The organism is Providencia sp. M-27, assembly GCF_011077905.1.
GTDB classification, from domain to species: Bacteria; Pseudomonadota; Gammaproteobacteria; order Enterobacterales; family Enterobacteriaceae; genus Providencia; species Providencia huaxiensis.
The window spans coordinates 115,343-173,013 of the sequence record NZ_JAALBT010000004.1 but is presented as its reverse complement, the minus strand read 5'-3'; the positions used below and the strand labels follow the sequence as shown (position 1 = coordinate 173,013).

The window sequence follows — 57,671 nt, the reverse complement described above, 5'->3', positions numbered from 1 at the left end:
AAAGTCAGTTCAGGTCATTTGCCCAGGGTTTTCAGTTGATTGCTTAGAAACATTAGAAGAAATTAGCGAGCAAAATAAAGAGTTTTTTATGAGTAGTGGCGGTAATAAATATAATTACATACCGGCGTTAAATGATAATCCAAATAGTATTCATATGATTAATTCAATAATTCAAGATGTACTGAAATAAGTAATTCAGTAAATTAATGCAGAAAAGTTTGCTTATCGATATATCAATAAGCTGATTATAGACTATAATCACTTATCTGAAATTATAAATGATTGAATGAATGTTATGTCTTTTGGAATTAATATGAGCAATAAGCAGCAGCCACCACAAGGTAATATAGAGTAGAAGTCGTCTTCTGCTCATCAATTTCATATACAGCAAAACGATGAAATTGATTTGATGGCCTTGTTTTCCATTTTGTTAAAACATAAATTTTTGATTCTTATATTTACGATTGTTTGTATTGGGGTAAGTGTTGGTGTTGTTAAGTTATTACCTCAAAAATGGAGCAGTACTGCTATTGTTATTCCTCCTGCATCTGAAGAGCTTAAAGAAGTCAATGCATTTAAAGCGCAATTGGATGTCTTAGATATTCCTATTGATCTCAGTGCTCAACGTGTTTTTACTGCATTTATTGACCAATATCGTTCGAAAGTTAATCAAGAGAGTTATATAAGAAGTACTGAGTATTATCATAATCTTGCAGAGAAAATTGACCCAAAAGATGATGTTATCGCTCAGCAAAGGTTAGTAAACTCAATCATTTCTAATGATATTAAAATTCAAGATCTCTCAAAAGAGAAAAACAGTACTTCAAGTGATATTGTTTTGAGCTTTACTGCCCCTTTGCCAACGGAAGCCCAGGACTTACTTGAAGGTTATATTCGCTATAGTGCATCGAAAGTGAGGCAACAGTTAAAAGTTGAAATCGACAATATGATTTCAGAGAAACTTATTTATGCCAGTGAGTCACTAAAACGCGAAGTCAGCAAAATTCAAACGGAATACGATGTTAAGGTTGAAAGGCTTAAACGAGCTGTTGATATTGCAAAAGCGGCTGGAATTGAAAAGCCGATAGCCAGCGATTCTGTTGCTATCAATGATGACCCTGATTACCCTATTGCGTTAGGAACTGAAGCTTTAGAGAAAAAATTACTGATCGAAACCCAAAATCGTGATTTGGCATTGATGAGCGAAAACCTACAAAACCGTAAAATTTATATTGATGATTTACAAGAGTTAACCAGTAAAGAATTAAATTTTACGCCAGTTAAATTTATTTTAACGCCAGACTTACCGTTGTATAAAGATTCACCAAAATCATCGTTAATTGTTGCATTAAGCGCAATACTTGGTTTAATTTTGAGTTGTGCATTTGTGTTAAGTCGGGAACTTTACCGCGATTATAAATATCAAAATCAGTAAAATAACTTCCAAATGACAAACAATGGAGCCAGTGCCTTCTTTGCAGGTGCTGGCTTTACTTTATCGTGCTAGAATAGGGCGATGTTCCATTGTTAATCTTCTAATTATGAAATTCCCCGGTCAACGCAAGTCAAAACACTATTTTCCTGTTAGCCTCAGAGATCCTTTATTACAGCCTTTAAAAGAAACATTGGCGGATGATGAGAATTGTAAGTCCTATATCGTTGGTATCGATCAAACACTAGTCGATATTGAAGCGAAAGTGGATGACGATTTCATTCAGCGCTACCAGTTGAGTAAGGGACATTCATTGGTTATTGAAGATGATGCCGCTGAAGCTTTATATAAAGAACTTACAGATAATGCATTGATTACTCATGAGTTTGCGGGTGGGACAATTGGCAATACACTGCACAATTATTCAGTATTAGCCGATGACAGATCTGTGTTATTGGGCACAATGTGTAATAACATCCAAATTGGTAGCTATGCCTATCGCTATTTATGCCACACCTCAAGCCGTATGGATTTAAATTTTCTACAAGGTGTGGATGGCCCTATTGGGCGTTGTTTTACCTTAGTTACTGAAAATGGCGAGCGAACTTTTGCTATCAGTCCAGGCCATATGAACCGCTTGCACCCAAATAGCATTCCCGAAGATATCATTGCGGGGGCTTCCGCGCTGGTTTTAACGGCTTATTTAGTCCGCTGCAAACCCGGAGAAACTATGCCGGATGCGACTATGCAGGCTATTGCGTATGCGAAAAAGCATAATGTTCCCGTTGTGTTGACGCTTGGAACTAAATTTGTCATCGCTCAAGACCCTCAGTTCTGGCGTGATTTCTTAGCGGAACATATTTCAGTAGTTGCAATGAATGAAGATGAAGCACAGGAGCTGACAGGGCTGAGTGACCCATTACTTGCCTCTAATATGGCATTAGACTGGGTCGATTTAGTTTTATGCACAGCGGGCCCGTCAGGCTTGTATATGGCTGGCTATACGGAAGACGCTTATAAACGTACGACGCAGCACCCACTATTGCCGGGGGCGATTGCAGAATTTAACTTATACGAGTTTAGCCGAGCAATGCGTCAGCAAGATTGCCAAGTTCCATTACGAATTTTCTCGCATATTGAGCCTTACATGGGCGGGCCTGAGAAAATCATGAACACGAATGGGGCGGGAGACGGGGCTTTATCTGCATTACTTCACGATATTACTGCCAATTCTTACCATCGCTCTAATGTGCCTAATTCCAGTAAACATGAGCGCCAATACTTAACTTATTCATCTTTAGCCCAAGTGTGTAAATATGCTAATCGTGTAAGTTATCAAGTATTAACTCAGCATTCGCCTCGCTTGACTCGTGGCTTACCTGAAAAAGAAGATAGCTTAGAAGAATCTTATTGGGAACGTTAAAGCGAAATAATTCTCATTTTAATTAATGATATCGATTTTAAGGCACTTCAATATAATTGTTATTGAGGTGCCTTTATTTTTGAACAATTATTTTGATGAATTGTTGTCACTAAATTTTATTAATTGAAGTAATTATTTACATTCAAATTATACATCTATAAATAATGTAATGGTTAATGATGACTAATATAAATAACCATATAGTGAGTGCAATGTTAATAATTGATGAGAGTTTGAATTAATTTCAGGCAAATAAATAAAAGCTGCATACTACTTTATGAGTATTTATATTTAGTATGCAGCGAGTTGTATATTTAAATATATAAATATGATTAATGTTGCTTCGCAACAGCGAGTTCACTTTCTTCTTTGGCTATTTCAGCCGATTTTATATCTTCAGCTTCATAGCGCATTGCTTGTGGCACTGATATTTTAATCGCAATAAATACCGCTAAGAAGCCACCAACCAACTTACCAAGCAGAATAGGTAAAACAAGCGTGGGTTGGAAATTGGCCGTGAACGCAAGGTGGTCACCGATGGTGGCTTGCGCACAAACACCAAATGCAACGCAGAGTACTTTGTCTCTAGCTCGCATTTCTTTGAATAAATGATAAGTTGCAATAATGTTTGCCATAACCATAATAAAACCCAAAGACCCGGTATCACTCAGTTTTAAACGGTTACTTAATGCACGCACTAAAGGTTTACAGTAGCGTTGGAACAAATAACAAATTGGGAATGTACCCGCTAACATAATACCGATATAGCCCGCAATTTCGATAGCGCGGAATAACTCATTTTGGTCCGCAAACAGTGGGTCGAAGCCCCATGCCCCGAAAACTTTAGTGAATACCCCGGTAAAGTGTTCAACGATTGAAAATGCTAAGACTAATTTGACGAATGCATCCATGATTTTACCGAAAATCAGGAAACCCGTTACCATTAACATTGGGCGATATTTTAGCCCAGCAGCTAATAAAAAACAGAATACAAACAGCGGCATCAAGTATTGCAACATGGTAAAGAAATCTAAGGTTAATTGATGTGCTGCCGGTGAGTTTGTAGAGATAATATCCCTGACAGGAATATTATTGAACGTAATTAATAGCAGTGAAGCGAGTACGCCAAATGGTATTGAGATCAACCCAGCCATTGCACCAAGCGCAAGGTATTTATGATCTTTGCAATTTAGCATTGTTAACCCTACTGGGATCAGGTAAACAATAGTGGCCCCAGAGGTATAACCGATCAACATTGCGGTGATCCACATGTCTCGATTCGTCGTCAGTGCATCGGCTAGTTGGTAACCGCCCATGTCAACTGCAATAATCGATAAGGCCGCAATGGAAACGTCTGATCCAACAGAGGAAAAGACAGGCCCAAGAATGTAAGAGATTAACTGTGAGAGTAGTGGAACTGCAGCCATGATCCCCGCTTGAGCAAGAAACACGGGACCAATAGAAAAGATCCCGTTAACAAACTCTTTTCCAAGATCGCTGGTGGGTCTGACAATGGATGCGACTGCGCCAATGATGGCTCCGCACATGATCAAGTAAATAATGTAATTTCCGAATTCAGCCATGGTAGGGTTTCCTTTTATTATTTTAGTGTCTTAATTGGCGAGAACGGGCAATGATGTCGCGATATTGTTCCATCACACCTTGCATGTTCGTTCCATCAGGATGTGTCACAGTAGCGTTGCGTCTTACCGCCATTTCGTGAGTGATACCGATGCCTTTGCGAGCCAGCAAGGCTGCGCCTAGTGCGGTGACTTCACGATTTGCTGGTGCTTCAATGTCTTTCTGTAATAAATTCGCTAAAAATTGTTTAAAATATTGATTTGAAGAAAGCCCTCCATCGACTGAGATTGATTGGCCTAACGGTGAAATTTTTTCCATTGCAAAAATAACTTCAGCGGAGCGCGCTGCGATGCCTTCCAAAACAGACTGCATCATATCTTTTTTGTCAGTATCTAATGAAAGCCCCGCCCAGAGACCCGCAGCACTGCGATCCCAGTATGGGCAGCCTAAACCAGATAACGCTGGGACAAAGGCGAGACCACGTTTAATCGCAGATTCAGCCCTGAAATCACCAAGCTCATCGAATGAGTCAAATAAACCGATTTTGCGAGCCCAATTGATGGCAGACGCTGCGTTGTACACGCCACCATCTAAGCCAAATACAGGGGGTTGATTGGGGAACTTCCAGCAGAGTGTGGGTAGTAAACCGCTGTCATGAGTTTGTGGTATATCTGTACCAGTCAATGCTTGCAAAAAAGCGCCTGTACCGAAGGTAATTTTTGCATCACCTTTTTCACGACAGCCATGGCCAAATGTGCCAGCAAATTGGTCAACAATAATGGCTGTGACTGGTGTGAGATGCCCATCGAGATTTACTGCACCAAAATCACCGATGTTATCTTTAATTGGTGGTAAGCAGTGGATGGGAACACCAAAAATGTCACACAGTTCTTGGTCCCATTCTAATGTATGAATGTTGAGTAATGACGTTCGAGATGCTGAGTTATAGTCGGTGACGAATACGCCACATAAACGGTCGAGAAAAAAAGCATCCATCGTACCGATACGTAGTTTATTTTTATCCGCTAATGTTTTTGCTCCGACGACATTTTCAATTATCCACCCCATTTTGCTGGCGGAAAAATACGGGTCGAGAGGTAATCCCGACTTAGATTGCACCAGTGGCTCTAACCCTGCCTCTTTGAGCATTGAGATGGTTTTCTCTGTCCGCAAGTCTTGCCAGACAATGGCATTGTATAAAGGACGCTTGCTGTCCGCATCCCATGCCACAATACTTTCACCTTGGTGACAAAGCCCAATAGCATCAACAACTTCACAGCTGTGTAAGCACTTAATGATGTTTGCCAGTATTTCCTCTGGGTCGTGTTCAACCCAACCACTATTCAATGTGATTTGCTTATGAGGAATGCTCATAGGGGAGTGGTAATGGCCGCCTTCTTCAAAGACAACGACCCGGGTTCCCGTTGTTCCCTGATCGATAGCCGCATAACGTTGATTGAGCATCACAGTATTCCCAGTGTTATAAATGTTGTAAATAGGTCTGTTTTTTTGCTTACTATCGTTTAATCGGAAATAAAATCCACAAAAAACTCACAGCAAGTTTCACTAATGTGACAAAACTCACAATAAAGTAACAATGTGAGTAAGTTTTTGGTTGTTGTTGTGCTTTGTGTTGTTTTAATTATTGTGATTGTGGGAATTATGTGGTTTTATGTGTGCAAGTTTTAAGTTAAGGATCTCAGCCATGGAAATTAATAATAAAAAGATTTGGGATGTCATTGTCATCGGCGGTGGTGTCATTGGCTGTGCAGTGACACGCAAATTCACACTGATGGGTGCCAACACGTTGTTACTCGAACGTGGAGGTGACATTCTTTCGGGAGCAAGTAAGGCAAATAGTGCGCTATTACATACAGGTTTTGACGCCACACCAGGGAGTCTAGAACTTGAGTGCATGCAAGAAGGGTATCGTGAATTCATTGAAATCAGAGAAAAAATGAATTTACCTCTTCTTGAAACAGGAGCATTAGTGGTTGCATGGAATGATGAGCAACTCAGTAAATTACCTGCGATAGTTGAGCAAGCGCACACTAATAATGTATTAGATGTGACAATTATTGATAAAGAAGAACTCTATCGTAGAGAACCACATTTAGCACAAGGCGCACTTGCGGCCGTTTCTGTGCCAGGTGAGGCGGTTATCGACCCATGGAGTACACCACTTTCGTATTTAACACAAGCTGTGAAACATGGGGCTGAATACCGTTTTCATTGTGAGGTAAGCGGTGGAGCACTCAATGATGGAATATGGCGTTTAACCACATCAAAAGGTGAGTTTTCTGCCCGTTTAGTCATTAACTGCGCAGGGATCAACGGGGACATTGTTGAATCAATTTGCCACCCATCACCGTTCCAAATAAAACCACGTAAAGGACAGTTCCTCGTTTATGATAAAGCCGCAGCAGCAGATATCAATGCGATTATCTTGCCAGTGCCAACGGCTATCACAAAAGGTGTTTTGCTATCAAAAACCATCTTTGGCAACCTCTTACTTGGCCCAACAGCGGAGGAACAAGATGACCGTTGGAAGGCAGAAGTAAAACAAGAAGTCCTTGAGGACTTAATTGCCCAAGGTTCACGTATGTTACCTTCATTGCACAATTACAGTGTGACCGCAACCTATGCGGGGTTACGTCCTGCCACAGAAGAAAAGTATTACCGTATTAATGATTATCCTGAAAAACAGTGGATATGTGCGGGGGGAATTCGTTCAACAGGCTTAACTTCGGCTTTAGGGGTGGCAAGCTATCTTGGTAAATTGTATCAAGAAAACTTCACACCACTTTTTGAATTATCACCGCCAGAAGCACTAATTTGGCCAACCATGCCAATGATTTCTGAATATCATCAGCGGGATTACCAATGCAAAAGCAATGGCGGTATTGTTTGCCATTGTGAATTAGTGACTCAGCGGGAGATTGAGGCCGCATTTGATTCGGATATTCCTCCCGAATGTTTGGGCGCTTTACGCCGCAGAACGCGAGTGATGATGGGGCGCTGTAATGGGTTTTATTGTAGTAGCCAGGTGGCTGAAATCATTAATGGTCGTTTCGACCACACACTGGCAGTGGAGGCCGTAAAATGAGTTTAAATTATGATGTGATTATCATTGGCTCGGGCCCTACTGGTGTTGCTGCTGCACAGGCTTTGCGTCGTCGCGGTATTCAAAATATCGCCATTATTGAACGTGAAGCGCAGGCAGGAGGCGTTCCGCGTCATTGCCAACACCCAACTTTTGGCATACTCGCATTCAAGCGCCCGATGAAAGGCAATCAATTTGCAGAAAAAATTGTTAATCAACTGGGAAATACACCAATTTTCACCCGTAGTACGGTAACGGCACTGCAGCCTAATGGAAAATTAACAGTTTCAACACCAGAAGGCCTTGTTGAAATGCAAGCTAAGCGGGTTCTGATAGCGACTGGGGTCAGAGAAACACCTAGACACCCGCGCTTAGTTTCAGGCTTGCGCCCTCAAGGGGTATTAACAGCCGGGGCATTACAGCAATTTGTTTATCTAAATGGTAAGAAGCCTTGCCGCAATCCAGTGATAGTAGGCAGTGAATTAGTGAGTTTTTCTGCATTATGGACACTAAAAAATGCAGGTGTTAAAGCCCAAGCGATGATTGAAAGTGGCGAACGGATTTTAGCGTTTAAACCCGCGACTTTATTTGCCAAAGCGATGGGAACCCCCGTTTATTTGAATAGTAAAATTACTGAAATTGGTGGATTAGATCGCGTGGAATATGTGGTTATTGAAACCAAAGGTAAAAGCCACAAAATTATGTGTGATTCGGTCATTTTTACGGGACAATTTGTTGGTGAAAACACCTTAATCCGTAAAAGCCATTTGGGGTTTGATGCGGCGACAGGAAAACCGGTAACAGACCAATATGGGCGTTGCTCAGATGCTAGTTATTATGCTGCGGGCAATATGTTGCATCCGGCCGATATGGGTGACCAATGCTATCAAGAAGGTTTAGTGACAGGAGGGCGGATAGCAGACGATTTATTAGCGAATCATCATCAACAACAATTGAAAGAAACCCAACATATTCCTGTGCAGTTTGACTCGAAAATTTGTTTTAGTGTTCCTGCATGTATTGATATTGATAATTTATCAGTGCGACAAATTGATTTTAATATCAAAGTTGAACAACCTGTGAGCGGAACTATTCGAGTTATGGCAGGAAATACCCTGTTATATGAAAAACGCCATCGCTGTTTACCAACACGACGTATTTTACTGAAAAATATTGATTTAACAAAAATACAACGGGACGCTACTGAAATTAGTATCACTGTTGTATAGTGCTGGAAAGTTAAATGGTTAAGAAGGATTAAACTATGTGTGAGGGACGTTCCTCAAAAGTACGTCATCAAACCATCATTGAGCTGCTTTCTACTCAAGGGCAGGTTTACGTACAGGAGCTTGCAAAACATTTTAATGTCGCGCAAGAAACTATCCGTCGTGACCTTAGTAAACTTGAAACTCAAAAGTTACTGAAAAAAGTCCATGGTGGAGCCGTTAATATCCAGTCAAAATTTGAGCGTAATTTTACGGAAAGAGCACAAGCCGCGGTTGATGAGAAAAAAGCGATTGCAGCAAAAGCGGCTGAGCTGATAAAACCCGGAGACACATTGTTTATTGATTTTGGCACAACCACCTTTGAATTTAGCCAAAGAATTAAGTTGATTGATAATTTAACCGTCATTACGAATTCGCCTTTATTGGCAAATACGTTACAAGAAAACTCAACCATCGAAACAATTTTGATTGGTGGGCAATTTAATGCAGCGCAAAATGCATGCTTAGGTGCGATTGCACTAAAAAATATTGCTGAATTTTTTGCTGATTACGCAGTGATTGGCGCAGGGGCGATACACGCGCTGCATGGTGTGATGGACCAGCACGTCGATGAAGCTGCGATCGCGCAAAAGATGATGGAAAATAGCGATAAATTAATGGTATTAGCGGATGGCACAAAGGCCAATAAGCATGCGATTAATTTTGTGACAAGTTGGGAAAACATTGACTATTTGGTGACAACCAGCAAAGAGTTTAAATTACCTGAAAATAAAAAACACCCTAAAACGAAGATTATTGTTGCGGATGTTGAATAAGCTTTAATTTTTATCATTCAATTATAAACACTCCCTATGAAATATATTTAATTATTTTTCATAGGGTTACTTTACCTAAAATTTGATTAACGCCAATACTAGGAATTATTATGAGCCTCTATTTTATTGCTTGCCCTTATTCAGACCCCGATAGCAATGTTGTGGAAATGCGCTTCCAAGAGTGCACTAAATTCGCGGCAGAGCTTGCGCTTAAAGGTATAGCAACTTATAGCCAAATCACGATGACCCATCCTATTAACCAATACCTTGCCTCACAAGGACAAAAAGTCGCTTGGTCTTCTATTGATATGGAGTTTCTAAAGCGTTGTGATGGGTTAATTGTGCTGACATTACCGGGGTGGGAGAAGAGCGGCGGTGTTGCAGCGGAAATTCAGTTTTTTAAAGATCAAGGGTTGCCGGTTTGGACAGGGGATGAGTTCAAAGAACAAATGGCAGAATAACGTTTATTTATCGCTATCTTGATGATCCATGACGTTTTATCGTCATGGATTTTTTTGTGCACAAAAAAGCCGTAACCCAAAGGCTACGGCTTTAAAGATAGGGCGGCGTTTAGTGGCTAGGTTTTAGATATTCATCTAAGTTTTTGCCTTCGACTTTTCTATTGTCGTTATCAATAAAATCATCAATAGAACAACCGAACTCTTCCACATCATTGCACATGAGTGTCGCCATAGATTTAGCAATTTCATGTTCACCAATAATAATATGCTCAGCCCCTCGTTCTTTGATAAAGCTGACTTCATCATCATAATGGGCACGAACAATCACAGTGATATCTGGGTTCATTTCTTTTGCTGTTGCGACAATCTCCCCTGCTTCATAACCATTCGGAATGGTTAAAAGCAATGTTTTGGCGCATTCAATACGTGCAAGACTAATGATATCTTTATTTGCGCCATTGCCTAAAATTGCGCTAAAGCCATTTTCAGCAAGTTCTTCAAACCGAGCGCGGGTATCTTCAACAACAACAACCGGAATCTCCCTTCTACGCAGTTTGTCTGCAAGCATGCCACCGACTCGGCCGTAACCGACGATGATTGCGTGGCCGCAGATATCGACAGGAACTTGAGTTTCTTCTTCCAGAGTCTCTTCCAGCAGTTGCTCTTCGATAGTCTCGGTTTTCTCAAGGTACTTATCTAATAAGCTAAATAACACAGGATTCAGCATAATAGAGACAATTGCGCCTGCTAATACCAAGTTTTGTGCGTCTTTATCCATCACGCCAAGGGTCAAGCCCATGCCTGCTAAGATAAAGGCAAACTCACCGATTTGCGCCAAACTGACGGAAATGGTTAGCGCTGTTCGCCGTGAGTGCCCAAACATCCTGACAAGAACCAAGGCCGCTGCAGATTTACCAATAATGATAATGGCCAGAACCCCTAGAATCCCTAAAGGTTGTTCAATTAACACGACTGGGTCGAATAGCATCCCAACCGAGACAAAGAACAGAACAGCAAAGGCGTCACGTAATGGCAGAGTGTCTTGTGCAGCGCGATGGCTGAGCTCAGACTCATTTAATACCATCCCTGCGAAGAACGCACCGAGGGCAAATGAAGCATCGAAAATCGCCACAGCGGCATAGGCAATACCTAATGCAAGTGCGAGAACAGCAAGGGTAAATAGTTCACGAGAACCTGTTGATGCGGTACGTGATAAAATCCATGGGATCACTTTACGACCCACGACAATCATAATGAATATGAATAGAACTACTTTACCAATTGTCCATGCAAGGCCTAATGCAAGCTCACTGAAACTTGCGTCATCCGTGTTCATAATAGCGGCTGCGGCAGGCAGTAGAACAAGTGTTAAGACCATGGCTAAGTCTTCAACGATCAGCCAGCCTATAGCAATTTGCCCACGCTGGCTTTCAATCAATTGACGTTCTTCTAAGGCCCGTAGTAATACGACGGTACTGGCAGTGGATAAACACAGGCCAAATACAACGCCTGTAAATATTCCCCAACCAAATAGCATAGAGAGGCCAAGACCCAATAAGGTGGCTACTGCGATTTGTGCAATGGCTCCGGGAATGGCGATAGCTTTAACAGCAAGTAAATCTTTTAATGAAAAATGTAGGCCTACCCCAAACATCAGTAAGATAACACCGATTTCAGCAAGTTCAGGTGCCAGTGCTGCATCAGCAACAAAACCGGGGGTAAATGGGCCTGCAAGAACACCGGCCGCAAGATAGCCAACTAAAGGGGAAATTTTTAATCGCTGCGCGATCATACCTAACAAATATGCAAGGGCGAGACCACCAACAATGGTTGTGATTAAGGGCGTTGAATGCTCCATTTAGTCTCCTCTGGTGAATATAAAAATAGAAAGGTGGGTACATGCCGTTGACTTTTAAAATGAGGCCTTCATTTTAAAATGCAATTTGCATGTTTTTATATTCTAACTTTTTTTGAGATAAATTTCCTTAAAAAAATGAAATGTTTTTAAAAAAAAGACAGCTTAAAGGTGCTAAATCGTTACAAGCGCTATGTTTGTGAGATTTTTATCTGGAATTTGTTTGGATTGAGGAAGGAAAGACCCATACTTATTTTTAGGTAAGTATGGGTAAAATAAGAAAATAAAACTATTTGTTACCAATATTTGGCAGTAATACTGTAAAAATCCCAAGTAATGGTAAGAAAGCGCAATAATGATAAACTTGTTCAATACTGGTTTGGTCTGCGATATGACCTAAAACTGCTGCACCAACGCCCCCCATACCGAAGGCCAGCCCAAAGAACAACCCTGATACCATGCCGGTTTTACCGGGGATCAGCTCTTGTGCGTAGACTAAAATAGCTGAAAATGCGGAGGCTAAAATCAAACCAATAATGACGGTAAGTACCCCAGTCCAATAGAGGGATGCGTAGGGTAAAATTAAAGTAAATGGCGCAACACCAAGGATTGAGAACCAAATAACGTATTTACGCCCTATTTTGTCACCTATTGGCCCGCCAATCATTGTGCCAGCGGCAACGGCAAATAAGAAAACAAACAAATGAATTTGCGCATTTTGCACTGAAACACCGAATTTATCGATCAGATAAAAGGTGTAATAGCTGCTGATACTGGCCAAATAGAAGTATTTGGAGAAAATCAGGACTAATAGTACAGCTAAAGAGCCAACAATGACTTTACGTGGTAAAACTTTTACATTTCCCGCGCCGATCGGTTTTTTACTTGCGGCACGATGTTGGTGTTTATACCAACTGCTGACTTGCAGCAAAATAACAATTGCAAGTAGGGCAGCCAGTGAGAACCAGCCAATATTGCCTTTGCCATAAGGTTCAATAATCAGCGCTGCAAGTAATGGCCCAAGGGAGGCCCCTAAGTTGCCACCCACTTGGAAAAAGGATTGTGCGAGGCCATGACGCCCCCCTGATGCCATACGTGCAACACGTGAGGACTCAGGGTGGAATACGGAAGAGCCGGTTCCAACGAGTGCCGCGGCCAGTAATATAGTCGGGAAGGTTTCAGCCATTGCTAGCAATATTAATCCCGTTAACGTGAAGCTCATACCTATTGGCAGAGAATATGGCTGCGGGTGTTTATCGGTATAATAGCCGATAATAGGTTGCAGTAATGATGCAGTAATCTGATAAGTGAGGGTGATCATCCCAATTTGGGCAAAACTTAATGAAAAATCAGATTGTAATAAAGGATAAATGGCTAAGATCAGTGACTGGATCATGTCATTAAGTAAATGAGAGACACTGATGGCAGTTAGGATACTAAAGACCGTTTTCCCCGTTTTGTTTATTGGCTTTGACGGGCTTGGGTTGTTAGGGTTTGTGGTTTGCTCACTCATATTATTATCAACTTTCTGTGTTACATAATTGTTATCAATATAACTGAAATACAATTTATTTAAATGGATAAATAAATCACGTGAATAATTAGTGTCGGTTAATTATTTGATGATGATCTCATTTTTATGAAACGAATTTCTTATTCTGCAATAGGTATCAAATCCTGATCATATTTTTATGCTATAAGACAGCAGGTAGTGACAAACTATAATCTAATATGACTGAATAAAAATTCCTATATCAGCAGGGAGAAATGTATGAAGTTTGCATTTAAGGCATCCGCATGCGCATTAACGGTATCGTTAGCGTTAATACCCGCAACTATGGCAAATGCGTGGGAAAAAGACAAAACATACAATATTACCATTCTACATACCAATGACCATCACGGCCATTTCTGGCACAACGACCATGGCGAATATGGTTTAGCCGCGCAAAAAACGGTGGTTGATGAAATTCGTGACGAAGTCGCTAAGCAAGGTGGTAGTGTTTTACTGCTCTCTGGTGGTGATATTAATACCGGTGTACCAGAGTCTGATTTACAAGATGCAGAACCCGATTTTAAAGGAATGAACTTAGTGGGTTACGATGCGATGGCATTAGGGAACCATGAGTTTGATAACCCGCTTGAAACGCTGCGTCAGCAAGAAAAGTGGGCAACCTTTCCGTTTTTATCCGCCAATATTTATCAAAGCAGCACAGGCAAACGTCTTTTCAAGCCTTATCAAGTTTTTGATAAACAAGGTGTAAAAATTGCAGTGATGGGGCTGACAACTGACGATACCGTACGTATCGGTAACCCTGCTAACTTCCCTGATGTTGAATTCCGTGTGCCTGCGGATGAAGCTAAAAAAGTGGTTGAAGAGCTCCGCGCAACAGAAAAACCAGACATTATCATCGCAGCAACGCATATGGGCCACTATGACGATGGCAATCATGGCTCCAATGCCCCAGGCGATGTCGAAATGGCGCGCAGCTTACCGGCTGGCTATTTAGATATGATAGTGGGTGGTCACTCACAAGACCCTGTTTGTATGTCTCAAGAAAAGAAAAACTACAAGCAAGAAGACTATGTACCAGGTACACCGTGTGCGCCAGATAACCAAAATGGGACTTGGATTGTTCAAGCTCATGAATGGGGTAAATATGTTGGCCGTGCGGATTTTGAGTTTAAAAACGGCAAGTTTACGCTCAAGCACTACCAGTTAATTCCTATTAACTTGAAGAAAAAAGTGACAAAAGAAGATGGAACGAGCGAGCGAGTTTACTATACGCAAGAAATTGCTCACAACCCTGACATGATGAAATTATTGACACCTTATCAAGAAAAAGGTGACAAGCAACTGAGTGTTAAAGTGGGATCTGTTGAAGGCAAACTCGAAGGCGATCGCAGCAAAGTGCGTTTTGTACAAACCAATATGGGGCACCTTCTGTTAGCTGCACAGAAAGAACGTGCAGGAGCTGACTTCGCGATCATGAGTGGTGGCGGTGTTCGTGACTCTATCGAAAGTGGCGATATCACTTATAAAGATGTTCTTAAAGTTCAGCCATTTGCCAATGAGTTAGTTTATGTGGATTTCAAAGGTGATGAAGTTATCCCATACCTGACCGCAGTTGCGAATATGAAACCGGATGCAGGTGCATATGGCCAGTTCTACAATGTGAACTTAACGCTGAATAAAGATGGCACGATCAGTGATGTCAAAATTGATGGTAAGCCTGTTGACCCAGCGAAAACCTATCGTATGGCCACGTTGAATTTTAATGCGATTGGTGGTGACGGTTACCCGAAAATTGACAACCATCCTAACTACGTTAATACCGGCTTTGTCGATGCGGAAGTGCTCAAGGGGTATATTGAAAAACATTCCCCTCTGAAAGCGGCAGACTATGAACCCAAAGGTGAAATTATTTATAATAATAAATAATTAAATCATTATTACCTTGAAAGCCTCACTGCTCGCGGTGGGGCTTTTTTAGCTAAAGGTGATTTAACAGCCACCAGAACCATTATGGCTTAGTGCTATTTACGTATTTCAGCGAAGGTTGCATTCAGTACTTTTGCGAGATCGTTAGGAGCAAGTTCAATATCTAATCCACGCTTTCCACCTGAAATAAACAGTGTGGCATATTGCTGAGCTTGGTCGTCAATTACCGTTGGCAGGCGCTTTTTTTGGCCTAATGGACTAATGCCACCAAGTAAATACCCAGTAGTCTTTTGGGCTATTTGTGGATCTGCCATTTCAACTTTTTTGACTTTAAACACTTTGGCGACCTGTTTTAAATCTAATTGCCCTGAAACAGGTGTAACAGCGACGGCTAACGTTTTTTGATCACCATTGAGCGCAACCAATAAGGTTTTAAACACCTGTTTGGCATCTAACCCAAGTTTTCGTACCGCTTCATCACCAAAGTTATTTTCATTTGGGTCGTGGTCATAAGGATGTAAAGTGAAGGAAATTTTTTGTTTTTCGAGTAATTTCACGGCTGGGGTCATTTTGAGCCTTCTATTTATAACTTATAGCTTAATTTCGCAAATATTCTACCAGACTATTTTCACCAAACAGATGTAATGCACCAACAGCGACAACATAGTTACCATCAGGAAGTGACTTAAGCTGCTCACTCCAATTCGCATTTCGTTGCTTCATCAATACTTGGTAAATGTCTTCGCTAAACGTATTGGGTAAAGCCGTGCGGTTATTGGGTTGGTAATCTAGCCACCAGCTTATCATTGTCTGTAGCGAGCGCGCATTTTCACGCCAGTGGTTCAATGAGTCTTGTAACAACGCTAACCCATTATTAGGCAAAGAAAGCAGCAATTCAACTTGAGAGGCGGTTCCTTCTAACTCAATAACTGGTTTGAGTTGTGATTGCGCATTACGGATAAGTTGGTAGTCAATACCATAATGGCCTCTGAGCCCTAGCTCTTGAGCTTGGGTCGCTTGCAAGATCAGGGCGATTTGCCATGAGGGTAAGGTATCAAAGCGTTCGGGGGATTGGCGGAGCTCTAAACAATATTGTTGAAAAAGATGATATTCACCATCGGTTAACCGCTGTTCTACAGGAAGATGCTCTGCTACATCATTAGGAAATGGGGAGTGAGTTTCAGTGATATCTGCCTCAACAATTAAGGCATCTGCGAAATTAAGTTTATCTAATAATGTGGCAGACAAAGGAAACATATTCTCTGTTCCCATATGGATACTCCCCACAACGTGCAATTTAAGGTTTTTTGATAGCCGAATATCAACCGCAGGGTAAGGGTAAACTGGAGCAGTTTCCGTATGAAGCCAGTTTTTTAAATTTTCAATCAGTTTGCCCACGATTTCGTCCCTGCGCTATTTCTCATTTTACTAGGTTAAACAATCTTGCCGTAATTTGCGAATGCTCATCACCGATTACGCATTTTTTAGCTGACTGATTTTTCGTGGAGGCGAGACAAAGTAAAAAAATGCCCCTAATAAAGGGGCATCATAGGGTTAGTTATTCTTACTAATGCCTTTAAATACACTGAGTAAAGCGAATAAGCTAAAGGAACTAAACACCATTTCGATCCCAATTAGGGTTGTCAGTAAGGTAATTGATGTAATTGGACCATTACCGATGAGTAAATAGGCAATAAAGAAATCTAACAGCCCAATGATGATTTGTAACCAGCCACCCGCTGAGCTAATTTGTTGGAAGCCGACATAGAGCCGGATCACCCCACCAACAATAAATAACGCGGCCACCAAAATAGCCAACGCCACTAAACTTTGTAACGGATCTTTAATAAACGAGTAGCCGACAATAATATAAATAAGACCAATAACAAAACCAAATAACCGTGACCAACCAGTATAAATCACCGTACTCAAGATGCTGACTATCGCACCAACACCGCCAATAATCAGCAGTACACCCAGTACTGTACTGACGGCAATACCGGAGATCATCGGGTTGATAATACAAAAAAGCCCACCAGCTAACAGTAAAATGGATAAGATCACCAGAAAGGTGCGTTGTTTTTTAAACTCTTCTCCCGCAAGTTTGGCGAGTTTCTCACGATCAATATTAAGCATTTTGTACTCCAAATATTAAATAACTAACTATTTATAAGTATAGGCTTAGCTTTCACATAATAACATCTTAGTTAGTATAAATTTAATCAGCTTTAGTTGTCTTCGTGTAGATTTGCATCATTTTTTATACTTTAAATAACACAGAGAGTCATGTGTAGCGTAAATAGAATCTGCTAACTACCAATATTATGGTTAATTTAGTTAACGATCTAAAATATCTAAATATTTTTCTTGATCTAAATTTGGGAAATGGCGAGTCGCAGCAGTTAAAATAATTTCTTTCATCAGTTTTTTTGCATTATGGCTGTCTTTTAAGCGGATCGCATCAAACAATAATTTATGCATTTTAACTGACTCGGTTGTTTCCCTCGCACTTTTTTCTTGCGTATGTTTGAACGACAAAATGAGTGCTTCTTGGATGGCATTCCCGATTGAAAATAAAAAAGGATTATGACAGGCTTTGAGTAATGCGTAATGGAAGTCAATATCACCTTGTTCGAATAAAGCCAAAGAATCTTGCTCATGGCCTTTTTGCATTAAAAACCAGGCTTTCTCTAGGTCTGCTAAATCTGCTCCTGTAGCAAAGCTGGCAGCTAGTGCGGAAGCATTAGGTTCAAACATGAGCCTTAATACAACGAGTTGTTTGAATAGTTCAGGAGAAACTCCTGCTTTGCCAACCCATTTAAGTAGGTCGTAATCAAGAAAATTCCATTCATCCCTTGGATTAATAACACTTCTTTTCTTTGGCTGAATAGAGATAAGCCCTTTACTGGAAAGTTGCTGTAGTGCATTGCGAATTGATGTTCTTGATGCGGAAAATTGTTGTGCGAGCTCATTTTCACCAGGTAGCATATTATCTTTATAATACCCAAGAATAATTTGCATCCCGATTTGTTGCATAATCGATTGAGCTAATGTTTGCTGAGGCTCGGCCATTAAATTAAAACCTTATTTTGATGTAATATTGATGACTGTAACAATCTATCATGATTGGCGTTCAACTGCCTGCTGATCTTTGTTCGTGTGACTAAAATAACGTAACTGATATAGATTCTACCGCCAGTTATACGGTTTATTTTTTACTGTAAGGTGAGGTTGATACTTACAAAAAAGTAGACGTAGATAACAAATAACAAAAACTAATCCCTCCGTAAATACCAATAAATTCAACATTATCAAATGATTATCATTTTTTTCTTATTTTCACCTAGTTGACACAATAAAATCATGTGATACAAATTACATTAACTTGTATTACAAGGTTGAGGTGGACAAAGTGTATTGGATTGCGGTGGATTGGGGTACTACAAATTTTCGTGCTTTTTTAATGAAAAAAGATGAAATCATTGATGAGGTTATTGGAACTGAAGGAATTTTATCCGTTACTGAAAACCAATTTGATGTTGTTTTATACCGTAATATTGAGCATTGGCTAACATCGAAAGGGAAACTTCCTATTTTATTAGCAGGAATGGTTGGCTCCCAAAAAGGTTGGTATGAAGTTCCATATCAAGAAGTACCAATAACCGCAAAGGGGTTAGCCGAGTCACTGAAAGAATTAACCACATACTGGGGTAGTAAAGCGTGGATTGTTCCAGGTATTCAAAATTTAAGCCAGTATGCATTACCAGATGTTATGCGTGGAGAAGAAACCCAATTACTTGGATTAGCAGACAGTGCAGATACTTATGCAATTCTGCCAGGAACACATAGTAAACACAGCGTTATTTCCCATGGTGAAATAAAAACGTTTACTAGCTTTATGACAGGGGAGCTCTATTCCTTATTAATAAACTCATCAATGATTGGTAAAGGATTGCCAAAACAGATTGATAATGAAAAGTATTTCTTAACAGGAATCGAAAAATCTAAGGAAAATATTCCATTTAAACATTTAATTTTCTCTGCCAGAACTAAACAATTAAATAAAGAAATACCTGCTGAATTTGTTGGCAGTTATTTGTCAGGTATTTTAATTGGAATTGAATTAAAAAATGTAGAGTATGAAAATAAAATATGGGTAATTACAAATGAGTCATTAGGTGAAAAATATATCGTTGCAGGTAAATACTTTGGCCTAAATATGGAATATGTATCTAGTAATGGGTGTTTTCTAAAAGGTACATTTAAATTAATTAATCAATTAGGTAATTAAAATGAAAAATGGAACAGAGTTCGAAGTACATTGGAGTAATAATAAGTACCCATTCATTGCTATATTGAGAGGGTTAACGGTAGAACATGCAATTCCAGTTTGTAGTGGTTTGATTGATAAGGGGATAAAATATATAGAAGTGCCCTTGAATACTGATTATGCATATGAAGTTATTGAGTTATTAATTAAAGAATTTGGTAATCAAGCAACTATAGGTGCAGGAACTGTTCTCAAAATAGAACAGGTTCAAAAAATCAAAGATATTGGTGGGGAAATTATTATCTCGCCTAATTTGAATGAAGATGTTGTTCGAAAAACTAAAGATCTACAAATGATTAGTTGCCCGGGCGTTTACACAGTGACTGAAGCTTTTAATGCAATAGAATATGGTGCAGATATTTTAAAATTTTATCCCGCAGATATGATAACACCAAAAGTACTTAGTGCAATGTTAACTGTTCTGCCTAAAAAAGGCTTATATTTTCCAGTTGGAGGGATCTCTGCGGACTCTAATCAATTAAATGCTTATATAGAATCAGGGGCTAATGGATTCGGTATTGGCGGAAGCCTATATAAGCCAACAATGAGCGTTGAGGAAGTCTTGAAAAATGCAGATAAATTAATAGATGCATGGAATAATCGATAATGCCAAAAAGTATTTTTGCATTTGATACTAAAGTTATAAGAAGCCCTCAAGCTGAATTGGGTGAGTCACCAATTTGGTGTCATCACACTAATTCGCTACTTTGGGTTGATATTAAAAAAGGGAAATTATTTCGGTTTTATCCTGATTTAAGTGATGTTATAGAAATACAGGATATTCCAATATTAACGAGTGCCGTTTTACCAACGAACATAAAAAATTTTTTTATTTTGATTAATATCAATGGAGTTTATGTTTTAAATTATAAGACTAAAGAGTTGAGTATTTACTTTGAATTTGAGTTTAACAATGAAGGAATAAGAACTAATGAATGCCAAATTTCACCTGATGGAAATATTTTTATCAGTGTGATGGATAAAAATGCCAATAATCCTATAGGTAGGATTTATGAGTTCAATGTTAAAAGAAAGGAATTGAACTGTATTCATTCTAATTTACTTATCCCTAATACTATGCAGTGGTTTGGCGGTGGATTTTGGTTTGCAGACTCAGGGCGTAAAGTTTTTTATCGAAAAGATTTAAACACAAATGAGATTAAAGAGTATCCAGTTAATTATATTGCAGATGGTTCGGCTCTAACCAAAGAAGGTATTTTAATTAATGCTTGCTGGGGAGATAAATGTCTTGCTTTATACGATTTGAATAATTCAATGCAATTAATAGGAAAAATAATAGTTGGTTCCTCTCAACCAACGAGTTGTATATTTTCAGGAATTGACCAATCAACCCTTTATGTAACTTCTGCTTATGACGGGTTAAAAAAAGTAACTACAAATGATGGAAGGGTAACTTCCATTAAAACAAGTTTTATTGGTCAACCTAGTAACACATTTGTACTGTAAAAATTGATGGAGAAAAAAATGAGTAATTGTGGAGGGTGTTCTTCTTGTAATACACACTTTAATCCTAGTTTACAAGGAGACAGTGGGGCCTTAAAACGAGCTTTATATAAAGCGAGTGGCCATACAACAGAACAATTAAAACGCCCAGTTATTGCGGTCGTTAATAGCTACACCAATGCAACGGCGGGCCACGTTAATCTTAATGAACTTACCGAAAATGTATTAAAAGGGATCGATGAAGGAGGCGGTGTTGGTATGGTTTTCGGTACTATCGCGCCTTGTGATGGTATTGCTGAAGGGCATTTTGGTATGCGTTATGTCTTAGCATCCCGTGAAGTTATCACAGCTTCTATTGAATGCATGATGAGGGCGCATCGATTTGATGGAATGGTGCTACTCGGTTCTTGTGACAAGATAGTTCCAGCCATGCTAATGGCCGCAGCGCGTTTAGATGTTCCTGCGATCCTTGTTAATGGTGGACCAATGTATCCAGCTGAATATAAAGGAAAACATTGGGACGGAAACATTATAACGGAAGCTATTGGGTGGAAAAAACAAGGGTTAATCGATGAAGCAGAATTTGAACATATAGAAAATATCGCAGAGCCTGGGCCTGGTTCATGCACAATGTATGGTACAGCGAATACGATGTGCTGCATTGCAGAAGCGATGGGGATGTCTTTATCTGGTGGTAGCACGTTGCCTGCGGTGTCGAAGGAGCGTAGGTTGATTGCTATTGAGTCAGGAAAAAAGATAGTTTCTTTAGTACTGAAAGATATCACCGCACGTCAAATTATTAATAAGAAATCCATACATAATGCAATGGCTTACCTATTGGCAACAGGCGGGTCAACGAATGCCATTCTTCACTTACAAGCGATTCATTATGAAGCAGGGCTAGGGCACTTGCCTTTAAAATCATTTGATGAATTGAGTTATAAAGTTCCTCTAGTATCTGCTTTATATCCCGCATCAGAGCACGACATGATTGATTATTGGGAAGCTGGTGGCGTTCCTGCAGTCGAGCATGAAATTTCATCTATTTTATTTTCAGACACAATGACTGTTGATGGTGAAGAAAAAGGTGCTTTGTTAGCCAGAAATATGAAGACAACACGCCCAGAAGTCATAAAAACATTGAGTGATCCTGTGCGCAAAGAGTCAGGAATTGCAGTTTTGACGGGTAATTTGTCGCCTCTAGGTTGTGTGGTTAAACCTGCCGCGGTTCCTGAAAACTTGATGTTTTTCGAAGGTAAAGCAATCACTTTTAATAGTGAACAAGAATCTGTTGATGCAATTATGAATGGTCAAGTAAAACCAGGTAGCGTTCTTGTCCTACGTTATGAGGGGCCAAAAGGTGGTCCAGGCATGCCTGAAATGTACCTACCAATGAAATTACTAGAAGGTATGAATTTATCAGACAGTTGTGCATTAATTACAGATGGAAGATTTTCAGGCTCTAATCGAGGTTTGTTTGTTGGTCATATGTCTCCTGAGGCTGTAGAAGGGGGAATTATTGGTTTAATTGAAGATGGTGACTCTATAGTTATAGATATTCCTAATCGACAAATATCACTAAAAGTGTCAGATGAAATTTTAGATTCAAGAAAGCAACACTGGATTCCAGTTCACAAAGAAGTCCCTCGTGGTTTTTTACGTTTATATCGAAAAAGTACTTCTTCAGCAGCTCTTGGCGCTATATTTATTGACGATGAGGATCTGTAATGAAATATCAAGTTAATGACATAATTGGTGTTAATCCAATTATTGCAGCACCATTTGATAGATATGGTGAAATAGATGAACAGGGTTTTTCTAACATTATTTCTTATTTAAATTCGATTGGTGTTAATGGTGCAACGCTATTTGGCGTTGCAAGTGAATTTGCTAAATTTAATGATTATGAACGTGATTTATTAGCGGATATTTATCTTAATCAATCAGAGGTTAATTTTTATAAGGCATTATCGGTCACTGATCACTCAACTGAAAATGCAATTAAAAGAGCCAAAAAATATGAACAGCTTGGTGCGGATGCTCTGATGCTACTTCCTCCCTTTTTTTTGAACCCATCTCAAGCCGCCGTCGAGAAGCATATTCAAGAGGTATTAGAATCAGTATCAATTCCTGTTATGTTGCAATATGCTCCTAATGAAACAGGGTTTCTCATTACGCCATCAAAAATGGCACAGTGGAGTGAAATTTATCCTAATGCGGTTTTCAAAATAGAATGTAACCCTCCGACAGAATATACCCAAGAATTTTTGAGCTATGTACCTGATGCTGTAGTGCTTAACGGCTATGCAGGTCTATATATGCTTGACATGCTAGATATTGGTGGGAAAGGTGTAATGCCAGGGTGTTCTTTCTCGGAAATTTATGTCGAAATATATCGTCTTTGGGTAAATAAAGAGAAAGATAAAGCGCAAAAGCTACATGGACGATTATTGAAATATATTAATCAATGGATGACACATTGCGAATATATTATTCAAGTAGAAAAAACAATTCTAAACAAAAGAGGGATTTTAAAAAGTGATTATTGTCGAAGACCTAATTATTCACTTAATAATGATGACATGAAAACAATCGCTGAATTTATGAATGAGTTTAACTTAACGCCAATTAACGGTGGAGGGTGATATGGGTAATTCATCACTGATTTCTGAAAATGATAAAATAATAGAGAAAGAAAAAGATAAGGTTTATAGAAAAGTTATATTTAGGTTAATTCCTTTTCTTGTTCTATGTTATTTTTTTGCCTACCTAGATAGAGTGAATGTTGGTTTCGCAAAATTACATATGCAGGAGGACCTTAGCTTTAGTAATACAGTTTATGGGCTCGGTGCTGGTATATTTTTTATTGGCTATTTTTTATTTGAAGTGCCTAGCAACTTATTAATGCAGCGATATGGTGCGAGATTTTGGATCGCTAGAATAATGGTCAGCTGGTCAATATTATCTGCACTAACTATGTTTGTTCAAACGCCGACTCAATTTTACGTTGTCCGTTTTTTATTAGGTGTTGCGGAAGCAGGGTTCTTTCCTGGGATTGTGTTCTATTTGACGCTATGGTTTCCATCATGGCGTTCAGCTAAAACATTGGGGCTATTTATATTAGTAACGCCTTTATCGACAATTTTAGGTAGTCCATTATCAGGTTTTATTTTAAAGATGTTTGATGGTGTTGGGCCCTGGTATAACTGGCAATGGCTTTTCTTAGTTGAAGCAATACCTTCATTTTTATTGGCATTTGTTGTTTTAAAATATTTAGATAACGATGTTAAGTCAGCAAAATGGCTAACAGATGAAGAGAAATTGGTCATACAAGATGATCTAAAAAAAGATGGAGAACAAAAGAAAAAAAACAGTGATGGAAAAGTCGCTGCTAGTCTGAAAGATTTGTTAAAAAACAAGTATGTTTGGCTATTATCACTAATTTTCTTTAGTTTTAACATTGGTTATTATGGAATTAATTTTTGGTTGCCATCCATAATTAAATCGTCTGGGATAACTGATGACTTATCAATTGGTTTTATAGCGGCATTACCTTATTTGTTTGGTTCTATATTTATGTTGTGGAACAGCTATCACTCAGATCTTAAAAAAGAGAGACGTTGGCATATTGCTATTCCAGCGATATTAGGTTCTATAGGGTTAGTCTTTAGTTCTTTAAATGAAGGTTCGACAATAGCAATGATGTTTTGGATCTGTGTTGCTATCTCAGGAACTTTAGCTCTAATTCCTACTTATATTAGTTTACCGGGTGCAATTTTCTCAGGAACTGCTGCAGCTGCTGGTATAGCGTTAGTTAATTCGGTTGGAAATCTGGCAGGTTTTTTTGGGCCGACGGTTTTAGGATGGTTAAATGATTTAACAGGTAGTTCTGGTATCGGGTTACTTATATTAGCCGGTTTTTTAGCTTTATGTGCACCGTTGATATTTCTCATTCCAGCTAAATTAGTTAATCCTGAAATAAAAAATAATTAATAAACATAGCAAAAGATAGAACAGGTATCTTAATATGAATAATAATTCTAGAGTTGTTGTTGTTACTGGCGTCAGTCAAGGTATTGGCTATAGTATTTGTGAGACGTATTTGAAGAATGGAGATATTGTCATTGGATGCGCTTGTGAACCCAAAAATAAAAATATTTCTCTCTTAACAGAAAAGTACACTGATAGTTTTTTTTATTATGAAGTTGATGTTTCTAAAAAAAATGAAATTACAAACTTTTCAAAAATGGTAAGTGAAAAATTTGGAACAATTAACGTTTTAGTTTCAAATGCAGGAAAAAATATATTCAAAGGTATTGATTGTGACGAAGAAGATTGGGATCACAATTTTGACTTGAATTTAAAATCACATTGGAGAATGGCTAAAGCATTCAAGCCGTCATTAGAAAAAAGTAATGGTGTAATTATTATTATTACATCTAATCACGCGTATCACACATTACCAGAATGTGCACCCTACAATATAAGCAAAGGGGCTCTTCTATCTCTCGTTCAAAGCTTAATGTTAAATTGGGGACCCACAATAAGAACGGTCGGTATTGCACCGGGTTTTATTGATACAGAAGGTAATCAAACCTATTTTGATTCTTTTGCAGATTCACGTAAAGCACGCCAAGAAATTGAAAATAAACACTGTGTTAAGCGAATCGGTAAGCCGGAAGAAGTGGGCAAGCTTTGTTTATTTTTATCGAGTAGTGATGCTGGTTTTATTGCAGGGACAACTATTTTAATTGATGGCGGTCGTAGTGCCGTTATGCAAGATTAGTGTGGAGAATACACTATGAACACAGAAATAATTGGTTTAAGTACATTAGATTATGTGATTTTTATTACTTATGCGATTGTTATTATTGGAATTGGTTTATGGGTCTCCAGAACTAAAAATGGTCAAACAAAAACGACTGAAGATTATTTCCTTGCAAGTAAAAGTCTACCTTGGTGGGCTATTGGTGCCTCAATAATTGCAGCGAATATATCTGCAGAGCAATTTATCGGTATGTCCGGTTCTGGTTTTTCAATTGGATTAGCGATTTCAGCATATGAATGGATTGCTGCGATAGGGTTAGTGGTTGTTGCTAAATTTATATTACCAATTTTTTTAAAAGAAGGAATTTATACAATACCGGAGTTTGTTGAGAAACGTTACAATAAATCGTTAAAAACAATTCTAGCTATTTTCTGGATAGGGTTATTTGTTTTTGTGAATTTAACCTCAGTATTATACTTAGGTGCATTAGCATTAGAAACTATTCTAAATGTTCCAATGATGTATGCGATTGCAGGATTATCAATATTTGCTGTCGTCTATTCAGTTTATGGTGGGTTATCTGCTGTAGCATGGACTGACGTCGTTCAAGTTTTTGTTCTTATCCTTGGCGGTTTTTTAACTGCATTTTTAGCGATAGACTATATTGGTGGAGAACAAGGCTTTTTCTCAGGATTAGGTCAATTAACGCAAGCGGCACCAGAGCATTTTGAAATGATCCTTAGTAAAGACCACCCGCAATTTGAAAATTTACCAGGTATCGCTGTTTTACTTGGGGGATTATGGGTCGCTAACTTGTACTATTTTGGATTTAATCAATATATTATTCAAAGAGCATTAGCTGCTAAATCCACAAATGAAGCGCAAAAAGGATTAGTTTTTGCCGCATTTATTAAATTCTTATTGCCTATCATTGTGGTTATACCGGGAATTGCGGCTTATGTTATTGTAAATGACCCTGCTTTATTGGCAGGATTAGGAGAGTATGCGACATTTAATTTACCAAGTTTTGAACAAGCGGATAAAGCTTACCCATGGTTAGCTCAATTTTTACCCGCAGGTGTTAAAGGACTTGTATTTGCAGCTTTAACTGCAGCAATTGTCTCTTCATTAGCTTCAATGCTTAACTCTATCGCGACAATATTTACGATGGATATCTATAAAGAGTACATTGCGCCTAAAGCTAGCCAAAAAGTTTTAGTTAATGTCGGTCGTTTCTCTGCAATTATTTCATTAATTATTGCGAGCTTTATTGCACCATTACTGAAAAATCTAGGGCAAGCATTTCAGTATATCCAAGAATATACAGGTTTAGTCAGTCCTGGTATTTTAGCGGTCTTTTTATTAGGGATATACTGGAAGAAAGCAACATCTAAAGGCGCTATTTGGGGAGTCGTTCTATCAATTCCATTCGCTTTATTCCTGAAGCTGATGCCATTCGGTATGCCATTCTTAGATCAAATGCTATATACATTTCTGTTTACTATTGTTTGTATTTTCGTAGTGAGTTTAACAAATAATACAGGCGATGATGATCCGAAAGCGATTATATTGACCGCGAAAGAATTTAAAACGAGTGCAGCATTTAATATCTCGTCATATGCCATCTTTATTATCTTCGCTATGCTATATGCAGTTTTTTGGTAATTTCCGTAGTATTAGATACTCTTAATATAAAAGGGCCTCAGCAATTTGAGGCCCTTTTATATGCTATTTATTAGCATAGGCAACGAAATATAAATAAGTTAGCCATTATTTCTCAGGTTTAAAGCGTAATAAGCGGTTGGCGTTACTGACCACGGTAATGGATGATAAGGCCATTGCTGCACCTGCAACAACAGGGTTAAGTAAAGTCCCCGTAATTGGGTATAAAATACCCGCCGCGATTGGAATGCCTAATGTGTTATAAACAAAGGCACCAAATAGGTTTTGCTTCATGTTACGCAGTGTTCCTTTTGAAATAGACACTGCATCGGCAACGCCATGTAAGCTTTGGCGCATTAAGGTAATGGATGCGGTCTCAATCGCGATATCACTACCGCCACCCATCGCAATACCAACGTCAGCTCGGGCAAGGGCTGGGGCATCATTGATACCATCACCGACCATTGCCACTTTGTGGCCTTTGGCTTGTAAGGCTTCAATTGCCGCAGATTTTCCGTCTGGCATGACGCCTGCAATCACTTCATCAATACCCGCTTCTTTGGCTATCGCATTGGCGGTTACTGGGTTGTCTCCGGTTAACATGACTAAACGGAAACCTTGTTTATGTAAACGCGCCAGCGCACTTATACTGTCTTCACGTAATGGGTCACGGATAGATAATAGCGCAGCAACTTTTCCATCAATAGCTAGCAATACAGGGGTTACGCCTTGAGTCGCTTGTTGGTGTAGCGTTTCTTCCACGTCACGGGTATCAACATTATTTTGCGCTAACAGTTTTTGGTTACCTAACAAAATAGTTTGGCCGTTAATTATTGCACTAATACCTAACCCAGCTAAGGTTCTAAACTGTTCATTAGCCGGCAGCGTTAAACCTTTTGCGCGATTTAAAACAGCGCGAGCTAGTGGGTGATTAGAGCCATTTTCTAATGAAGCGGCATACTGTAAGGCGGTGTCTTGTTCGAACCCATTAAACACATGGATATCTGTAACTTGAGGCATTCCTTCAGTCAATGTACCTGTTTTATCAAACACAATAGTATCTAATTCACTGGCTTGCTGTAATGCATCCGCATCGCGTACTAACACGCCAAACTCAGCTGCTCGGCCCACGCCAGAAATAATCGACATTGGTGTTGCAAGGCCTAGCGCACAAGGACACGCAATAATTAATACGGTTGTTGTGATAACGAGTGCGTAAGTAATTTGTGGTGCAGGCCCAACAAAGTACCAAATAGCACCTGAAATTAAGGCAATACCCACAACAATGGGGACAAACACGGCTGAAATTCGGTCAGCAAGTTGGCCAATTTGTGGTTTACTACTTTGTGCTTGGCGAACAAGGTGGATAATTCGTGCTAAAGTCGTTTGGCTACCGACAGCAGCGGCACGAAATAGTACGGTACCATCTTGTACCACGGTTCCGGCATGGACTTGATCCCCTTTACTCTTTTGCTGTGGGATCGGCTCACCGGTTAGCATGGCTTCGTCTAGCCAGACCTCGCCTTCGATAATTTCACCATCAACAGGCACACGGTCACCGGTTGCTAAGCGTAAAACCATCCCTTTTTTGACTTGCTCCAGTGGCATATCCACTTCGCCTTGCTCTGTGACAACACGTGCTGTTGGCGGCGTCAAATCTAGCAAACGTTCAAGAGCTTTTGATGAGCGCTGGCGAGCGCGTTGCTCTAAGGCGTGACCTAGGTTGATAAGACCGATGATCATGGCACTGGCTTCATAATAAAGGTGTCTGGCTTGATCAGGGAACCATTCAGGCCAAATATTCACCACAATAGAATAGAGCCAAGCTGCTCCTGTTCCTAACGCAACTAAGGTATCCATAGTGGCGCTGCCATTTTTCAGGCTTTGCCATGCATTGCGATAAAAGTGCCCACCTGCAAATACCATGACTGCAAGGGTTAATACACCTATGGTGAGCCAAATGGTATGGTTTTGCTCAGTCAGCACCATGTTATCGCCCATCATCCCCCACACCATCACAGGGATACCAAGGGCAAGTGCTAATGCTGATTGCCAACGGAAGCGATGCATATTAGCTTGAGCAACTTCTTGTTGGCGCTCACGACGCTTGGCTTCATCTTGAATGATCTCTGCGCCATAACCTGCTTTGACAACAGCATCGATTAAATCATTAGGTTCAGCGGTTCCGGTGACTAAAGCGCTACGCTCAGCTAAGTTGACTCGTGCATTTTCAACACCCGGTACGCTATTTAAGGCTTTTTGAACTTTATTGACACAACTGGCACAGGTCATGCCATCAAGCAGTAACTGTACACTGTCATCCATTGGGCTAATTTCAGGTTGTTCACCTAAATCAGACTCTTGTGCCGGGATCTCACAGATTGCCGCTGAATCAGCTTCCGGCTGTTCAGTTGTGGTACTCAGCGGCTCAGTTTTTGGGTGAGATCCCTCCTCTGTAGCTTGGTAGCCAGCGGCTTGAACTGCCGCAATTAAGGCTTCTGCGGATGCGGTACCATGGACAACAGCGGTTTGGGTATCGACAGTTGCGCTATCAACGCCGTCAACGGCTTCTAGTGCTTGCTGCGTTTTAGCGGCACATTTCATGCAACTTAGACCCGAAAGAGCTAAAGTGATCGCCTTAGTTTGGGCAATTTCTGCGTTATAGCCCGCTTGTTGAACGGCAGCGATTAACGTTTGCGCATCAGCAGTGCCATATACCTTGGCGCTGGTGGTATCGACAACAGCGGCAGCGACACCGTCAACCTCTTCGAGAGCTTTTTGTGTTTTACCTGCACATTTCATACAATTGAGGCCGGAAAGCTGTAACTCGGTATCTGGAGTGTTAGCCACTTCAGCTTCATAACCTGCATCAACGATGGTTTTAATTAAGTCAGCGACATTGGCATCACTTTCCATCACGGCATAATCGATAGTGACTTTTAAGTTAGCGACATCGCCACGCCCTTCGAGCGCTTTAGTGACTGAACCGACACAATGCATGCAGCTTAGTCCCTGTAATTTTAAAATAATCATGTTACTCATTTTGCAGCCTCCAAAACCCGTTTGATGTATTGGGTCTATAACTTTATCTACAATTAGGTCTATAATTCGACAATGAACAAAGGTTACACCTTCCAGCAAGGTTAAGGTCAAGAGGAATTATGAATATTAGTGAAATTGCCAAAAAAACAGGCCTAACTGCAAAAGCTATTCGTTTTTATGAAGACAAAGGGCTAATTACCCCCCCTGAAAGAGGGGAAAATAGCTACCGTTATTATCAAGAACGTCATTTAAACGAACTTGTATTGCTCAAACAGGCAAAAGATGTGGGTTTTACCTTGGATGAATGTGGAGAACTATTAGGTTTGTTTCGTAATCCAACCAGACATAGCGCAGATGTAAAAACGACAACGATAGCCAAGATAAATGAAATAGAGCAGACAATCGTTAAATTGTCTGCCATTCGAGATACATTACAAGAGCTTGTGGACGTGTGCCCTGGGGATGATGGTGCAGATTGCCCGATTATTGACCACTTGGCGCGTGGGTGTTGTCACCATGCGAAGGCTTAACCTGCAAGGTGATGCCGTCTACTGCGATGACGACGACTTCGGTGTTGGCACTTAATGGCGTGTCGCTATAGACACGCCAACTGCCATCAGCAAGGCGTACACGGCTAAAACCTTCTTCAGTATCTGACAACAAACGGCCTTTAACACCGATGAGTTGATGGCTAATTTGGTTGACGTTATCAGCCTTGTTTTTTTGCCTATTACTCAACCATTTTCGCCATAAAACAGCGGAGACCACGGTAAAAATAGCAAACAAGACCCCTTGCCACTCCCAACCGATGAATGGTAGAGCCCAAACGATAACCCCAACAAGTACCGCCGCAATACCCGACCATAAAAGGTAGCCTGCGGTTCCAAGAAGTTCACCAATCAGTAATAGCCCACCAAGACACAGCCAAAACCATGCGGGTTGAGCACTGATAAGCTCTATCATTCTTTTACCTGCTTTTTCATGGCACTGGTTTTCTTGCTTTCGCCGATTAGTTCAGTGATCCCACCAATTGCGCCCATTAAATTACTGGCTTCTAATGGCATCATGATGACTTTGCTGTTTTCGGCAGAACCAATACTGGTCAGTGCATCGGTGTATTTTTGCGCCACAAAGTAGTTAATTGCTTGCATATCCCCAGCGGCGATCGCTTCAGATACCATTTGTGTCGCTTTTGCTTCCGCTTCCGCGGCTCTTTCACGCGCTTCGGCTTGTAAAAATGCCGACTGACGTTCCCCTTCGGCTTTGAGAATTTGTGACTGTTTTTCACCTTCAGCTTTCAAAATTGCCGCTTGGCGGATCCCTTCGGCTTCAAGAATATCGGCACGTTTAGTACGTTCAGCCTTCATCTGAGCATTCATCGCACTAATCAATTCTTTTGGTGGTTTCACGTCACGAATTTCGATACGGGTAATTTTGACACCCCAAGGGTTGGTTGCTTCATCCACCACGTGCAACAAACGGCTATTAATGGAATCACGTTGTGACAACATTTCGTCCAGTTCCATGGAACCTAATACGGTACGAATATTGGTCATCGTCAAATTCAGGACTGAAAGCTCAAGGTTACTGACTTCATAGGCAGCACGTACTGGGTCAACGACTTGGATAAAGCAGACGGCATCAATTGTGACGTTGGCATTATCGCGAGAAATAACTTCTTGAGATGGGATATCAAGGACTTGTTCCATCATATTGATACGGCGGCCAATTTTGTCCATAAATGGCACAATAATATGCAAGCCCGGTTGTAGCGTACGGGTATAGCGGCCGAAGCGCTCAACCGTCCATTGGAAGCCTTGAGGTACTGTTTTAACACAGGTAAAAACAATAACGACAGCGACAAAAATGATAATCGGTATTGCACCAAAGGCGAACAAGTCCATATTTAACCCTTAATTAGTAAAGTAATGAATATACTTGGCGACGGTATTTACTGGCAATTGCATCACCGGTTCCCATTGCCGACATAATATCCATCATGGTTTTTCTTACTGCGCCGTCACCCGCACCCAAGTCGGTACGTAAAAAGCCGAATAACATTTCCAGCGCTTCTTCGTTGCGGTTCACTTCATGCAGTTTTAGGGCTAATTGAACCGCTAACGTTGTATTTTGTGGATCTTGATTGAATTCATCTTGTAATTGCTGAATTTCAGGGGTGTCCGCAGCTTGCTTCAATAATTCAATTTGTGCGATTAAACCTTGGTAGCGACTGTCTTTATCCTGTAATGGGACAGCTTCTAAAGTAGCTTGTGCGTCATCAACGAGATTTAAACCAATTTGGGTTTCTGCCAATAATAATGTGATATCGCTATTTTTGGGGTTCAGCTGATGCGCTTCTTTTAACAATGGCAGCGCTTCTTGTGTTTTACCTTCTGCAATTAATTCAGCGGCTTGTGCTGCTTTCATTTCTTCTGGGCTTGGCAGCACGCGAGCTAAAATTTCTAACACTACTTCTTCTGGTTGTGGCCCTTCAAAGCCATCAACAGGGCGACCATTTTGCAACACATACACAGTAGGGATCGCTTTTAAGCCAAACTGGCTTGCGATCATTTGTTCTTCATCACAATTAACTTTAGCTAAAATAAATGACCCTGCGTAGTCGTTGGCAATTTTTTCCAACATGGTACCGAAATCTTGGCAATGAGGGCTACGCGGTGACCAAAAGTAAAACATGACGGGTAAGTTCATTGATTGTTCAATGACTTGGTGTAGGTTCGTTTCGTTAATATCAATTATCTGAGCGTTAGCAAACATAAGAAGTCTCTTTTGAATTTGTTATCAATAGAATTTGTGAGCAATAGTAATAAAGTGGGGCTGATTTTGCTTTTTTCAAGCTTTTTTCCCCTGATTTGCCAGTATTTTATCCATTATTTTGTCAGGTAGAATACGTTTTAAGATACGCACAGCGACGGTTAATAACGTGACAGAATAGCGTACTTTTGGGCGGGGGCTTTCTAACGCATGGATCAGTTTTTCTACCACATGTTCTGGTGTTAAGGTGAAACGTGAAGCAATACCTGGGTTTTTAACGGGTTTATCTTTTTGTGTTTGTTCAACATTTTGAGTAAAAGCCGTATGGATCGGACCCGGTTCAATCAAACTCACTTTCACCCCTGTACCTGCCAATTCTAAGCGTAGCGCATCGGACCATGCTTCCAGCGCGTATTTGCTGGCAGCATAAGCGCCACGACCGGGGGTTGAAATTACCCCCATCACTGAACTAGTTTGGATAATTCGCCCTTCATGGTGCGCTAGCATTGCAGGTAATAGCAAAAAGGTTAACTGGTGAACACCAAAAAAGTTAGTGGAAAATTGTGCTTCAAGTTGTTCACGGCTGACGCTATTTAACGGGCCATACACCCCAAAACCAGCGTTATTGAATAAACCGAAAAGGCGATGATTACAGAGTGTTAGCACCGTTTGAGCCGCGGTTTCTATGCTATTCTTATTATCGAGGTCAAGGGATACCGTGTCATAACCTAGCTCTTTTAGGCGCAAAATATCGCTTTCTTTACGGCAAGCAACAATCACATGGTAGCCACGCTGCCGAAGTGTCTGTGCAGCACAAAAGCCAATACCGCTTGATGCACCTGTGACTAGGACTGATTTTTTGTTTCGTGCCGATGTTTGCATAACTTTACCTTGGTTTCATGCAACTGAATCTATTTCGGGTATAAAAGAGCGTTTTAATACCCTTGTTTAACGTCTGTTTTATTTACTAGACGGTAAAATGTGTTCGAAAAGCTGTTTTTCCATAAAATCAGCAATGGATGGCTGGGCTTCAACGGTAGGGTGAATACCATCTTGTTGTATCCATTCAGGCTTAGTTATCACGGTTTCCATATAAAACGGGAGTAATGGAATTTGATTACTTTGCGCCAATTTCGGATAGACTTTTTCGAAACTTGTCGTATAACGTTTGCCATAGTTAGGTGGAATGCGAATTTGCATTAAGAGCGGTTTCGCACCCGATTGCACGATTTGATCGATAATTTGCTGTAAATTATCTTCGAGTTGCTCTACAGGGAGACCTTGTAAGCCATCATTTGCACCTAATTCGATCAATACCCAGTTAGGTTTGTTTTGTTCGAGTAAAACGGAAAGGCGTTCTAACCCCTGTGCAGAGGTATTTCCACTAATACTACCGTTAACAATAGCAACGGGTGGGGAAAGTTTCTGCCAACGTTCGGCAAGCAAGGAGGCCCAAGCCTGCTCAGCCGGTAAACGGTAGCCTGCACTTAGGCTATCACCTAAGATTAATAGCTTAGTTGACGCAAGTGCGTGCCCACTTGCAGTCAGTAACAGGAGAAATACCAATATATGTCGGCGAATAATATTCTTGAAGTTCATCATCTCATTAAACGTGTTGGTCAAGGTGAACATGAACTGACTATATTGCAAGGTGTTGAGCTAATTGTCGAGTCCGGGCAAACAATTGCTTTAATTGGGGAGTCAGGTTCGGGGAAATCAACCTTGTTAGGGATTATTGCGGGGTTGGATGATGGCTCAAGCGGAACGGTTAATTTATTAGGCCAAGACCTTACTAAAATGGACGAAGAACAACGGGCACGTTTACGGGCACAAAGTGTCGGTTTTGTGTTCCAATCCTTTATGTTGATCCCAACCTTAAATGCTATTGAAAATGTGCAACTTCCTTCTTTGTTACGTGGTGAATCTGAGTCTGAAAGCTACCAACACGCGGCAAGTTTATTGACGGATTTAGGCTTAAAAGATCGCCTAAAACATATGCCACCACAGTTGTCAGGGGGTGAGCAGCAGCGTGTTGCACTTGCTCGTGCCTTTAATGGCCGCCCACAGATTTTATTTGCCGATGAACCAACGGGAAATCTCGATCGCCACACAGGGGATAAAATTGCAGATTTACTGTTTGATATGAACAAAGAGCATGGAATAACCTTGATTTTAGTTACCCACGATAACGAGCTGGCTGCGCGCTGCCAACGCCGTTTGCGCTTGGTCGATGGGCAGTTGAGGGAAGAAGTATGATTTGGCGTTGGTTTTGGCGTGAATGGAAAACACCCTCGTTATTGATTGTTTGGCTTGCGCTTACCCTTGCGGTTGCTTGTGTACTGGCTTTAGGGCGAATTAGCGATCGCATTGAAAATAGCATGAGCTACCAAAGCCGTGAACTGTTAGCGGGTGACTTAGTTTTACGATCTTCTCACCCAAGCGACCCTGCATGGTTACAAGAGGCCCAAAAAGAGGGGTTAACGCTAAGCCAGCAAATATCATTTTCTACCATGGCTTATGCGACGGAAGATGAAGACGCTCGGCCACAACTGGTGTTAGTGAAAGCAGCGGATAAGGCATATCCATTATATGGCGAGCTCATCACAGAACCGGCTGGGGTAACCCCGACAAAAGGGGAGATATTAGTCGCACCACGGTTATTAGAATTATTGAACCTCAATGTAGGGGATAACATTGATATCGGAGATGCGACACTAAAAGTTTCGGGTAAACTAATTCAAGAGCCTGACAGCGGTTTTAACCCATTCCAGATTGCGCCAAGAGTATTGATAGCAATTGAAGATGCACCATTAACAGGGGCAATTCAATTAGGTAGCCGGTTAACTTATCGCGACATGTTTGCCGGCGATCGCCAGCTTATTGATGCATTTCAACAAAAATATGACCAAGACCTACGAAATGATCAGCGTTGGTTTACGTTAAGCGAAAATAACGGTGCAGTGGGGAAAACCTTCCAACGTGCCCAACAGTTTTTATTGTTGTCAGTTTTATTAACCCTGCTGCTAGCCATTGCTGCGGTTGTGGTTTCAATGACGCATTACTGCCGTAGCCGCCATCAATTAATTGCAGTATTAAAAACCTTAGGGGCAGGGCGTAGCGCATTACGTCAGTGGATTATTGGGCAGTGGTTAGTGATTTTAATTGCTGCGGCTTTACTCGGCTCATTATTAGGTTTGGCTTTTGAAGGCATTTTAATGCAAATCTTAGGGGCTATGTTGCCGAAGGAGTTACCGCCTGCAAGTTTAATGCCTTGGGTTTGGGCGATCGGTACATTATTTATTATTGCGATAATTGTTGGCAGCCGCCCCTATTACCAACTGATGGCAACCCAGCCTTCAAGGGTATTACGTGAAGATGCCAAATCACCCGTTTGGCCGCTATATTATTATCTGCCAATTGTTATTTTAATTGTGGTTGGCGGCTTATTTGTGTTTGCTGGCGTTAACCCTCTGTTGTGGTCAATTTTGGCCGGTATTGTCGTGGTTGCCATTCTACTTGCGCTGATTGGTTGGGTTGGCTTATGGGGGCTGCGTCATATTAAGTTTCGCCAATTAAGTTTGCGTTTATCCGTTAGTCGCCTATTGCGCCAGCCGTTACAAACCATCACACAAATGAGTGCATTTTCGCTGTCATTTATGTTGTTGGCGCTGCTAATTTTAGTGCGTGGTGATTTACTTGACCGTTGGCAGCAACAGTTACCCGCAGATAGCCCGAACTATTTTTTGATCAATATGAACCAGTCACAGCTTGAGCCTGTCACTAAGCTATTGGCTGAGTTTGATGTGAAACCCACCGAATTCAACCCTGTGGTGTTAGCGCGCTTAACCGATATTAATGACCAGTCAGCAATTGAATGGGCCGATCAACGTGATCCAAATAATAATACGGTGCGACGTGAATTGAGCCTAACTTGGCAATCTGATTTAGCGCCAGCTAATGTGGTTGATAAAGGAACTTGGCCACCAAAAGCAGGTGAAGTCTCGATTGAACAAACGGTCGTTAAAGAGCTTGGGTTGAAATTAGGTGATAAACTCACATTTAACGCAGGGGCCCAGGTCTTTAGTGCAACAGTTAGTAGTATTCGTACGGTTGATTGGGAAAGCCTACGACCAAACTTCTATTTTATTTTCTCTGAAGAAAGCCTTTCTCAGATGCCGGCCACTTGGTTGAGCAGCTTCCACTATGAAGGCGATGGGCAGCTATTAACGCAACTTAGCCGCCATTACCCAACCATTAATGTGCTCGACACCGGTGCAATTATCACCCAAATCCAGCAAATTCTTCAGCAAGTGAGCCAAGCCCTTGAAGTGATGGTGGTTCTGGTTATTTTCTGTGGGCTGTTGCTATTATTGGCTCAAATTCAAGTCGGTATGAGCCAACGGGAACGTGAATTAGTGGTGTACCGAACTTTGGGAGCCAGTAAAAAATTGATGCGTCGAACCCTGTGGAGCGAATTTGCATTACTTGGCTTAATGGCAGGGCTTGCCGCGGCATTTGGGGCAGAAATTGCTTTATGGTTGTTGCAAAGTAAAGTGTTTGATTTCCCTTGGCAACCTGAGTGGCGTATGTGGGGGCTATTACCCTTAAGCGCGGCTTTCTTACTGTCCATTTGTGGTGGTTGGTTGGGGTTACGTTTATTAGGGACGGGGAGTCAGCACCGTCTTTTGAATGGTTAAATACTCGTCATACTTCAAGTTGCAGCGTTGTTGATTACGTTCAGCTAGCTGCAACTCGAATTATTTAGAATATAGTGGTGTTAGGGAAATATTTTAATGCCACTATTTATTGAACATTATAAAAACAACCTGTTTTTCAGTAAAATAACTGTCTCTAATCCTTCATAAAAGCTTCATTCATCGACGTTATGATTCCGCCATCAATTATTGATAGCCTTATAATGGAAACATAACAATGCAGAATAACCATTCGATTAAACGTAAGCTGGGCTCGTTATCTTTATTGGCTAGTTTAATTTCATTTAGCATCACAGGGTTTGCACAACAAGAAGTGACCGCAACGTTAGCGGGGCACTCCATTCTTCCAGTTAATTCAACGGTTTCTTCCCCCGAAAATGCACCTTCAGACATGCAAGTGAGTGGTAAATTTACCACTGGCGCTCGTGTTGATAGTTTAGGGAAAGTGGAAGGTAAATCTGCAGATCGCCCAACAGGAATGCATATTCCAATTAAAGGCCAGCCACGGCAAGGGCACTCGGGTATCAAACGCATGGTGGATGGCACTTACTGGGTTTTAACCGACAATGGATTCGGCAATAAAGTAAATTCCCCTGATTCTATGTTGTATGTCACTCAATATGATATTGATTTTCAATCAGGTAATACAACGCCATTAAAAACGGTTTTCTTCCATGACCCTGATAAAATTATTCCTTTTCATATTACGAATGAGAGTACAAAAGAACGCTATTTAACAGGAAGTGATTTTGACCCTGAAAGCTTTCAATTTGCAGGTGGTGCTCTATGGGTTGGCGATGAGTTTGGCCCTTATCTAATCAAAATGGATTTGGATGGCAAGGTATTAGCCTTGTTTGAAACACAAGTAGATGGAAAGAAAGTTGTTTCTCCTGATCACTACCAAATCACAACACCGGGTAAACCTGCTGATAAAGTGAATTTCCAAGTCAACCGTTCGAAAGGTTTTGAAGGTATGGCGTCATCACCAGACGGTTCTAAGCTCTACCCAATGCTAGAAGGTGCGATTTGGCTTGATGACAAGCAAGATCATGAAAATGTTGATGGTAAACGCGCAGCACGTATTCTTGAGTTTGATGTGAAAAAGCAAGATTGGACGGGTAGAAGCTGGTTGTATGTCTTTGAAGACAATCAAAATGCCATTGGTGATTTCAATCTTATTGATGATACCCACGGCCTAATCATTGAGCGTGATAATGGTGAAGGTACAGCAGATAAAGCCTGCACGGCGGGAAACAGTAATACTGAAAATTGCTTTAGTCATTTAGCTAAATTCAAGCGTGTATATCGTATTGAATTTTCAGATAGCAACGTAGGGAAAGCCGTAGATAAGCAAGCTTATATTGATTTAATGAATATCAAAGACCCAAGTAATATGGCAAGAAAACCATTAAATGATGGCGTGTTTACCTTCCCATTCTTCACCATTGAAAACGTTGATGTGGTTGATAGCGAACACATTATTGTTGGTAATGACAATAATTTTCCGTTTTCATCTAGCCGTGAACCAAATAAAGCGGATGATAATGAATTTATCTTATTAAAAGTCCCCGAGCTGTTAAAACCCTAATTAATTTTGCGCCTCTGTTTGATTTTTCGGAGGCGCAAATAAACGCTATGTTTTGATCCAATATCTGGTCTTAAGCTTATTTTCCCTTTGGTTTCAATTTTTCCCGAGCTAATCACTCGGGATTTTTTATTTGTGATTGAGGGCAGGGGGTTTCATCATCAAAGTAAGCAATAAAATGACGATAACAGGCGCGGCAATAACCAAAAATGCAGGGGTGAAACTGCCTGTTAAGTCTTTGATACCACCGGCAATGAAAGGCGCTAAACAGGCAACGGTTGAGATTAAATTCACCACAGAGAATAGCTCTAGGTATGGGCCTCGACCAAAATAATTTGACAGTAAAACACTGGATGCCAAAAAGGTCATGCCATAACCAATACCAACGCATAACACAAACAAAATTAACCATAGCCATGACGTGGCAATACTGAGGAAAATAACACCTAACACCATGATAATTAGGCTACCGATTAACAATTTTTTCGGTTCTAACCATTCACCAGCGGCTCCACCAATAAATCTTGAGAATGCATTCACAAATGCCATTGTGCTTAATAATGAAACCGCCACGGTCATGCCAAATCCACGCTCTTCAATATGGGCAACAGCAAAACTGTTAACGGTAATGCCACACCATAAAAACGAGGTATAAGTCGCAGCAATCAAGTAGAACTGCCATGTACGTAGCGCTCTGCCGACTGTCCATACTTCAGCAGTGCGATAAATAGGCTTGCTTGCGTCACTAACTTGTTTCTGCATCACCTTTTTTGCGTGCTCTTGCTCTTTTTTACCTTCACGTAGCATGAAAATCGTGATTAACGTGACGATGCTAAGATAAACAGCACATAGAACCCAATGCATGCGCCATGAGCCTAATTGGTTTGATGCGTAAAAGTAAATCCAAGGGCCTGCAACACCCCCCAAGCCCCCGATGGTGAAATATAACCCAAAGGCAAGGGATTGTTTTTCAAATAGCCGCGAAAGTACGTAAGTCCCCGGGACGGTGGCGAGTAAGGTGAAACCAACACCAATTAATGCGGTACCTAAAAAATAGGTGCTAATGGCTTGGGTGGAATAAAGACTATAAAAGCCCGCAACAAAGACACTGGTACCTAGCAATAAAGTAGCCCGTACACCGACTTTACGGATCAACAAAGAAGGGAGAAAACTCGCAAGTCCACAAGTTAAGCCCAGTAGCGTAAAGCCAAACCCAGCTTCGCTCCAGCTCCATTTGAGCTCACTTATCATTTCAGGCAAGACCACGCCAAGAGAGGTAAAGGTTGTCGCAGTGGCTAAAAAATAAACAAGTCCTAACAGAACAAGAATGCACCACTGATAAAAAGGACTAAAAGTCTGCGAGGACATATTGACTCCAGTAATGCCGCACACCTTAAATCAGGATATTTGTTTTCTGGATGACGGCGAAAATAGCATAATGCCCGAAAATAGTTTCGGGCATCGAATAGGGCTATTTTCCCTATTTATTGATGAGAGTACCAGTCTAATTTTGCATTTGCCCACTCAATGCCACTTTTGTACTCATTTGGCAAAAGTGAAGCCAATGCGTTAAGTGTTGCAGATAACTGGTTGTGGTCACTATGAGAAAGGTTTAAATGGCCAACTTTACGAGCAGGGCGTACCTCTTTCTCATACCAGTGAAGGTGAACGAGGGGTAAGCTCAGCCAGTCTATATTTACATCAGTACCGATTAAATTGACCATAACAGCAGGGCTATACACTTCAGGTGACGGCATCGGTAGGTCTAATATGGCACGTAAATGCAGCTCAAATTGGCTAATGGATGCGCCATTTTGTGTCCAGTGGCCGCTATTGTGTACTCGAGGCGCAATCTCGTTAATCAGTAGGTTATCACCCACGACAAAACATTCCATTGCCATTACACCGATATAGCCTAACTCATCCATGACAGCGCTAAGCATGGCTTGAGCTTGTTCCTGCTGCGGGTTAGTCGACTTAGGGAAAGCTACGCTTGTACGTAAAATGCCTTCTTGGTGCAAATTATGGGTTATCGGGTAAAAAACGGATTTTCCCGCTGCGTTTCGGGCACCAATGACAGAGACTTCGGCGTCAAAGGGAATACCTTGCTCAACGATACATTCACCGTAAATTTCAGCGGGTAAGTCTTTTTCATCACCAGGGCGAACACGCCATTGACCACGCCCGTCATAGCCGCCAGTTCTGCGTTTTACAATGAGAAAATCACCGAGTTTGGCAAATAATTCAGGCCATTGTTCGGGGGTTTCTAATAGAGCCCAAGGTGCAGTGGAAAGTTGCAAACTATCAAATAAGCTTTTTTGTGGAAACCTATCCGCTAAACGTGGAAAAATATCACGGTTAATAAAGGCATTATGGCGAGCTAATTCTTTGGTTAGCGGGGTTTCCGGCCAGCGTTCAATTTCCGCGGTGATGACGCTTTGTTGATAAGGAACCGCTTCGGGCTCTGCATCAAGACCAACAGGAAAAACGGCAATGCCTAATGGCTCGCCAGCTTGGCGTAGCATACGGCCTAATTGGCCATTACCAAGCACGCAAACGGGTTTCATTAGGCGTTCCTCGGGTCTGGGTTGTTTAACACATCATTGGTTTGCGCTTCTCGCCATGCGGTGAGGCGATTGAAAATAGCAGTATCACTTATCGCTAATACTTGCGCGGCTAACAGCGCTGCGTTTGCTGAGCCTGCTTTACCGATGGCTAGCGTACCAACAGGAATGCCTTTAGGCATTTGCACGATAGAATATAAGCTATCAACACCACTCAATGCAGCGCTTTGTACCGGAACACCAAAAACAGGGACTAATGTTTTAGCGGCAATCATTCCTGGTAGATGTGCGGCACCACCCGCGCCCGCGATAATCACATCAAAGCCGTTCTCTTTGGCGGTTTCAGCAAAAGAAAATAGTTTATCTGGTGTTCGGTGCGCAGAGACGATTTCGACATGAAAAGGGATTTGGAGTTCTGTTAATACATCAGCTGCGTGCTGCATGGTCGTCCAATCACTTTTCGAACCCATAACAATGGCGATTTTTGCCGCAGATTGAGCAGGAACTTGGGCAGTCATTTGGTGCTTTCCTGTATTGAAAAAAAACATCACCCTGAGGTGGGAAATTGAATTGTCTTGATCATATCATGGTAAAGCAGCAAGGAGAACGTTTGCGTGATTAATAAATAAGCAAACAGTTGTGGGAGATATTGAAAATGGTTAGTCAGGCAAAATTACTCAAAGGGAAAGAAAGTTAGTTCAATGCCTTGCTCGTTAATCACAAAGGCTGAACCTTCGTGGTGCCACGCACCTAATACACCTCGATAATGCAATTTACCACCAATATTTATCTCATGAATGGCAGGCCGGTGAGTATGACCATGGATCATCCATTGCGCTTGGTGCCTTTGTAATGCATCAATAACGGCTTGTGAATTGACGTCCATAATCGACTCGGCTTTCATGCTGCTTGCATATTGGCTATTTTGCCGCATTTTTTGTGCGATACGGCGACGTACGAAGAGCGGGAGTAGTAAAAATACTCGTTGGATCCAAGGCGTGTGAACTTTTTTACGGTAATTTTGATAGGCGGCATCATCTGTGCATAAAGTATCACCATGCAGAATTAAAATGCGCTTACCATAAAGTTCGAGCAATGTTTCTTGTGGGAGTATGGTCATGCCACACTGTTTCGCATAGCGTTTACCAATTAAAAAATCTCGATTTCCATGAATGAAATAGCAGGGAATGCCGCGTTCTGTGAGCTGTTTCAATTCATTGGCAACTAGCTGATGCAGCGGATTGGCATCATCATCGCCCACCCAATAATTAAAAAAATCACCGAGAATATATAGGCTTTCGGCATGGATGGCTTGCTGTTGAATAAAATTAATAAAACCGGCGGTGATCGCCGGTTCATCTTCACTCAAATGCAAATCTGCAATGATGTAAGTGGACATGCGTTCAGGTTTACTCGCTGACCGTCACTTTTTCAATGATGACGTCTTCGCGTGGAACGTCTTGGTGGAAGCCGCTACGACCTGTTGAGACACCTTTGATTTTGTCAACAACGTCCATACCTTCAACCACTTCAGCAAACACGCAGTAACCCCAGCCATCAGGGCGTTCTGAACGGAAGTTTAAGAAGTCGTTGTCAGCAACGTTGATGAAAAATTGTGCTGTTGCAGAATGCGGGTCGTTAGTACGAGCCATCGCTAAAGTACCACGGGTATTTTTTAGACCGTTGTTAGCTTCATTTTTGATAGGTGCTTTAGTGTTTTTTTGTTCCATGCCTGGCTCAAAACCACCGCCTTGGATCATGAAGCCATTAATAACACGATGGAAAATGGTATTATTGTAAAAACCTTCACGGCAGTAAGTTAAAAAATTTTCGACAGTAACGGGGGCTTTATCGTCAAACGTTTTGATAACAATGTCACCGTGATTGGTATGAAATGTAACCATAATAGCTATCCTGAATAATTGTTTTTTGTGCGCTAACTTGCGAAAGCGTTGAGATCAGCACGTTTATATCACAGATAAAACCTGACTTGAAGCGGAAGGAAGCTTAGTCGGCCGTTTATAGCATAATAGATGTGTATTAAACCTAATCAATAAACTGAAAAGGAAGCGGGGTAAACCCTTGCATTCTTAAGGTGATCGGGGTTCAATAACATGATATTTTATCGGTAGAAATCGATAATCATTTTTCAAATAAATGGAAAAGTTCAGATGCTACAAATTTTTAATACACTAAGTCGTCAAAAAGAAGAGTTTAAGCCCATCCAAGCAGGGAAGATTGGGATGTATGTGTGTGGCATCACTATCTACGATTTGTGTCATATCGGCCATGGCCGTACATTTGTGGCGTTTGATGCAATTAGCCGCTATTTACGTTATTTGGGTTATGACTTAAATTATGTACGCAACGTCACCGATATTGACGATAAAATCATTAAACGTGCGGCAGAAAATAATGAAGGTGTCGAAGAGCTAACAACGCGTATGTTGGCTGAAATGCATAAAGATTTCGATGCGTTAAATATTTTACGTCCTGATAGCGAACCACGCGCAACACGTCATATTGGTGAAATTATTGAATTAACCCAAAGCTTGATAGAGCGTGGTCATGCCTATGTTGCTGCGAATGGCGATGTGATGTTTGAAGTCAAAACCGATCCAAATTATGGACTGTTATCGCGTCAAGATTTAGAACAGCTGCAAGCAGGTGCTCGCGTCGAAGTTGCTGATGTAAAACGTAATCCAATGGACTTCGTCTTGTGGAAAATGTCTAAAGAAGGCGAACCAAGCTGGAGATCCCCATGGGGCTTAGGCCGTCCAGGTTGGCACATTGAATGTTCGGCCATGAACAGCAAAACGTTAGGCAACCATTTTGATATTCACGGTGGCGGCTCTGATTTAATGTTTCCTCACCATGAAAATGAAATTGCGCAATCTACCTGTGCCCATGATGGCCCTTACGTGAATTATTGGATGCATTCAGGAATGGTGATGGTAGACAGAGAGAAAATGTCTAAATCTCTCAATAACTTCTTTACTATCCGTGATGTGCTTGAGTATTACGATGCAGAAACGGTGCGTTATTTTCTGTTATCAGGCCATTACCGTAGCCAACTGAATTACACAGAAGAGAACTTGAAACAGGCACGTACTGCGCTTGAGCGCATGTACACTGCGTTGCGTGGTACGGATAAGTCAGCTGTGCCTGCAGGTGGTGACGAGTTTAAAGCACGTTTCATTGAAGCGATGAATGATGACTTTAATACACCTGAAGCTTATTCGGTATTATTTGACATGGTTCGTGAAGTTAACCGCCTGAAATCAGAAGATATGTCAGCAGCAAATGGTATGGCTGCACAATTGCGTGAGTTAGCAAGCGTGCTGGGTTTATTAGAACAAGACCCTGAAGTCTTTTTAAAAGGCGGTGCACAAACTGAAGATGATGCGGAAGTGGCAAAAATTGAGGCATTAATTCAACAACGCCTAGATGCACGTAAGAATAAAGATTGGGCATTAGCCGATGCTGCACGTGATGAACTTACTGCTATGGGGATTGTGCTTGAAGACGGGGCACAGGGGACCACTTGGCGTCGCAAATAATACGCGTCATATTTCGCGCTGTGGCGGTGTTGCCATCACTTGGCTACTTGGGTCACATACTTTTGTATGCTCCCCAAGTTATCCGCGTTCGGCGCCTAGCCACAGCACGAACTATTTAGCGTATTAATAAGAGTCATATTCGCGCTGTGGCGGTGTTGCCATCACTTGGCTACTTGGGTCACATACTTTTGTATGCTCCCCAAGTTATCATTTTAAGTACTGATTGATTTAAAAATAAATTTTCATATATTCAAACGGTTAGGTATTGGTATCTAACCGTTTTTATTTTGTTAGCTAAAATTGAAAGAAATAATTATTTATTTACTAAAAAATTGATGTAAATAGAATATATTTTCATCAATTAAAGTTTGAGTAAGGGTAATTATGGTAATTAAGACGATTCAAAGTTCTGTAAAATCAGGTGGGTGTACTGATGAGAATTTAATCCATAACTATATGAAAGATCATAAAGTTCCAAGTAATGCATCCAAAAATATCGCTAGATGCATAAAAGGAATAAAAAATAAAATTAGTCAGCCGATTACGAGGTTTACTCAAAAACTCCGAAACTTTTTCAAACCTTCTCAAAGGGTTGTACCACTAGAACGAACTTTTATTAGTTATATTGGCAAAGTCGATAACTCCGCCCCCAAAGTTACTCCGAATATAGACAAAAAACAATTAAAAATATAAAGATAGAAGATGCTTCATTGTCTCTTAATGCTCCTAACAGGCCTCCACTCATAAAATGTCTAACAGTAATCAGAAACCGAGAAATTTAAGTTTAGAGTCATCTAAGTATAGTTATATTGAACCAATAGAAAGGCCTTCGAGTAATAATATTATCTTTTTCTCATTGGATAAAAAGCCCCCCAATTAAGGGGGGGAATAAGACTACCAACAGGGACTAGGAATGGAACTTAAAGTTGTGTGATTAAGCGATACTCGCCATTTCTTGTTGGGCTTCTTTAGGTGTCGCTTTTTTGACAATGGCATAAAGCACACCTGAAACCACCGTACCAGCCACTATCGCGAATAAATACATCAATACATGATTAATAGCTCCGGGTATTAACAGCACAAATAAACCACCGTGAGGTGCCATTAGCTGAATACCAAAATACATGGATAGCGCCCCTGTTATTGCGCCACCAATAATGCAAGTAGGGAGAACACGAATCGGGTCTTTGGCCGCAAATGGGATCGCACCTTCTGAAATAAAACATAAACCGAGAACAAAAGAGGCTTTACCCGCTTCGCGTTCAGCAGGTACAAACTTATGTCGTGCTAATAGGGTTGCAACGCCCATTGCCAGAGGTGGCACCATTCCTGCCGCCATAATTGCTGCCATTGGCGCATAGGTTTGTGAACTTAATAGACCGACACCAAAGGCATATGCCGCTTTATTGACTGGGCCTCCCATATCCGTACACATCATCGCCCCTAGAATTGCGCCTAAGATCACCGCATTAGTGGTTCCCATGGTATTTAACCAGTTAGTTAGCCAATCCATTAACCACGCTACAGGGTGACCAATGACATAGATCATCGCTAAACCCGTGAATAAAGTGGAAATGAGCGGTACGATTAGAATTGGCTTTAACGCTTCCATAGTTTGCGGCAATTTTAATCGGGTACTAATAAAGTGAGCACTATAACCGGCAAGGAAACCGGAAATGATCCCACCTAAGAACCCTGCACCTAAAGTGGTTGCAAGTACCCCGCCGACCAAACCTGGGGTTAACCCCGTTCTGTCAGCAATGGAATAGGCGATATAACCCGATAGTACAGGCACCATTAATGCAAGGGCTGTTTGTCCGCCAATTAGGCTAAGTGCCCAAGCCAGAGAGCCTTCGACATTGGATGCGTCTAAACCAAAAGCAAATGAAAGCGCAGTACATAATCCCCCAGCGACAACCATAGGGAGCATGTATGATACCCCGGTAAGTAAGTGCTTATACACTCCGCGTTTTTCTGTCGATCTACTCGTTTGGGCTGATGTTTTTCCGCTTTGTGGTGTGAATATATTTGCTTCTTCTACTGCTCTATCCATTTCTTGTGCTGTTTTCTTCAATGCGGCACTGGTGGAGGTGCGGTACATTGGCTTCCCCGAAAACTTATCCACATTGACTTCGATATCGGCAGCGACAATGACTAAATCAGCTTGTGCTATCTCTTCTGGCGTAATTTCATTTCCAACCCCGACAGAGCCCCGGGTTTCGACTTTGATATTCCAGCCTCGTTTTTTTGCTTCAGCCTCGAGTGCTTCCGCGGACATATAAGTGTGCGCAACCCCTGTTGGGCAAGCGGTAACGGCTAATACAGAGTAAGCTTTCGCATGCTGCGGCTCGGTAATTTTTTGCTCACACAATGTCGCTTCGTTAATTGCAGATGACAGAAATTCAGCAGGTTGCCTAACAGCGACATCGGGGTGACCGAAATAGACTTTTTTATCTGAGCAATTAAAATTTTCCGGCAACTGAGTATCGAAACAAATCACAATATCTGCATCAGTAAGTTGTTCTGTGAAGGTGATATTTTGTAAGGCAGATACATTTTTTAAGGCATTGATGGCTAGCCAGCAAATAGCAGGGCCTTGCTGGTGGCTTGGAGCGATTAATATTTTCATGTTTTTCATCCTCATTGAGCCGTAAACGGTTGTAAATCAACCTTCGTCATCATATGTGCAAGTTGCGCTCGGTCTGTGATACCGACATTGGGTTGAGAGACAGCAAGTGCAGAAACCGCGGTAGCTAAGCGAAGTGTGTGCTCACTTGTTTGCCTCATCATTAGCCCGTAAATTAATCCACCCACCATTGAATCCCCTGCGCCAACGGTGCTGATAACCTCACATTCAGGTGGTTTAGCAAACCAAGCGCCCGATGAATTGACCCACATAGCGCCTTTTTCGCCTAAAGAAACCACCACATGGGCAATACCTTGTTGTCGAAGTTGATTTGCGGCATTTACGATATCTTGCTGGGTAGGGAGAGGTTTTCCGGCCCAAATTTCAAGTTCACGGTGATTAGGTTTTACTAACCAAGGAGAAGCTTTGAGCCCAGCGACAAAGGCCTCGCGGCTGCTATCAAAAATGACACACATACATTGTTCTCTAAGGCGTAACATCCATTGAGTAAAATCATTTAAATCAATGCCCTGAGGTAAACTGCCACTGACGCAAATCATATCGAACTGACCCGCCCAGCTTAATGAGTCGGTGACGAAACGCTGCCAATCCGCTTTAGTAATACTGAATCCTGAAAAGTTAAAATCGGTAACTTCACCAGTTTGCTCTGTTAGTTTGACATTGATGCGGGTGCGGCCTTCAACAACTTGAAAGCGGTTAGCAATTCCTGTTTCGCTGAAGGCTTTTTGGAAGCCATCTTGATTCTCTTTACCCAAGAAACCACCAACAGTGACATCAATCCCTAAATTTTTAAGTACTTTAGCCACATTTATGCCTTTTCCAGCGGCATGAAGGCCTGCTGTTTTGACTAAGTTCACATCCCCGCGATGAATATCAGGTAATAGCCCAACCAAATCGTAGGCAGGGTTTAACGTGATCGTTGCGACTCTTCTGCTCATGTGACTTTTTCTCCAAGTCCTGAATTGATTGCCTCACCAATGGTATTGATGGCTTCTTGTGCATCTACACCTTCTGCGTGAATGCGTAAACGATGCCCACATTTAGCCCCTAAGCTGACAATTTTCATTAAGCTTCGACCATTTACGGGAGTCGAAGTACCATCAAGATTACTGACTGTAATCGTGCTTTCGAATTGCTTAATAGCAGTGACTAACTGAGTGCTAGGCCGCGTATGTAACCCATGTGGGTTAAGAATGGTGAAGTCCTGAGTTATTCCAGATATGTTTGTATTCAATGAATCACTTTCTGTGTGTGAGTCATCAGGACGCAATAAATCAATTAGTTTATTAACGTTATCATTTTCGAGAATGAGATTTGCTTCTTTATTTTTCAATAAATTGTTTATTTTTAGTAACAAAGTCTCTATTTGATAATTAGCGTAAGAGAGGGTAATTAGAATGCTGACGGGGTTACCTTGAAAGCTAAATGGTTTTTTTACCGTCGATATCGCAATCGCATTCTCAATGTTTCCGATTGGACTATCACTTAACCAAATACCTTGACCTAAATATGACGGGGTTTGAGTGAGAACTCGAGAAATAAAGTCGGTGCTGATAGCTTCAGCGTTTTGTAGGTTAATAATATTCTGTATTTTCAATGTATTTATATTATCAACTTGAGCACTAACCGTGACCATTGATTCATCAAATTTCACCGGTTGAGTTTGGCGCTCACCCATTAGAAGTTGCTTTAAGGTTTCGGCGGTGTCAGCTTTGGCTATAGCATCAGCGGTGTGTTCATCACTGATTATGTGGGTTAATTGGCGTAGCAATTCGAGATGCTCATTTGATTGAGCGGCAATGCCAATAACAATATAAGCAGTTTGGTTATCACCCCAATCAATACCATCAGGGAATTGAAAGACAGCAAAACCCGTTTTTAATACCTGATCTCGCGTCTCTACTGTCCCGTGTGGGATAGCGATACCATTCCCTAAAAAGGTAGGCGCTTGGGTTTCCCGGTTAAGCATTCCTTGCGCATAACCGCTTTTTGCATAGCCTGCATTTTCTAATGCTTTGGCAACTTGTTCTATTGCATTTTTTTTATCAGATGCAGCAGCTGCAAGGTGGATATCGCTTATTGGTAAGTTAAACATAATTTCTCCTGATTATTATTCGTAGCCGGATCAGCCAGAAGACTTGCAAGCGGATCTGATTATTTGTTAATCATGTTATCGTTAATAAGGTTAGCTGAATCGTTTAATCTTGTCTATGCGATTAACATGTGAAATACAAAAAATGAGATCTAAGTTAAATTTTATAAGGGTGTGATTTGTGTGTTTGATGACAAAGCTGAAGTGGTTGCTGAAATTATTTGTTTATATAAAACAATGAATTAAATTTTCAATATGCGTAATTGTTTAGATGCTTATTACAGAAAAAGTGATCACAGAAAAAATTTGTCTAAAACCTAAAAAAGCATTTTATCGTTCTTACAATAAATATTGTTACTTTGAAGAAAAGGGGGAGGGAGGGCACTATTGGTTTTAGAAAGGAGATAGGCTGAAATATTTCAGCCTATCTAACGGTATTATTCTACAACTTTAATTTTTTCGCTGCCCATTGAAACGATTTTACCCGCGACAATTTTACAGCGTTTACGTGTTTCGACCACGCCATCAACTTCAACTAAGCCATCTGCAATCATGGCTTTTGCCATTGCACCGCTTTCCGCCCAGCCTTCAATTTTCAGCAAATCACACAATTCAACGTGCGGGTGGCCATTTAAATTGAATATATCCATGATAACTCCAAAATTACATTAAATATCGTGGTACTCTTCACATGCCTGAAGGGTGTTTTGAATTAAAGTCGCAACGGTCATTGGGCCAACACCACCAGGAACGGGGGTTATCCAAGCTGCGTTTTTCGCGGCTTCGTCAAAATCGACATCTCCGGTGACTTTTCCGCTCTCTAAACGGTTGATACCGACATCGACCACAATTGCACCTGGCTTAATCCATTCTCCAGGAATAAAATTAGGTTTCCCCACAGCGACGACCACTAAATCAGCATGGCGAACGTGGTGCTCTAAATCTTTAGTAAAGCGGTGGGTTACTGTTGTGGTGCAGCCTGCTAGCAGAAGCTCTAGGCTCATTGGACGACCAACAATGTTCGATGCACCAATAATTACAGCATTTAAACCATAGGTGTTGATACCACAACGTTCAAGCAGAGTAACAATTCCTTTTGGGGTGCATGGGCGAAGGCGTGGTGCACGTTGGCACAGTCGGCCGACATTGTATGGATGAAACCCATCCACGTCTTTGTCTGGGTGAATACGCTCAATAACTTTGACGTTATCAATACCCGCAGGTAATGGAAGTTGAACTAAAATTCCATCAATTTCAGGGTCTTGGTTTAAATCATCAATGAGCTTGAGTAATTCAGCTTCTGTCGTTGTGTCTGGTAAATCATAAGAACGCGAAATAAAACCGACTTCTTCACAAGCACGGCGTTTACTGCCGACATAGATTTGTGAAGCAGGGTTAGCACCGACTAAAATCACGGCAAGGCCGGGAGCACGTTTTCCTTGTTCTAAACGTAATTGTACTTTTTGGGCAACTTCTTGCCGAATTGTCTGCGCAATCGTTTTCCCATCAATAATTTTTGCTAACATCTGTAACTTAATCCATATATGAGACACGGTAATGACTCTATTTTGTCAGAAGTTAACGCCATTGTCAGTTCAAACTATTACATAAAATGAGCATATAGTTATTTTAGTAGCGAAAAGCCATTGACTCAGCGCTCAGCAACCGTATAATTCAACGCCATCAGCCAGATAGGCTGCCTGCATTATCAATGCGCCCTTAGCTCAGTTGGATAGAGCAACGGCCTTCTAAGCCGTAGGTCACAGGTTCGAATCCTGTAGGGCGTACCATTAATTTTCAATCACTTACCATCATTTAAAATTCTCCACTTTTCCTAACTGGGACGTATTTGGGACGCAAGTATCGAAAATATTGTCTATTTGCTTCGCATGTTCAGTTAAATGATTAGGTGCTAAGTGGGCATATCTTCTCACCATATCCATATCAACCGATTTCCAGCCGCCCATCTTTTGTAGAACTGAAAGCGGGACGCCAGACTGAATCAACCAATTCGCCCATGTATACCGCAGATCATGAAAGCGGAAGTTTTCTATTCCTGCTCTTTTTAATCCTGCATACCAAGCGTTATTATCATCAACACTTATTTTCCATACTGTTGGGGGTATTGCTGGTTATTGCCTGAAATCTGCATCTATCCTAGTATTTGTTTTCTATACAACTGGAGGGGGTGATATGCGTAATTGGCTTGGGTACTTAATATATTTCTCTATTATATTCGCTATAGCAAAATGCACTATGACTATAGCGCCAAATGCCAACATTCCAGGATAATGTTTTATCAATGAAAAATGGAGATTTTCAATGAAACCATGGGATCCTTGGGTTGGGATGACGGTGTTAGTCGTAATTATATTTCTAATAACGTATTGCACTTTGATTATGTTTCCAGGCTATGTGCCACCAGCTAATTAACTTCAATTTGCACTCCCGCTAAGCTAACATGACTGAAACTAATTGATGGAATGGTGAGATGAAAGGATACATAGTTGCTAGCTTGCTAATGATTGCTTGCTCTGGTTTTTATGCACATTCTAGTAATGGTATTGACCCATTAGTAGCAGATGGAAAAAGGTCTAATTATGGTGATTGGGATTTTCTTTATGCTGAAAAAATGAACTATGATTTATGTAAGCTATCAGTAGAGGCTATTTATACATCTGGCGCAATCGATCATAAATTGACATCAATAACTCATTTCGAAAACGCGCACACATTAATAACACAGAGACCAAAAAATGTAGTTAGGATTGATTGCAACGGACATGGTGGAAATATAATGATATTGACCGCTGATTATATTGTTCAATAGTTAATTTATTATTAAGAGACTCTGAAATTAGTGGCTCGTCACTGGCTGGCAATACTCTAATAATGCTCATGAGATAAAAGTAACCACAATATAAATAAGCATTGCGATACCTGCAGGACAATTTGGTCCTCTGAGTGAATATCAATAAGTTACCTCAAAGATAATAGAAAAAGCTACGAGTTCGTAGCCTTGGTGTGTATTTATAGTAATTTAGATAACATTCGTTATTCTAGATAAGCCCCTCAGTGCTACAGTATGGATTACAGGTGAGACGCTTGTACAGCAGTTACCTAATACTGATAATTTATATTTTTTTGCTTGTTCAGAAATAGCAGTAAATAGGACGCAATTTTGAGTCATCATCCCGCATAATTCGATATGGTTAATATTATGGGTTATAAGCAAGTCATTGAGATTTGTTTCATCAAAGGAATTACCATGCTTTTTAGTCACAATCAAATGGCCTGGAGATAAGTTAGTGAGCTTAGAGATAAGTTCACAACCATCTGTTGTTTCATCAAAAAAAGCGGCTCCTTGTGGTGATAAGTGTTGAATAAAAATCACAATATCATCAGTTCTTTCATACTCTGAAATTTTATTGGATATATGCTCCAAAGTAGTATCAATATTCCATAAGGGAAACCGGCCATCAGAAAGATAGTCATTTTGTGCGTCAATAACAATTAATGCCTTGTCCATAATGCCCCATTAATTTTAGTTAAGTTCTATTTGAATATGAAATAGGACGATAGAAATTACAATAATTTTTTAGTGTTAAATATCAATTATAATCGGCAAGATTACAGCAAGGGTTAAGCCAATAACGGTGAGGTTACGCTAAGGTTTAAAGAGGTCACAGTGACCGTTAGTAATAAAAACAATGTGTTACTGCCTATTACTATTGGTCACTGAAACGATGACCAATGAGCGTTAATCTAATTCGTGATAGAGACTTTTTCCCTTAAAAACAAGCAAATATCGATAAATTAATTACCTTACTAAGGCAATTAATACATATTACATCATAGATTTAAATGATAAATATGCTCTCCGTCAATAATATTACCTGTAAATTCAAAGCCAAATGACTGATACAGGTTTTTCGCTACCGTGTTTTTTTCATTAATCCCTAATGTAATAAGCTGGATAGCTTCCGCAGAGAAAAAATCGAGGATTGCTTTGAATGACTTTCGACCTAATCCTTTACCAATAAATTTATAGTCAAGCATATATCTACAAAGCATAACTTTTTTTAAATTAGAGCTTGTTGTCTTATACATAAAAAAGCCGATTAAATTATTTTGGAAATATAAGGCTTTTGGGTAAAAATTTGGGAAGTAACTTGCTTCTGTAATTGATGTCGCATTACAGCAGATATAGTCTTCTAATACTGTGGCGATCCCATCTGAATTAGAGGTCAATTCACATACATCAAATAAGTTGTCCTGATTAATACTACTTATAATAATCATAAAGTTATTTTCTCTACTATTGATTTTATATTTCAGCATTAGGGTGAACGATAACATCCCATTTAATATATGGAATTAACCCCAGCGAGTTTGCTAGTGCTAGGGACGCAGTATTGTCTAGCTGGCATCGATATTGTGGTTGATACCCTTTTTCTAAGGCGATTTTACAAATGGCAGAGACAAGTTCGCGAGCATGGCCTTTACCACGATGCTCAGATAAGGTTAAAACCCCTAAATCAGCGATAGCCAACTTTTCATCATCCCAAGGATACATACTCGCAACGGCAATTAATTGGTCATTGGAAAACAATCCGTACACCAACCAGTGATCAAGTTCTACGGACGCTCCTTCTAAATCATCTTCACTAGATGCTTCACAGAAAGATTGAAATACGGCGGCATCTATATTTGTTAATACGCGAATATCACTCAGTATTTGTTGTTGTTGTAGTTTTGATAACGCTTCTTGGCTGAAATAAAAAAATTGGTCTGCTCCATGCCATTGTTCCGCGAGGGTATCACGCAATATTTCTGCAACTTCTCTAGTCAAATCGGGAGTGATAGATAATTTAGCACAGAGCTGTGGATGTAATGAAAGCCAATATTTATTTTGTTCTTGAATAGCGACCGCTAAATAGTCTTCATCAATATGAGCGTTTACATACACGGCTAAATCACTTTGATTTAAATAACATTCGCCTGAAGTTTTTTCTTTCAGCCAATATGCGGCAATATCATTATTTATCAGGGGCATCATGGAATTCCTTATATTGGGTCAAAATGATATCGGTGATCTCATAAGCAATTTTTTGCGTATCTAAATCTTCAATATTTCCTAAAACTGCAACGGTTAAGCCTAAATCAGGTATACGTAGAAAATAGGTGGCATAACCAGCCCATCCCCCAGAATGCTCGAAATGCATTAAGCCAAAGTGTTGCGAAATAATAACGCCATAGGCATATTGCTGGTGATGTTCAATGACTTCACCTGTTCTATTATGGGAAGGTAATGCTTGAAGCATTTTCTCGACTAGTTTTTTACCACCAACTTTCCCACTCGTATAGTTCTCACCCCATTTCATTAAGTCCAAGACATTGGAATGAACAGCGCCATCACCTGTTTGAGTCCATAGACTTTCGCTTAATTGATAGCCAGATTCAGTATTTTCACGATAACCTCGAGCAATCGCTGTGTGAACAGGATACGATTCAACAATAAAAGTATTACTCATCTGTAATGGTTTAAAAATATATTGTTGGGCGAATTCGTTATAACTTTGGCCACTAACGCGCTCAATAATCATGGATAATAAAAAATAGCCCGTATTACAATAATCAAATTGTGTTCCGACAGGGGTAAGTGGGTGAGGGAAGGCAATTAAATCTGCCAAACTTTCTTCTGGTCCTAAGGCGTCAGAATAATCAATCCCCTTATTCAAGGCCAATTCAATGTAATCAACCATGCCACTAATATGATAAATCAAGTCTTGAATCGTAATCTCATTAGCGTATTTAGGTAATTCAGGAATATATTTAGTAATAGGGTCGTGCAAAGCAAGCTTGTTGTTTTGTTCTAATAGCAAGATAGCAAAGGCCGTGAATTGTTTTGATACTGAGGCTAAATTAAAAATAGTTTGGGGTGTTAATGCTTCTTTTTGTTCCAGCTCAGCAAACCCAAGGTTACCTGAATAGGATACGCCATGGTCAAATTTGGCCATATATGTAAAACCAGGGCCATCAGCTTTAAATTGCTGTTCCCATACTAAAAGGTTTTGTGACGTGTTATTAAATATTGCACTTCTGTTATCTGTGAAAGTACTCACTTTATTCTGCCTTAGACTTTATTTACTGACAATTTGTATTCAATTTATAAAATAGATAATGGTTATGCCGTAGTTGTACTACGATTCATTTTTTTTCGAAAAGCTATTTATGCTATTGGATAAATCAAAGCATGAATGTTACATCTTCAAGTGGACTTTAAGTCAACCTCTATTTCGGTTTTTATTCCATGGGGAGGTGAAAGCATTATTTTACCTTCGTTGTATTCAGCTTTAGCTAATATTACAGACTTATTCGATGGTAAGTAGTGGGTAGTTTTCATAGAACAGGAAATTAATAATGACTTTCTCAATAGTAATTTTAGTGGTTTTTCTTGGGGTGGGAGCAACCATCGTGATGGATTTATGGGCGCTTATCCTTAAACTGTGTGGCCAATCGACGTTAAATTTTTCACTGGTAGGACGTTGGGTAGGATATATGATAAATGGGCAGTTTATACACCGCCCATCAATCGGCCAAAAGGTAATAATTCCTGCGGAGAATGCATTAGGTTGGGGTGTTCACTATGTGACGGGCATTATTTTTGCCTTTATATTTATATTATTGGTAGGCGAAATTTGGTTTACATCTCCTGTATTATGGCCTGCGCTACTTTTTGGAATAATTACAGTTGCTGCCCCTTATTTTATTATGCAACCAGCGATGGGAGCAGGTATTGCAGCCAGTAAGATGCCAAATCCTAATAAAGCTCGGTTAATGAGTTTATTATCTCATAGTGTATTTGGTTTAGGTCTTTACCTGACAGGATTAGTTTTACAGCCTTTGTTGACTTATTTTTTGTGATTATCATGAGTTAAGCATTTCATTATTCAATCGGAAAAATAATAACTTACTGTCGCTGAGCTTGGTTGGCGACAAAGTTCATTATGTAGAGTGTGACATCCTCGCAGTTCGATAAAATTAAAAGTATCGTGTCTTATGAAGACACGACGATAGAACAAAACTTGTGTATGGAAAACAATTCACCCAGATCCGCTATAAATTACCT

General features: G+C 40.6%; 51 protein-coding genes, 1 tRNA gene and 2 pseudogenes (1 of these 54 cut by a window edge). 25 read left to right on the top strand and 29 right to left on the bottom strand.

Features of this window, described 5'->3' with window-relative positions:
• The 3 genes and pseudogenes from hemH to G6Q48_RS08165 all read left to right on the top strand — a co-directional run.
• On the top strand, window positions 1-190 hold the final stretch of the coding sequence (gene hemH, locus G6Q48_RS08175) for a ferrochelatase (protein WP_102139392.1). 776 nt of this gene lie to the left of the window's left edge; 190 of the gene's 966 nt are visible here — the last part of the coding sequence; its start codon lies beyond the left edge, outside the window; it ends in the stop codon at window positions 188-190.
• Window positions 191-379: 189 nt separating this feature from the next.
• Window positions 380-1,435, top strand: a pseudogene (gene wzz(fepE) / locus G6Q48_RS08170) (LPS O-antigen length regulator Wzz(fepE)); the annotation flags it as partial.
• Between the two features lie 106 nt (window positions 1,436-1,541).
• Window positions 1,542-2,855: an inosine/guanosine kinase gene (locus G6Q48_RS08165; protein ID WP_102139442.1), complete on the top strand. Its 1,314-nt coding sequence runs from the start codon at window positions 1,542-1,544 to the stop codon at window positions 2,853-2,855.
• Between the two features lie 332 nt (window positions 2,856-3,187).
• Here the strand turns inward: G6Q48_RS08165 and eutH are convergent, their stop codons facing one another.
• Window positions 3,188-4,438 (bottom strand): ethanolamine utilization protein EutH, encoded by a 1,251-nt coding sequence (gene eutH, locus G6Q48_RS08160; RefSeq protein WP_166265686.1) that lies wholly within the window; start codon window positions 4,436-4,438, stop codon window positions 3,188-3,190.
• A gap of 22 nt (window positions 4,439-4,460) precedes the next feature.
• On the bottom strand, window positions 4,461-5,900 hold the full coding sequence (locus G6Q48_RS08155; RefSeq protein ID WP_102139390.1) for an FGGY family carbohydrate kinase: 1,440 nt from the start codon (window positions 5,898-5,900) through the stop codon (window positions 4,461-4,463).
• Window positions 5,901-6,141: 241 nt separating this feature from the next.
• Between G6Q48_RS08155 and G6Q48_RS08150 the strand changes: the two genes are divergently transcribed.
• The 4 genes from G6Q48_RS08150 (at window position 6,142) to G6Q48_RS08135 (ending at window position 10,041) form a co-directional block, all read left to right on the top strand.
• Window positions 6,142-7,542 carry an NAD(P)/FAD-dependent oxidoreductase gene (locus G6Q48_RS08150; RefSeq protein ID WP_166265683.1) on the top strand — a complete coding sequence of 467 codons (1,401 nt, stop codon included), beginning with the start codon at window positions 6,142-6,144 and terminating at the stop codon, window positions 7,540-7,542.
• Entirely contained in the window at window positions 7,539-8,768 is a 1,230-nt protein-coding gene (locus G6Q48_RS08145) for an NAD(P)/FAD-dependent oxidoreductase (protein WP_102139388.1), read from the top strand. The genes G6Q48_RS08150 and G6Q48_RS08145 overlap by 4 nt, the downstream gene beginning before the upstream one ends.
• A 35-nt stretch (window positions 8,769-8,803) precedes the next feature.
• Entirely contained in the window at window positions 8,804-9,580 is a 777-nt protein-coding gene (locus tag G6Q48_RS08140; protein WP_102139387.1) for a DeoR/GlpR family DNA-binding transcription regulator, read from the top strand.
• Between the two features lie 110 nt (window positions 9,581-9,690).
• Window positions 9,691-10,041 carry a DUF1937 family protein gene (locus G6Q48_RS08135; RefSeq protein ID WP_102139386.1) on the top strand — a complete coding sequence of 117 codons (351 nt, stop codon included), beginning with the start codon at window positions 9,691-9,693 and terminating at the stop codon, window positions 10,039-10,041.
• Window positions 10,042-10,150: 109 nt separating this feature from the next.
• On the opposite strand, the gene ybaL is transcribed toward G6Q48_RS08135, so the two are convergent.
• Together ybaL and G6Q48_RS08125 are read right to left on the bottom strand one after the other, a co-directional pair.
• Window positions 10,151-11,899, bottom strand: a complete 1,749-nt coding sequence (ybaL, locus tag G6Q48_RS08130) for a YbaL family putative K(+) efflux transporter (RefSeq protein ID WP_102139385.1) — start codon at window positions 11,897-11,899, stop codon at window positions 10,151-10,153.
• Window positions 11,900-12,185: 286 nt separating this feature from the next.
• A complete protein-coding gene (locus G6Q48_RS08125; protein WP_102139384.1) occupies window positions 12,186-13,409 on the bottom strand; it encodes an MFS transporter in 1,224 nt (407 codons plus the stop codon).
• Window positions 13,410-13,667: 258 nt separating this feature from the next.
• Here G6Q48_RS08125 and ushA point away from each other — a divergent pair, with 258 nt between their 5' ends.
• Window positions 13,668-15,338, top strand: a complete 1,671-nt coding sequence (gene ushA, locus G6Q48_RS08120) for a bifunctional UDP-sugar hydrolase/5'-nucleotidase UshA (protein WP_166265680.1) — start codon at window positions 13,668-13,670, stop codon at window positions 15,336-15,338.
• Between the two features lie 95 nt (window positions 15,339-15,433).
• Here ushA and ybaK read toward each other — a convergent pair whose 3' ends face one another.
• From ybaK to G6Q48_RS08100, 4 genes are all read right to left on the bottom strand, one after another.
• Window positions 15,434-15,907, bottom strand: coding sequence for a Cys-tRNA(Pro)/Cys-tRNA(Cys) deacylase YbaK (gene ybaK, locus G6Q48_RS08115; protein ID WP_102139382.1), 474 nt, complete (start codon window positions 15,905-15,907; stop codon window positions 15,434-15,436).
• Window positions 15,908-15,935: 28 nt separating this feature from the next.
• Window positions 15,936-16,736, bottom strand: coding sequence for a TraB/GumN family protein (locus tag G6Q48_RS08110; protein WP_102139381.1), 801 nt, complete (start codon window positions 16,734-16,736; stop codon window positions 15,936-15,938).
• A gap of 156 nt (window positions 16,737-16,892) precedes the next feature.
• On the bottom strand, window positions 16,893-17,474 hold the full coding sequence (locus G6Q48_RS08105; RefSeq protein WP_166265677.1) for an HdeD family acid-resistance protein: 582 nt from the start codon (window positions 17,472-17,474) through the stop codon (window positions 16,893-16,895).
• A 201-nt stretch (window positions 17,475-17,675) separates the two neighbouring features.
• Window positions 17,676-18,410, bottom strand: a complete 735-nt coding sequence (locus G6Q48_RS08100) for a FadR/GntR family transcriptional regulator (RefSeq protein WP_166265674.1) — start codon at window positions 18,408-18,410, stop codon at window positions 17,676-17,678.
• A gap of 340 nt (window positions 18,411-18,750) precedes the next feature.
• Between G6Q48_RS08100 and G6Q48_RS08095 the strand changes: the two genes are divergently transcribed.
• The 8 genes from G6Q48_RS08095 to G6Q48_RS08060 are packed head-to-tail and all read left to right on the top strand — an operon-like array spanning window position 18,751 to window position 27,565.
• Window positions 18,751-19,629 (top strand): 2-dehydro-3-deoxygalactonokinase, encoded by an 879-nt coding sequence (locus G6Q48_RS08095; RefSeq protein ID WP_166265670.1) that lies wholly within the window; start codon window positions 18,751-18,753, stop codon window positions 19,627-19,629.
• Window position 19,630: 1 nt separating this feature from the next.
• A complete protein-coding gene (locus tag G6Q48_RS08090) occupies window positions 19,631-20,275 on the top strand; it encodes a 2-dehydro-3-deoxy-6-phosphogalactonate aldolase (protein WP_166265667.1) in 645 nt (214 codons plus the stop codon).
• The gene (locus G6Q48_RS08085; protein WP_166265664.1) at window positions 20,275-21,135 is read left to right on the top strand and encodes an SMP-30/gluconolactonase/LRE family protein; all 861 of its coding nucleotides are present in this window, start codon (window positions 20,275-20,277) and stop codon (window positions 21,133-21,135) included. Before G6Q48_RS08090 ends, G6Q48_RS08085 begins: the two co-directional genes overlap by 1 nt.
• Window positions 21,136-21,153: 18 nt before the next feature.
• Complete coding sequence (ilvD, locus tag G6Q48_RS08080; RefSeq protein ID WP_166265661.1) at window positions 21,154-22,860, top strand: dihydroxy-acid dehydratase; 1,707 nt, start codon at window positions 21,154-21,156, stop codon at window positions 22,858-22,860.
• On the top strand, window positions 22,860-23,777 hold the full coding sequence (locus G6Q48_RS08075) for a dihydrodipicolinate synthase family protein (protein WP_166265658.1): 918 nt from the start codon (window positions 22,860-22,862) through the stop codon (window positions 23,775-23,777). The genes ilvD and G6Q48_RS08075 overlap by 1 nt, the downstream gene beginning before the upstream one ends.
• Window position 23,778: 1 nt before the next feature.
• On the top strand, window positions 23,779-25,125 hold the full coding sequence (locus G6Q48_RS08070; protein WP_166265655.1) for an MFS transporter: 1,347 nt from the start codon (window positions 23,779-23,781) through the stop codon (window positions 25,123-25,125).
• 34 nt (window positions 25,126-25,159) lie between these two features.
• Window positions 25,160-25,918, top strand: a complete 759-nt coding sequence (locus G6Q48_RS08065; protein WP_166265652.1) for an SDR family NAD(P)-dependent oxidoreductase — start codon at window positions 25,160-25,162, stop codon at window positions 25,916-25,918.
• Window positions 25,919-25,933: 15 nt separating this feature from the next.
• A complete protein-coding gene (locus tag G6Q48_RS08060) occupies window positions 25,934-27,565 on the top strand; it encodes a sodium/sugar symporter (RefSeq protein ID WP_166265649.1) in 1,632 nt (543 codons plus the stop codon).
• Between the two features lie 105 nt (window positions 27,566-27,670).
• Here the strand turns inward: G6Q48_RS08060 and copA are convergent, their stop codons facing one another.
• Complete coding sequence (gene copA, locus G6Q48_RS08055) at window positions 27,671-30,604, bottom strand: copper-exporting P-type ATPase CopA (RefSeq protein WP_166265646.1); 2,934 nt, start codon at window positions 30,602-30,604, stop codon at window positions 27,671-27,673.
• 119 nt (window positions 30,605-30,723) lie between these two features.
• Here copA and cueR point away from each other — a divergent pair, with 119 nt between their 5' ends.
• Window positions 30,724-31,134: a Cu(I)-responsive transcriptional regulator gene (gene cueR, locus G6Q48_RS08050; RefSeq protein ID WP_094960975.1), complete on the top strand. Its 411-nt coding sequence runs from the start codon at window positions 30,724-30,726 to the stop codon at window positions 31,132-31,134.
• Here cueR and G6Q48_RS08045 read toward each other — a convergent pair.
• The 5 genes from G6Q48_RS08045 to tesA form a co-directional block, all read right to left on the bottom strand.
• Complete coding sequence (locus G6Q48_RS08045) at window positions 31,088-31,567, bottom strand: NfeD family protein (protein WP_166265643.1); 480 nt, start codon at window positions 31,565-31,567, stop codon at window positions 31,088-31,090. The genes cueR and G6Q48_RS08045 overlap by 47 nt on opposite strands.
• Window positions 31,564-32,508, bottom strand: coding sequence for an SPFH domain-containing protein (locus G6Q48_RS08040; protein ID WP_004260315.1), 945 nt, complete (start codon window positions 32,506-32,508; stop codon window positions 31,564-31,566). The genes G6Q48_RS08045 and G6Q48_RS08040 overlap by 4 nt, the downstream gene beginning before the upstream one ends.
• Before the next feature lie 13 nt (window positions 32,509-32,521).
• Complete coding sequence (locus G6Q48_RS08035) at window positions 32,522-33,379, bottom strand: co-chaperone YbbN (protein ID WP_166265640.1); 858 nt, start codon at window positions 33,377-33,379, stop codon at window positions 32,522-32,524.
• 75 nt (window positions 33,380-33,454) lie between these two features.
• On the bottom strand, window positions 33,455-34,258 hold the full coding sequence (locus G6Q48_RS08030; RefSeq protein ID WP_166265637.1) for an SDR family oxidoreductase: 804 nt from the start codon (window positions 34,256-34,258) through the stop codon (window positions 33,455-33,457).
• A gap of 78 nt (window positions 34,259-34,336) precedes the next feature.
• Entirely contained in the window at window positions 34,337-34,978 is a 642-nt protein-coding gene (tesA, locus tag G6Q48_RS08025) for a multifunctional acyl-CoA thioesterase I/protease I/lysophospholipase L1 (protein WP_102139375.1), read from the bottom strand.
• Between tesA and ybbA the strand changes: the two genes are divergently transcribed.
• The 3 genes from ybbA to G6Q48_RS08010 all read left to right on the top strand — a co-directional run bounded on the left by ybbA (window position 34,946) and on the right by G6Q48_RS08010 (window position 39,679).
• Window positions 34,946-35,632: a putative ABC transporter ATP-binding protein YbbA gene (gene ybbA / locus G6Q48_RS08020; protein ID WP_166265634.1), complete on the top strand. Its 687-nt coding sequence runs from the start codon at window positions 34,946-34,948 to the stop codon at window positions 35,630-35,632. The two genes, tesA and ybbA, sit on opposite strands and share 33 nt — an antisense overlap.
• Window positions 35,629-38,073: a putative ABC transporter permease subunit YbbP gene (gene ybbP / locus G6Q48_RS08015; RefSeq protein ID WP_166265631.1), complete on the top strand. Its 2,445-nt coding sequence runs from the start codon at window positions 35,629-35,631 to the stop codon at window positions 38,071-38,073. The genes ybbA and ybbP overlap by 4 nt, the downstream gene beginning before the upstream one ends.
• 235 nt (window positions 38,074-38,308) lie before the next feature.
• A complete protein-coding gene (locus G6Q48_RS08010) occupies window positions 38,309-39,679 on the top strand; it encodes an esterase-like activity of phytase family protein (RefSeq protein ID WP_166265628.1) in 1,371 nt (456 codons plus the stop codon).
• A 126-nt stretch (window positions 39,680-39,805) separates the two neighbouring features.
• Here G6Q48_RS08010 and G6Q48_RS08005 read toward each other — a convergent pair whose 3' ends face one another.
• The 5 genes from G6Q48_RS08005 to ppiB all read right to left on the bottom strand — a co-directional run bounded on the left by G6Q48_RS08005 (window position 39,806) and on the right by ppiB (window position 44,144).
• Window positions 39,806-41,044, bottom strand: a complete 1,239-nt coding sequence (locus G6Q48_RS08005; RefSeq protein ID WP_166265625.1) for an MFS transporter — start codon at window positions 41,042-41,044, stop codon at window positions 39,806-39,808.
• 116 nt (window positions 41,045-41,160) lie between these two features.
• Window positions 41,161-42,243 (bottom strand): 5-(carboxyamino)imidazole ribonucleotide synthase, encoded by a 1,083-nt coding sequence (purK, locus tag G6Q48_RS08000; protein WP_102139370.1) that lies wholly within the window; start codon window positions 42,241-42,243, stop codon window positions 41,161-41,163.
• Window positions 42,243-42,758 carry a 5-(carboxyamino)imidazole ribonucleotide mutase gene (purE, locus tag G6Q48_RS07995; RefSeq protein WP_166265622.1) on the bottom strand — a complete coding sequence of 172 codons (516 nt, stop codon included), beginning with the start codon at window positions 42,756-42,758 and terminating at the stop codon, window positions 42,243-42,245. Before purE ends, purK begins: the two co-directional genes overlap by 1 nt.
• Window positions 42,759-42,913: 155 nt before the next feature.
• Window positions 42,914-43,639 (bottom strand): UDP-2,3-diacylglucosamine diphosphatase, encoded by a 726-nt coding sequence (lpxH, locus tag G6Q48_RS07990; RefSeq protein ID WP_166265619.1) that lies wholly within the window; start codon window positions 43,637-43,639, stop codon window positions 42,914-42,916.
• Between the two features lie 10 nt (window positions 43,640-43,649).
• Window positions 43,650-44,144, bottom strand: coding sequence for a peptidylprolyl isomerase B (gene ppiB / locus G6Q48_RS07985; RefSeq protein ID WP_166265616.1), 495 nt, complete (start codon window positions 44,142-44,144; stop codon window positions 43,650-43,652).
• Window positions 44,145-44,411: 267 nt separating this feature from the next.
• On the opposite strand from ppiB, the gene cysS reads away from it, so the two are divergent.
• Window positions 44,412-45,800 carry a cysteine--tRNA ligase gene (gene cysS, locus G6Q48_RS07980; RefSeq protein WP_166265613.1) on the top strand — a complete coding sequence of 463 codons (1,389 nt, stop codon included), beginning with the start codon at window positions 44,412-44,414 and terminating at the stop codon, window positions 45,798-45,800.
• 384 nt (window positions 45,801-46,184) lie between these two features.
• Window positions 46,185-46,493, top strand: coding sequence for a hypothetical protein (locus tag G6Q48_RS07975; RefSeq protein WP_166265610.1), 309 nt, complete (start codon window positions 46,185-46,187; stop codon window positions 46,491-46,493).
• 241 nt (window positions 46,494-46,734) lie between these two features.
• Here G6Q48_RS07975 and fruA read toward each other — a convergent pair whose 3' ends face one another.
• The 5 genes from fruA to folD form a co-directional block, all read right to left on the bottom strand.
• Window positions 46,735-48,429 carry a PTS fructose transporter subunit IIBC gene (gene fruA / locus G6Q48_RS07970; RefSeq protein WP_166265607.1) on the bottom strand — a complete coding sequence of 565 codons (1,695 nt, stop codon included), beginning with the start codon at window positions 48,427-48,429 and terminating at the stop codon, window positions 46,735-46,737.
• Window positions 48,430-48,440: 11 nt separating this feature from the next.
• Window positions 48,441-49,385 carry a 1-phosphofructokinase gene (fruK, locus tag G6Q48_RS07965; protein WP_102139363.1) on the bottom strand — a complete coding sequence of 315 codons (945 nt, stop codon included), beginning with the start codon at window positions 49,383-49,385 and terminating at the stop codon, window positions 48,441-48,443.
• Window positions 49,382-50,542, bottom strand: a complete 1,161-nt coding sequence (gene fruB / locus G6Q48_RS07960) for a fused PTS fructose transporter subunit IIA/HPr protein (RefSeq protein WP_166265604.1) — start codon at window positions 50,540-50,542, stop codon at window positions 49,382-49,384. Before fruB ends, fruK begins: the two co-directional genes overlap by 4 nt.
• Window positions 50,543-50,976: 434 nt before the next feature.
• Window positions 50,977-51,189 (bottom strand): ribosome-associated protein YbcJ, encoded by a 213-nt coding sequence (gene ybcJ / locus G6Q48_RS07955; RefSeq protein ID WP_004260239.1) that lies wholly within the window; start codon window positions 51,187-51,189, stop codon window positions 50,977-50,979.
• A gap of 18 nt (window positions 51,190-51,207) precedes the next feature.
• Complete coding sequence (gene folD, locus G6Q48_RS07950) at window positions 51,208-52,065, bottom strand: bifunctional methylenetetrahydrofolate dehydrogenase/methenyltetrahydrofolate cyclohydrolase FolD (protein ID WP_102139361.1); 858 nt, start codon at window positions 52,063-52,065, stop codon at window positions 51,208-51,210.
• A 187-nt stretch (window positions 52,066-52,252) separates the two neighbouring features.
• On the opposite strand from folD, the gene G6Q48_RS07945 reads away from it, so the two are divergent.
• Window positions 52,253-52,329: transfer RNA gene (locus G6Q48_RS07945), tRNA-Arg, on the top strand.
• A gap of 21 nt (window positions 52,330-52,350) precedes the next feature.
• Here the strand turns inward: G6Q48_RS07945 and G6Q48_RS07940 are convergent.
• Window positions 52,351-52,659 (bottom strand): annotated as a pseudogene (locus G6Q48_RS07940) (tyrosine-type recombinase/integrase); the annotation flags it as partial.
• 371 nt (window positions 52,660-53,030) lie between these two features.
• Between G6Q48_RS07940 and G6Q48_RS07935 the strand changes: the two are divergent.
• Window positions 53,031-53,369 (top strand): hypothetical protein, encoded by a 339-nt coding sequence (locus tag G6Q48_RS07935; RefSeq protein ID WP_102139339.1) that lies wholly within the window; start codon window positions 53,031-53,033, stop codon window positions 53,367-53,369.
• 210 nt (window positions 53,370-53,579) lie between these two features.
• Here G6Q48_RS07935 and G6Q48_RS07930 read toward each other — a convergent pair whose 3' ends face one another.
• The 4 genes from G6Q48_RS07930 to G6Q48_RS07915 form a co-directional block, all read right to left on the bottom strand.
• Window positions 53,580-54,068 carry an isochorismatase family protein gene (locus G6Q48_RS07930; RefSeq protein WP_166265601.1) on the bottom strand — a complete coding sequence of 163 codons (489 nt, stop codon included), beginning with the start codon at window positions 54,066-54,068 and terminating at the stop codon, window positions 53,580-53,582.
• Between the two features lie 323 nt (window positions 54,069-54,391).
• Entirely contained in the window at window positions 54,392-54,841 is a 450-nt protein-coding gene (locus tag G6Q48_RS07925; protein WP_166265598.1) for a GNAT family N-acetyltransferase, read from the bottom strand.
• A 25-nt stretch (window positions 54,842-54,866) separates the two neighbouring features.
• Window positions 54,867-55,598: a GNAT family N-acetyltransferase gene (locus G6Q48_RS07920; protein ID WP_102139336.1), complete on the bottom strand. Its 732-nt coding sequence runs from the start codon at window positions 55,596-55,598 to the stop codon at window positions 54,867-54,869.
• Window positions 55,579-56,664 (bottom strand): serine hydrolase domain-containing protein, encoded by a 1,086-nt coding sequence (locus tag G6Q48_RS07915; protein WP_166265594.1) that lies wholly within the window; start codon window positions 56,662-56,664, stop codon window positions 55,579-55,581. The genes G6Q48_RS07920 and G6Q48_RS07915 overlap by 20 nt, the downstream gene beginning before the upstream one ends.
• A gap of 298 nt (window positions 56,665-56,962) precedes the next feature.
• Here G6Q48_RS07915 and G6Q48_RS07910 point away from each other — a divergent pair, with 298 nt between their 5' ends.
• Window positions 56,963-57,466, top strand: a complete 504-nt coding sequence (locus G6Q48_RS07910; RefSeq protein WP_166265591.1) for a DUF2938 domain-containing protein — start codon at window positions 56,963-56,965, stop codon at window positions 57,464-57,466.
• Window positions 57,467-57,671: the final 205 nt, after the last annotated feature.

Bases quoted from the DNA above. Each gene is read 5' to 3' on its own strand.
- G6Q48_RS08165 (WP_102139442.1), top strand. From the start codon at position 1,542: ATGAAATTCCCCGGTCAACGCAAGTCAAAACACTATTTTCCTGTTAGC.
- eutH (WP_166265686.1), bottom strand. From the start codon at position 4,438: ATGGCTGAATTCGGAAATTACATTATTTACTTGATCATGTGCGGAGCC.
- G6Q48_RS08155 (WP_102139390.1), bottom strand. From the start codon at position 5,900: ATGCTCAATCAACGTTATGCGGCTATCGATCAGGGAACAACGGGAACC.
- G6Q48_RS08150 (WP_166265683.1), top strand. From the start codon at position 6,142: ATGGAAATTAATAATAAAAAGATTTGGGATGTCATTGTCATCGGCGGT.
- G6Q48_RS08145 (WP_102139388.1), top strand. From the start codon at position 7,539: ATGAGTTTAAATTATGATGTGATTATCATTGGCTCGGGCCCTACTGGT.
- G6Q48_RS08140 (WP_102139387.1), top strand. From the start codon at position 8,804: ATGTGTGAGGGACGTTCCTCAAAAGTACGTCATCAAACCATCATTGAG.
- G6Q48_RS08135 (WP_102139386.1), top strand. From the start codon at position 9,691: ATGAGCCTCTATTTTATTGCTTGCCCTTATTCAGACCCCGATAGCAAT.
- ybaL (WP_102139385.1), bottom strand. From the start codon at position 11,899: ATGGAGCATTCAACGCCCTTAATCACAACCATTGTTGGTGGTCTCGCC.
- G6Q48_RS08125 (WP_102139384.1), bottom strand. From the start codon at position 13,409: ATGAGTGAGCAAACCACAAACCCTAACAACCCAAGCCCGTCAAAGCCA.
- ushA (WP_166265680.1), top strand. From the start codon at position 13,668: ATGAAGTTTGCATTTAAGGCATCCGCATGCGCATTAACGGTATCGTTA.
- ybaK (WP_102139382.1), bottom strand. From the start codon at position 15,907: ATGACCCCAGCCGTGAAATTACTCGAAAAACAAAAAATTTCCTTCACT.
- G6Q48_RS08105 (WP_166265677.1), bottom strand. From the start codon at position 17,474: ATGCTTAATATTGATCGTGAGAAACTCGCCAAACTTGCGGGAGAAGAG.
- G6Q48_RS08100 (WP_166265674.1), bottom strand. From the start codon at position 18,410: ATGGCCGAGCCTCAGCAAACATTAGCTCAATCGATTATGCAACAAATC.
- G6Q48_RS08090 (WP_166265667.1), top strand. From the start codon at position 19,631: ATGAAAAATGGAACAGAGTTCGAAGTACATTGGAGTAATAATAAGTAC.
- G6Q48_RS08085 (WP_166265664.1), top strand. From the start codon at position 20,275: ATGCCAAAAAGTATTTTTGCATTTGATACTAAAGTTATAAGAAGCCCT.
- ilvD (WP_166265661.1), top strand. From the start codon at position 21,154: ATGAGTAATTGTGGAGGGTGTTCTTCTTGTAATACACACTTTAATCCT.
- G6Q48_RS08075 (WP_166265658.1), top strand. From the start codon at position 22,860: ATGAAATATCAAGTTAATGACATAATTGGTGTTAATCCAATTATTGCA.
- G6Q48_RS08070 (WP_166265655.1), top strand. From the start codon at position 23,779: ATGGGTAATTCATCACTGATTTCTGAAAATGATAAAATAATAGAGAAA.
- G6Q48_RS08065 (WP_166265652.1), top strand. From the start codon at position 25,160: ATGAATAATAATTCTAGAGTTGTTGTTGTTACTGGCGTCAGTCAAGGT.
- G6Q48_RS08060 (WP_166265649.1), top strand. From the start codon at position 25,934: ATGAACACAGAAATAATTGGTTTAAGTACATTAGATTATGTGATTTTT.
- copA (WP_166265646.1), bottom strand. From the start codon at position 30,604: ATGAGTAACATGATTATTTTAAAATTACAGGGACTAAGCTGCATGCAT.
- cueR (WP_094960975.1), top strand. From the start codon at position 30,724: ATGAATATTAGTGAAATTGCCAAAAAAACAGGCCTAACTGCAAAAGCT.
- G6Q48_RS08045 (WP_166265643.1), bottom strand. From the start codon at position 31,567: ATGATAGAGCTTATCAGTGCTCAACCCGCATGGTTTTGGCTGTGTCTT.
- G6Q48_RS08040 (WP_004260315.1), bottom strand. From the start codon at position 32,508: ATGGACTTGTTCGCCTTTGGTGCAATACCGATTATCATTTTTGTCGCT.
- G6Q48_RS08035 (WP_166265640.1), bottom strand. From the start codon at position 33,379: ATGTTTGCTAACGCTCAGATAATTGATATTAACGAAACGAACCTACAC.
- G6Q48_RS08030 (WP_166265637.1), bottom strand. From the start codon at position 34,258: ATGCAAACATCGGCACGAAACAAAAAATCAGTCCTAGTCACAGGTGCA.
- ybbA (WP_166265634.1), top strand. From the start codon at position 34,946: ATGTCGGCGAATAATATTCTTGAAGTTCATCATCTCATTAAACGTGTT.
- tesA (WP_102139375.1), bottom strand. From the start codon at position 34,978: ATGATGAACTTCAAGAATATTATTCGCCGACATATATTGGTATTTCTC.
- ybbP (WP_166265631.1), top strand. From the start codon at position 35,629: ATGATTTGGCGTTGGTTTTGGCGTGAATGGAAAACACCCTCGTTATTG.
- G6Q48_RS08010 (WP_166265628.1), top strand. From the start codon at position 38,309: ATGCAGAATAACCATTCGATTAAACGTAAGCTGGGCTCGTTATCTTTA.
- G6Q48_RS08005 (WP_166265625.1), bottom strand. From the start codon at position 41,044: ATGTCCTCGCAGACTTTTAGTCCTTTTTATCAGTGGTGCATTCTTGTT.
- purK (WP_102139370.1), bottom strand. From the start codon at position 42,243: ATGAAACCCGTTTGCGTGCTTGGTAATGGCCAATTAGGCCGTATGCTA.
- purE (WP_166265622.1), bottom strand. From the start codon at position 42,758: ATGACTGCCCAAGTTCCTGCTCAATCTGCGGCAAAAATCGCCATTGTT.
- lpxH (WP_166265619.1), bottom strand. From the start codon at position 43,639: ATGTCCACTTACATCATTGCAGATTTGCATTTGAGTGAAGATGAACCG.
- ppiB (WP_166265616.1), bottom strand. From the start codon at position 44,144: ATGGTTACATTTCATACCAATCACGGTGACATTGTTATCAAAACGTTT.
- cysS (WP_166265613.1), top strand. From the start codon at position 44,412: ATGCTACAAATTTTTAATACACTAAGTCGTCAAAAAGAAGAGTTTAAG.
- G6Q48_RS07975 (WP_166265610.1), top strand. From the start codon at position 46,185: ATGGTAATTAAGACGATTCAAAGTTCTGTAAAATCAGGTGGGTGTACT.
- fruA (WP_166265607.1), bottom strand. From the start codon at position 48,429: ATGAAAATATTAATCGCTCCAAGCCACCAGCAAGGCCCTGCTATTTGC.
- fruK (WP_102139363.1), bottom strand. From the start codon at position 49,385: ATGAGCAGAAGAGTCGCAACGATCACGTTAAACCCTGCCTACGATTTG.
- fruB (WP_166265604.1), bottom strand. From the start codon at position 50,542: ATGTTTAACTTACCAATAAGCGATATCCACCTTGCAGCTGCTGCATCT.
- ybcJ (WP_004260239.1), bottom strand. From the start codon at position 51,189: ATGGATATATTCAATTTAAATGGCCACCCGCACGTTGAATTGTGTGAT.
- folD (WP_102139361.1), bottom strand. From the start codon at position 52,065: ATGTTAGCAAAAATTATTGATGGGAAAACGATTGCGCAGACAATTCGG.
- G6Q48_RS07935 (WP_102139339.1), top strand. From the start codon at position 53,031: ATGAAAGGATACATAGTTGCTAGCTTGCTAATGATTGCTTGCTCTGGT.
- G6Q48_RS07930 (WP_166265601.1), bottom strand. From the start codon at position 54,068: ATGGACAAGGCATTAATTGTTATTGACGCACAAAATGACTATCTTTCT.
- G6Q48_RS07925 (WP_166265598.1), bottom strand. From the start codon at position 54,841: ATGATTATTATAAGTAGTATTAATCAGGACAACTTATTTGATGTATGT.
- G6Q48_RS07920 (WP_102139336.1), bottom strand. From the start codon at position 55,598: ATGATGCCCCTGATAAATAATGATATTGCCGCATATTGGCTGAAAGAA.
- G6Q48_RS07910 (WP_166265591.1), top strand. From the start codon at position 56,963: ATGACTTTCTCAATAGTAATTTTAGTGGTTTTTCTTGGGGTGGGAGCA.